Origin of the sequence: Nonomuraea sp. SBT364, from assembly GCF_001083785.1 — a bacterium.
Classification (GTDB): domain Bacteria; phylum Actinomycetota; class Actinomycetes; order Streptosporangiales; family Streptosporangiaceae; genus Nonomuraea.
The window spans coordinates 1-52,430 of sequence record NZ_LAVL01000022.1 but is presented as its reverse complement, the minus strand read 5'-3'; the positions used below and the strand labels follow the sequence as shown (position 1 = coordinate 52,430).

The window sequence follows — 52,430 nt, the reverse complement described above, 5'->3', positions numbered from 1 at the left end:
CAGGGCAACCTGTGCCTGCGGATCGCCCCCGAGACCGGCCGCGGCGTCCGCACCTGCGGGAGCCAGAGCACGACGGCCACCAGCGCGAGGACGATCCAGCACCCCAGCGCGGTGTACCAGCCGCCGGGGGCGACCTGGCTGATCGGCACCGCCACCCCGGAAGCCACCGCGGCGACAGCCCCCATCACCGTGACGTACGCACTGGTCAGCAGCCCCACCTGGGTGGGAAAATCGCGCTTGATCAGGCTCGGCAGCAGCACGTTGCCCACGGCGATTCCGGCACCGATCAGGACGGTTCCCGCGAACAGCCCGGTTGCCGTCGGTATCCACCGGACCGCGATCCCGAGCGTCAGCACCACGAGCGCGGCCCAGAGGAGCCGCTCAGGTCCCCAGCGCGCCGCCAGTCGCGGAACCATCGGAGATATGGCCGCGAACGCCAGCAAGGGCAGCGTGGTCAGCAGGCCGACCACGGCCGGAGCCAACTCCAGATCGGCCTGCACGCGATCCAGCAGCGGCCCCACACCGGTCAGGCTCGGCCGGAGGTTCGCGGCCACCACCAGCAGCCCCCACACCAGCAGCGCCCGGCCGGAATGCCCCGCCGACCGCCGTGGAGCCGGCGAGAACGAGATGAAACGCCTCTTCGACATGCAATTACCCCATCATGCATAATACGGAATATGGACTCCGGATTCCGTATTGAAGTCTAGACAGAGGATCGTTTCGCATGCCAACTCCGCGAACCCCCCGCAGGACACGTACCGACGCCGAGCGCAATCGAGATCGCGTCCTGGAGGCGGCTCGCGCGTTGTTCGCCGAGTCCGGTCACGACGTGCAGATGGCGGAGGTCGCACGGGCGGCGAGCGTGGGCATCGGGACCCTCTACCGCAAATTCCCGACCCGGGAGGCCCTGATCGAGGCCATTGCCGAGCGCCGGACCGCCGACCTCGTCGCCGAGGCACGCCGGCTCGCCGACACCGGTGATCCGGCTCAAGGCTTGGCCGGGTTTCTGTACCACGTGGGCCAGGTGCTCGCCGAAGACCGCGGCATGTCCGAGGTGATCGAGAAGGCCATGGGCTCGGCCGAGCCGCGGGGAGAGACCCGCGAGGCGCTGCTCACCGTCGTGGCCGAGCTGCTCGGCCGGGCACGGGCGCGTGGCACGGTCGGGCAGGACGTGACGGCCGGGGACGTCAACATCGTCATCTGCGGCCTGGCGGCGGTCACTCGCAACGCCGCAGGCGATTGGCAGCGGTATGTGGAGATCGCACTCGACGGTCTCCACCCCCGCTGATCGGACGCCTTGCCGTCTTCCGTCCCCGGTGACTGACAACCCTTTTGAATTCCTTCGGGGTTCTGCAGCAGGACCGCTCGGCGGTGGTCATCACCATGGTCATCGCGGCGGAGACCGGCGCCGCCGCCGCTCCTGCCGTGGGGGACGTCAGCTGGGCGCAGGTACCGAACGCGCCCCCGGGCTCGCCGAACAGGGTGACGTTGCGCGGGTCACCGCCGAAGGCCGCCGCCCTGTGCCGTATCCGGCGCAGCCCGGCCTGCTGCGGCGTCGTAGTCGCCACCGGCGTCCTGGGTGAAGCCGCCGCCGTGCAGCCAGACCATCACCGGCAGCCGCCGCCCGGCGGACACGGCACGGGGGCGGTGGCGTTCAGGTGGAGGCAGTCCTCGGCGGTGCTGGCCGGGTTGGAGTCGGCGGGACTGGCGTTCTGCGGGCAGCGCGGGGCCGTCCGGGTGCCGTCCTTGGCGCCTTTCCACGCCTGGACGGGCCGCGGCGGCTGCCGGCGCAGCGCTCCGATCGGCGGTGCGGCATAGGGAAGGCATTGAACCGCTGCACGTCCGGGACGAGGTGTGCGCGCCATTCCTGGAAGTCTCACCGGCGCACCACCCGATACGCCGCGATGAGCAAGCACATGGCCCCGAAGGCTCCCAGGGCGAGATCGGTCCAGCCGGGGGCGCTGAGGGCGCGCAGGATGCCGGCGACTCCGAAGCTGGTGCCCCACTGCGCCTCGGTGATCGCCGAGCCGAACCCCTGAACGGCGAACAGAACCCCGGCCAGCCACAGCGCCTTGTCGGCTGTGCGGTTGCGTGTCTTCGGACGACTATCCATGGACCCTCCTTGTTTCGATGCGTACGCATCAAATAAACCGCAAAAGCTGATATGATGCAACCGCATCGAAAAGTGAGCGGAAGGAGCCGCATGCCCAAGCAGGTCGACTACGAGTCCCGACGCCGCCACATCGCCGAAGCGGTCTGCGACCTGATCGACCGGCACGGCCCCGAAGGCGCGACCCTCCGGGACGTGGCGCAGCAGGCCGGCGTGTCCATGGGGGTGGTGCAGCGCTGCTTCGCCACCAAGGACGAGATGCTCGCCTTCGCCCTGCAGCGCATCACCGAACGCATCACCGCTCAGGGCCAGGAGGAGATCGGCGCCTCCGCCGCCAAGGAGTCGGCGGTGACCCTGCTCACCGCCACCCTGCGTACGCTCGCCCTGATCGAGCCGCACCAGCGACGCGACGCCAGGATCCTGGCGGCCTTCACCGCCCACGCCACGGCCATTCCGTCCCTGGCGGAAATCCTGCGCGAAGCCCATGCCAGAACGCGCGACCTGCTGGCCTGGCTGATCCGCTACGGCCAGCGAACCGGCGAGTTCCGCGACGACCTCGACGCCGATCTCGAGGCCGAGACCCTTCTGCCGCTGGTCGAAGGGCTGACTTCGCTTGCCCTGCTCGGACACCGCCCCGCCGTGCCCGCTCACGACATCCTTACCGGTCGTATCGACGGCCTGCGCATGCGGCCATCCCGGCCGAGCCGACCGGCCTCATCGACCGCGATCACCTGACGGCGCCTGACGAGCGCGAGCTGGGCGGCGGCTGTTTCCGGCGCCGATGCTTCGTTCCCCAGTTTGCTGGCAGCTCGACGGAGGTCGGTCGTCCGCCGCCGCCTCGTTCACGCCTCCACCGAGACCATCCGGCCGTACGCGCTGCTCGCGACGAGATCGCCGCTGACTGCAGTCAAAGATCGCCCCGGCTCACGCGGCTCCCATCCGACGGCCGGGGAGAGCCGGTGATGGTTGCGCCGCTGCCCGTACGAGAGATCCGGTGGGTAGTGCCAGAGCCCGGCCGAGTACGCATGCCGAGTCCGGAACACGAGGACTACCTGCTGACGCGGATCGCGCACCGATTAGGTTTCCGCGCCGTGTCCGTCTGTACCTGTGAGATCGACTCACGGAAGGCTGGCACGATGCGGAAACTGATATTCGGCATGAACCTGAGCCTGGACGGCTACATCGCCGCGCCCGGCGACGACCTCGGCTGGGGCGTACCGAGCGACGAGCTGTTCCAGTGGTGGTCCGACCGGGTGGGGGCGACCGGCCTGGCGCTGTACGGGCGCAAACTGTGGGAGACGATGAGCTCCCACTGGCCGACCGCCGACCAGCAGCCCGGCGCCACAGCGGCGGAGATCGAGTACGCCCGCCGCTGGCGGGACATGCCGAAGGTGGTGTTCTCCTCGACGACCAGCACGGTCGACTGGAACACCCGCCTGTTCACCGGTGACGCGGTCACCGAGATCACCCGGCTCAAGGCCGGGGACGGCGGCCCGATGGACATCGGCGGCGCCACGCTCGCCGGGGCGGCCATGCGGGCCGGGCTGATCGACGAGTACGTGCTGGTCACCGCACCGGCCCTGGTGGGCGGCGGCACGCCGTTCTTCACGGCCCTGGACAGCTGGGTGAAGCTGAACCTGGTGGAGACGCGGACGTTTCCCGGCGGCGTGGTGCTGACCCGATACGAGACGAGGCGATGAGCACGGGACAGATGCTCGGCCCGTGAGACCAGGTCGAAATCCTTCCTGGCGTGCTCACCGTGACGCTCGGCTATGAGTGAACCTTCCCAGGGCCCTTCCTTGCGTTCCGGGTGAGCTGCCCCGCCGGCAACACCGGCGGGGCAGTGGGGTTCGCGTGGCCGCGTCGGTGTTCAGCTGGTCGGGGTGCTCATTCCGCGGTGACTTCGGTGACGGCGGCCCGTGCGCCGGACTCGCCGACGACAGGGCTTTCGCCTGCTGGCAGTGCCGGGGGCAGGCCCAGCCATGGTTTGTCGGTGGCGTCGAATCCGGTGAGCTCGGCGATCTTCCCGTCGACGATGTGCAGGACCGCGAGGGTGAACAGCCGGTACGCCGGGTCGTCGGGGGTGCGGAGGTACAGCGCGGCGGCAGGCATGCGGTTGACCGCCGTGGTGATACAGCGCCAGTCGTCGCAGCCGCGCTGGAAGAGCCCGCCGGACACCCAGCCGTCCACCGCGTCCTTGGCCGTGATGACCGAGGTGCCCGGCTCGGGCAGCATCGCGAAGCGCAGGTCGTCGCGCAGCAGGGACGTCAGCCCGTCGAGGTCGTTGCGCTCATGGGCGTCGATGTACGACCTCACCACGCCGCGCTCGTCATTCGACAGCTCGTGGGTGGCGGGGCTCCGCCAGTCGAGGCGGCGGTCGGGAAGCTGCTCGCGCATCGTCACGCGCGCCCGCTGCAGCGCGCTGGTCACCGAGGCGACGGTCAGATCGAGGACGTCGGCGGCCTTCGCCGCCGGCCAGCCGAGGACGTCACGCAGGATGAACGCCGCCCGCTGCCGCGGCGGCAGGTGCTGGACGGCGACGATGAACGCCAGCTCGATCGTTTCCCGCGCCACCACCGATTCCTGCGGGTCCTCGGGGAGCATCCGGTCGGGGTACGGCTGCAGGTACAGCACCTCGGAGCCGGAGTCCGGAAGCTCGGCCTGTACGGGTGTGCGGTCGTTGCGCTTCTCCAGGAAGTCGAGGCAGGCGTTCGTCGCGATCCGGTACAGCCAGGTCCGCAGGGCCGCGCGGCCCTTGAACGACTCTCGCCCGTTCCAGGCTCGCAGGAACGTCTCCTGCGTCATGTCCTGGGCGTCCTCGTAGTTCGCGAGCATCCGGTAGCAGTGCACCTGCAGCTCACGCCGGTGGCGCTCCGTGATGCGAGCGAACCGCTCCGTGTCGCCTGAGCGGGCCGCCGCGATGAACGTGGCCTCGTCGGCGCCCAGCAGTCTGGAGTCGCTCATGGTCATCAATCCTTCCACCGGTGCGAGAGTGCTAACAGAACTGACGACGTGGCGGAGGATTACTGATCGGTGAAGCCGCTGACACCGGGCCGTTCGCCAGGCCGGATGGGCCGGATCAATCCAGGAGACGTGCTCCGGGCAGCGAGCACGCCCTCGATGCCGAGGTGGGGCCGGCACGGCCAGGCTTTTCGGCGCCTGCTATTCAGGGGCCGCACCGGCGTCTTCCAGTTGTGGCGCGAGACAACGGCATCACCGGCCTGCGGACCGCAGATCATGTACGGGAGAAAGGGACGGTTGCGCCTCTGACCTGGGCGATCCCGCCCACGTTTTCAGCCCAGCAGGGCGCGCAGCGCCAAGTCGCCGATCTGCCGCAACTCGTCGTGGCTGCGGCCGGCTGCCGCCTGGACGGCGATGCCGTCGGAAATCGTGTGGACGAGTGCGGCCAGAGCGGCCGGGTCGTAGTGGGAGGGCAGATCGGTGGCCTGCTCCAGCCGTCTGCGCAGCGCCGCCTCGCCGGCTCTGCGCACCGTGATGGCGTCCTGGCGTACGGTGTGCGCGTCAGGTCCGCAGGCGTGCACGCTGTTGACGCACAGACAGCCGGGGGGCGTGTTCTCGCCCGCGGTGAGGTCCACGGCTCCGTGGATCAGTTGCTCGACGACCTCCCGGCCGGTGGGCGCGTCCAGCGCGTCGGCGGTGTAGCCGCCCGGGCCGTCGAGGTAGCGGGCGAGGACCTTGGCGAACAGTTCCTCCTTGTTGCCGAAGGCGGCGTAGAGGCTGGGCTTGTTGATGCCCATCGCGGTGGTGAGATCGGTCAGCGAGGTGCCCTCGTAGCCGTGCCGCCAGAACACCTCCAGCGCGCGATCGAGTGCGGAGTCTGCGTCGAACGAGCGTGGGCGTCCGCCGGGCATGCCGTCCTCCGGCTTCTCTGTCGAGATTTATACCTCTCGGTACATTACCTCTTGTGGGCGGGGGTCGCGATGTTCTAGTTTCATACCGATAGGTACACAACTAAGGAGCGGCGCATGATCCGAGTCGGAGTTGTCGGGGCCAGCGGTTGGGCGAACGGATCACACCTGCCCGCACTCGCTGCGCTTGAGGCGTTCGAGGTGACCGCGGTCGCGACCACCAATCAGGCCAGCGCGGAGCGGGCGGCCGCCACCCATGGCGTGCGGCACGCCTTCGCCAACGCGGGCGAACTCGCGGAGCACCCCGACGTCGACCTGGTTGTCGTCTCGGTGAAGGCCTCTGGGCATGCCGCCGTGATCAGGGCCGCGCTCAATGCCGGCAAGCACGTCGTGTCCGAGTGGCCGCTGGGTGTCGACGCCGACGAAGCGAGCGAGCTGACCGAGGCGGCCGCCGCCGCAGGCGTCGTCCACGCGGTCGTTCTCCAGGGTCACCATTCCCCGAGCGCCCGCTTCGCCGCCGACCTCCTGGCCGAAGGCCGGATCGGCACGCTCGAATCGGTCGCGCTGGTGGGGGAGGGCGCGCCGTGGGGCGGCAGTCGAATCTGGCCCGATCTGGTGTTCGGCCTCGACCCCTCGGAGGGAACCAACATCCTGACCATCATGGCCGGCCACTTCCTGGCCGCACTCGAACGGGTCACGGGCCCGCTGGCCGAGGTCTCGGCACGACTGCCCCACACGCACGACCGCGTGCTGGTCTCCGGGACGGAACGGACCGTGCCCAACGCCACGCCCAGTCACGTGCTGCTGCACGGACTGCTGACGAGCGGCGCCACCGCCTCCGTCGTCGTGCACGGCGGCAACGGACCCAGCCAGGACGGGTTCCTGCTCAAGCTCGTAGGCAGCGACGGGACATTGACCGCCACCCCCGCCCAGCGCGGGACGTTCATCCACTGGGGCGACTGGGACATCAGGATCGGAGACGACCTCCTGGCCGTGCCCGGCGCCTATCGCACCGTCCCGGCCGGCGTCCGGTCCGGCCCGCCGGCCAACATCGCGGCCCTTTATCAGGAGGTCGCCCAGGCCATCGCCGAAGACCGGCAACCGCACCCCAGTTTCGCGACCGCCCTGCGCCACCACCGGCTCCTTGCCGCCATCGAACGGTCCGCGGCCGACGGAATCACCCGGCACATCTCGTAACTCGCCCGGCGCGACGGGCGCCGGCACCGGCGGCTGGGCCCTGATACTCGACCCCGACGGCGCTGGTGGTCGCCATGGTCGGCGCGGAGGGGCATGACGGGGACGGGCTGGACGTGCCGTCCTACTACGGCGCCTACTGGACAGGCCATCTGCTCATCGGGGTCGGAGCTCCACATTGGTACGCCAGGAGAGTCCACCTGATCGTCAGCGTGTGTGGCGCCCGGTCACTCGGCCACTATCACTGATCCTGCCGTGTGGGGGGAGGGCCGGCCGGCGCCGTCCAAGTTCTCCTGGTCCGGTTTCCAGCGAAACCGCCACCCGCTACTTCCGGTGTGCGGCGGGATGCTCCTGGGCGTGCCCTGAACCGGCCAGGCCAGCGTGGACATTCGTTGAGGAATGTCGCTATCGTCCGCAGGTTCCCATTCGCTTGCGAGGTGTCGCGTTCCCGGAGGTCCGCATGTTTCCCCTGGCCACTCATGGAAGAAAACAGGTGTGGCGAACCATTTCCGGCCTCGCTGTTCCTCTTTTCGTGGCCGGGTCCGTCAATTTCGCCGCCCAGCTCGGCATTATCGCCATTCTGGGACGTATGGGGGGAGAGGCCATTTATGTGCGTTCCCTGTATCAGCCTGTCAGCCTCATCGTCCTTGCCCTGAGTGTGGGCTTCGCGGTCTGTAACCAGGTCGCCGCCGCGATCAGCAAGGGGGCCGGGCGCCCCCGGGACGTCATGTCGAACGCCGCCAGCCTGGCCCGGGTATGGCTCGGGCTCGGCGCGGTCCTGTACCTGGTCCTCGCGGTCGCGGCTCCCTCCCTGACCGGTCTCCTCCAGGTGGACGCCGCCGGCCTGCGGGACACGTTCACCTCCTTCCTGCGCTGGACCAGCGCCGCCGGCCTGCTGGTCGTCGGGGAGGAGCTGTGCGCGTCCAGCCTGCGCGGCTATGGGTATGTGCGGCAGGCCACAGTCCTGGTCATCTGTACGGCGAGCGTGAGGATCGGCCTCGTGGCCGGCCTCGGGCTCGGTGCCGGCATCGGGATCGCGGCGGTGCCCATCGCCGAGGCGACCGCGGGGTTGACCGGCCTGACCATGGGCCTGGTGCTGCTTCGCCGCACCGAGCTGTGGCATCCGCCGGCCGTTCGGATCTGGCGGCGTGGGGTGTTCACCGACCTGCGCCGCATCGGTGTGCCCATCGCCCTGACCTTTCTCGTGCTCTCCACGTACAACCTCGCGGTCATCGGCGTCCTCGGGAACTACGGGGAGAACGCCGTGGCCGGGTTCACGGTCGCTTCCACCCTGCAGAACGTCGTGCTGCTGCCGGGCATGGTCCTGGGGACAGCCACAGCGATCACCATCAACCAGCAACGCGGCGCGGGCGAATGGCGGCGCATACGTGAATCGATGCGCGGTGGCATCGAGGTCACCGTCGTGACCTACGTGGTGATCGCGGCGCTGGTCTGGTCACTGCATGACCCGCTGGCGTGGCTGATCGGCGGCGACGCCGGCGTGGCCGAGGCCGCGGGCAGTTACCTGGGCGCCGTGGCGCTCACCTACGCCGTCCAGGGACCCGTGCTCGCCTCGCTGGCCGTCATGGAGGAAACCGGCGGCGGCTTCCGGGCCATCGTGCTCAACGCCATCTACTTCGGTTTGATCGTCGCGGTCAGCGCGGTGGCGGCGCACGCCGTCGGCAGCGCGGACGGCTTCTACGCCGCGGTGGCGTACTGCAACCTGATCGGCGTGACCGTGCCGCTCATCGCCATGCGACACGTACGAAAACTGTCGCGCCAGGGGTAGCGCCGCTCAAGCGGCCACCGCCGCCGCTGGACTCCGTTCCGAATCTCTCTGACCCCCGTCTCCTCTCGCTCCGGCTCACCAACGGCGAGGACGACCTCTCCGGTGGTCCAGCCGCCTGCGACGTGGTCGTGCGCCTTGGCCGGGGGAAAACCGCGTCCCCGGCGCCGACTGCTGTGTCGCCCACATGAGAGGTGTGCGATAGGTTGCCCGCCATGCCCCAGCTTGGACCAGTAGCCTGGCCACCTGCCCCGATGCGGACCGAAAGGCTCGTGCTCCGCGAGCCCGAGGCCCGCGACCGTGCGGCGGTCATCGAGCTGCTGGCCTCGCCCGAGGTAGGCGCCTACCTCGGGGGAGCGCAGCCGCGTGACGAACTCGAACGCGCCATACCGGAGGCACCCGACCGGCGCCCCGGCCTTTTCGTGGTCGATCTCGACGGAACGATGATCGGTCAGATCATGCTCACCAGAGACACGGGGCACCTTCGTCAGGCCGCCGGCAGGGTCGAGCTCGGTTACCTGTTCCTGCCGCGGGCCTGGGGATGCGGCTACGCCACCGAGGCGTGCGCGGCGGCACTCGACTGGTTCGCCGGCGCGCTTCCCGGCGAACCGGTGGTGCTCGCGACCCAGACCGCCAACGTCGGCTCGATGCGCCTCGCGGCGAAGCTGGGGTTCGTCGAGGTGGAGCGGTTCGAGGCCTACGGCGCCGAGCAGTGGTTCGGCATGTGGTCGCCGCCCGCCTGAGCCCGTGCCCGGGCGGGGTCAGTCGCGGACCTGGGCGTTCACTGCCGGATGCGCGTCACCGCTGTCCGCGCCCAGGCTCGCCAGCAGGCGCAGCCCGTCCGCGGCGCGGCTGCCGGGGACCGCGGACAGCACCAGCAGCTCCATGCCCGGCTCGTCCGGCAGTGCGAAGTTCTCCTGGTGCAGTTCCAGCAGTCCGACCAGCGGGTGCAGGTACGCCTTGCGTCCATGCGTGCGGGCGCGCACGTCCGCACGGGCCCAGAGGCGGCGGAAGCGCTCACTCCCCATGGCCAGCTCGCCGATGAGCGAGGCCAGACGGGGGTCGTCGGGGTATTTGCCGGCGGCCAGGCGCAGGTGCCCGACCACGTCGAGCGTGCACGTCTCCCAGTCCGAGTAGAGGCCGCGCTCGGCCTCGTCGAGGAAGATGTGCCGGGCGGTGTTCAGGCCCGGGATCGGCCGGCCGTAGAGGAGCCCGGCGAGGCGGTTGCCGGCGAGCACGTCCAGACGGTGATCCATGATCAGCGCGGGGGCGTCGGTGACCAGGTCGAGAACGCGCAGCAGCTCCGGCCGCAGGCGTCCGCCCGGCGCCTTAGCGCGGCGGCGGCGCTGCCGGGCGAGCCTGTAGAGGTGCCCGCGCTCGGTCTCGTCGAGGCCCAGGACGCGGGCGAGCGCGTCGAGGACCTGCTCGGAGGGCTGGGTCGCGCGGCCTTGCTCCAGGCGTACGTAATAGTCGACGCTCACTCCGGACAGGTGCGCGACCTCTTCGCGGCGCAGCCCTTCGACCCGGCGGCGGCTGTCGGCGGGGATGCCGGCGGCGGCCGGGTCGACCCGGGAACGCCGGGTCCGCAGGAATCCCGCGAGGTCGTCCATGGCTCCAGTATGGCCTGTACGGTGCCCGTGAAGGTGGCCCTGCCATTACCAGGAAGTCCCGTCCGACGGAAGAGGCGCCCCTGAACGCCGGGCGTCGCGGAGCCCAGGATCGAAGCCATCCGATCCGAAGGAGTTCCGATGAAGACGCTGATCGTGCACGCCCACCCGGAGCCGAAGTCGCTCAACGGCTCGCTGAAGGACCTCGCGGTGTCCACCTTGGAGACCGCCGGGCACGAGGTGCGGGTGAGCGACCTGTACGCGATGAACTGGAAGACGGTCGTGGACGCCACGGACTACGGCGCCCAAGCCTCGAACCCGCTGAGTGTCGTCCGGGACTCGGGCCGGGCCTTCGACGCCGGGACGCTCACCCCGGACGTCCTCGCCGAGCAGGAGAAGCTGCTGTGGGCCGACACGATCATCTTTCAGTTCCCGTTGTGGTGGTACACGATGCCCGCGATCCTCAAAGGCTGGGTGGACCGGGTGTTCACCCACCGTTTCGCGTACGGCGTCGGCGAGCACAGCGACGTCAAGTACGGCGAGCGCTTCGGCGAAGGCACCCTCACCGGCAGGAGGGCTCTGCTGTCGGTGACCGTCGGCGGCCCGGAGTCGCATTACGCCGCTCGCGGGATCAACGGCCCCATCGACGATCTGCTGTTCCCGATCCACCACGGCATCCTCTACTTCCCGGGCATGGCGGTGCTGCCGCCGTTCGTGCTGTACAGCACCGACCGGATGACCGGCGATGACTACCCGGACGTCGCCAAGGCGTGGGAGCAGCGCCTGCTCACCCTGGAGTCGACCGAGCCGATCGCGTTCCGGCGGCAGAACTTCGGCGACTACGAGATCCCCTCGCTGCATCTGAAGGAGGGGCTGGAGCCCGCGGGCCGCTCGGGCTTCGGGCTGCACGTAAGCGGCTGACCGCCGCCGACGACGAGCGATACGACCATGCCCGTACGGCGTGCGCGCTTTCTCCCGCAGGATCGATAGGGCGCCTGCTCGCGCAACCACTCGTACGGGTCGGGCGGGCAGCTACGCTCGACCGGCAGCTCCAGGCCGGCGAGGTCGTCGGCAACGCTCTTCGTCATCAGGGTCCCGTTGATGGATACGGCGCAGTGGCGCGGCGGCTGACCGATCACTTCAGCGTGAGCGGGGTCTCGGAGGCGATGCGGGTCAGCTTGCGCGGGTTGCGGACGTAGTAGAGGCCGGTGATGCGGGCGTTCTCGATCCGGACGGCGATGACGCCGTCGAGGTCGCCGTCCAGGCGGAGGAGGAGTGCCGGGTTGCCGTTGACGACGGTGGGCTCGCCGGTGAGCGTGATCTGGGCCTTGCCGAGGCCGTCGATGATCATGCGGGCCACCTTGCCGGCGCCCGTGATCGGCCGGGGGGCGGCCTGCTTGACGCCGCCGCCGTCGCTGATCAGGACGACGTCGGGGGCGAGCACGTCGAGCAGGTCCTGCAGGTTTCTGGAGTCGAGGGCTCGCTGGAAGGACTCCAGTACCGCCTGGGCCTCGCCGGGGGAGACCGTCTCGCGCGGGCGGCGGGCATCGACGTGCCGACGGGCGCGGTGTGCGATCTGGCGGACCGTGGCCGGGCTCTTGCTCACGGCGGCCGCGATCTCCTGGTAGCCGACGTCGAAGACCTCGCGCAGGACGAAGACGGCGCGCTCGGTCGGCGACAGCGTCTCCAGGACGAGCATCAGCGCCATCGACACGCTCTCGGCCAGCTCGACGTCCTCGGCCACGTCCGGCGTGGTGAGCAGCGGCTCGGGCAGCCAGGGGCCGACGTAGGCCTCCTTGCGACGTTTCATGGTACGCAGCCGGTCCAGCGACCGCCGGGTCGTGATCCGCACCAGGTAAGCACGCTGATCGCGCACCTGCCCCAGGTCGATCTTCATCCATCGCAGCCAGGTCTCCTGCAGGACGTCCTCGGCGTCGGCGGCCGAGCCGAGCATCTCGTAGGCGACGGTGAACAGCAGGTTGCGGTGGGCGACGAACGCCTCGGTGGCCGGGTCCATGCCGTCGGCCCGAGCGGATGGCCCGGCTGTGTCCACCGTCGGCTCGCTGCGCTCGCTCATGGCTGGCTCCTGCCCTGTTGCCTCAACTTCTGCTCCACGCATAAGGCGCCGGCCCCCGCCGCTGTGTGACACCCGTGGTCAGTGACACGCGTCACATGACTCCGCCGTCACGGAGTTCGGGACGCCGGCGCCTCAGGGGCGTCAGGACGCCGTGCGCACGATCCGCGCGGCACACGACTACGCGTGGTGACGCAGGACCGGTCAGTTTACCGGCAGCACGTGAACCGGCAGGAGTGACACATGAAGCACCGCATCGTCGTCAATGCCGTGCCGGTCTTCGTCCAGCGGTTGCGGCTGCACCAGTTGGCGGCCGGTCACGAGATCGGGACTCACATGCTCGCTGACGTCTTCGCGGGCACGGGGATCCGGCTGTGCCTGGCCCGTGTCACCGCCGTCGATCCCGAGCGTCAGGTCGTCGCCGTGGCCGGTGGCGGCGACGCCGACGCCGTTGTCGGGGAGCTCGGCTATGACACGCTGGTGTACGCGCTCGGCAGCCACGTCGCCGGCCATGGCGTTCCCGGTGTGGCCGAGCATGCCTTCCACGTCACCGCCCGGCCCGCGGCGCTGCGCCTGCGCGAGCGCCTGGACAGCAGGATTCGAGGTCACCCCCATCGCCGCCATCGCCGGACTGGAAGTCACCCCCAACGGGCAGATCATCGTCGATGACACCATGCGCTCGGTCTCCCACCCGAACATCTACGCAGCAGGCGACAGCGCCCACGCCATCGGCGACAACGGCCGGCTCCACCGGCCGGAAGGCCATCGAGGCAATCGCGGGCCGCCTGACCGGCCGCAGGATCGCGAACTCCAAGCTGGTCTACACGTACAACCACATCAGTCTCGGGCGGCGGGACGGCATCCTGCAGCCGGTCGACGCCGCAGGGCGAGCGAAGCCGAAGTACCAGGGCGGCTCGAAGCCCGCGCGGACCAAAGGCGGGCATCCTCAAGATGGCCCTGTGGGCCACCTCGCACCTGACCTTCGGCCTGCCCAGGCGCAGGCACCGCCTGACCGCCGCGAAGGCGCTTGCGCTCCGCGCGCGGGTGACGGGGCAGCCGGCGTTCGCCCTGTGATGGCACGGGTCTCGACGAACGCGATGTCTGAAAACTGCCAGCGTGTGCGCGGTCGGCCGGGTGACAATCCGCTCGTGATCGCTGAAACGCAGGGGATGCGCATCCGGCATCGCGGGCATGAACCGCAGGTCCATCCCACCGCCTACGTCGCCCCGACGGCCACGCTGGTCGGTGATGTCCGCGTGGGGCCGAGGGCGCGGGTGATGTACGGTGCGGTGCTCGATGCCGAGGGGTCTCGGATCGAGGTCGGGGAGGCGGCGGTGATCTGCGAGAACGCGGTGCTGCGCGCGTCCGCGGTCGCCGGTGATCAGCCGGTGCTCGTCGGTGACCACGTCTTCGTGGGGCCGCATGCCACGCTGCTGGGCTGCGAGGTCGGCAGGTGCGTCTACGTGGCGACCACGGCGACGGTTCTGCAGCGCGCACGGCTGGGGGCCGGTTCGGTCGTCGCCGTCGGTGCGCTCGTCCATGCGCGCACTGTTCTGCCGGACGAGTACTTCGTGCCGCCGAACACCGTGGCGCTTGACGCGCCGGTGCGGCTGCTGGCCCCTGGTGATCCGGGCCTGGCCGAGGCCGTCGGCCGGGTGGGCTTCGCACAGGTGGCGTTCGGTGTCGACGCGGAGTGGACTGACCGGATCAGCCGGTACGAGCGGATCGCGGAGGTGCGCGTCGCCGAGTTCGGCACGCACGCGGACGATGAGGTTCTGAATCGCGGCTAGCGTGGCCTCATTCCGGTGAAAGGGCGTCGAGAGCCCGGTCGACGTAGTCACGGGTCAGTGGTTCCTGGGTGATCAGGAGCTGGAAGTAGAGCGGCCCGGACGGCCGGGGGCTTGAAATGGGTAGGTGCGAAGATCCGTATCAAGACCGAGCAGAAGGATGCCACGGTCGGTCCGTACTGCGACGGGTGGAAGAATCCACGGGACGGTAATGCGTACATTCCGGTCACAACTGATGACGCCAAAGATCGAACGGGTTGGATCGACGCTAGCGCCTTGACCCCTGTGCGCTGATTCCGGCGCGGCAATGTCCCGTGCCCGAGCCGTGGCGGTGGCCGGTGATCGTCATCATGATCGTGATCGGTCTCGCGGGCTTCTGGGCGCCTATCTGCTGTACGGGGCCGAGCCCCCGATCCCCAACTCGATCCGGCCCGGCGCCGCGTCAACCCGGGCCACGGGCGGGCCGGCGTCGGGCACTAGGTTGGACGGCATGGCGCTGCGACTGCTTCAGGTGAATCTCAAGGCCCGGGATGACGCGGCGCTGGGCCGGTTCTGGGCCGAGGCGCTGGGCTGGACTGTTTCCAGCGGGGGATCCGGCGCGACCGGCGTTCAGCCCGCGGGTTTCGTCTGGCAGGATCCCGTCGGCGTATGCGTCGATGTCATCGCGGTCCCGGACCCCGAAACGGTGAAGTACCGCGCGCACCTCGATCTCGCCACCACCTCCGCGGTCCATCAGGCGGAGTTGGTCGCGCGCCTGACCGAGCTCGGCGCGAAGCCCGCCGACGTGGGCCAGGGCGATGTGCCGTGGACGGTGCTGGCCGACCCGGAGGGCAACGTGTTCTGCGTCCTGGAGCCTCGGGAGATCTACCGCGACACCGGGCCGATCGCCGCGGTGGTCGTCGACTGCGCGGACCCGGGGGCCATGGCCCGGTTCTGGGGCGAGGCGATCGGCTGGACCCCGCACGAGGTGACCGAAGATCATGCGCGGCTGCGCTCGGCCACCGGTGACGGGCCGTTTCTTGAGTTCCTCCGCATGCCCGGCAGCGAGAGCGTGTGGAACCGCTTCCATCTCGACCTGCTGCCGAACCGCGGTGACGAGCAAGCTGGGGAGGTGGCCCGGCTGCGGGCGCTCGGCGCGACGCTCACCGACATCGGTCAGGGCGACGTCCCATGGGTCGTCCTCGCCGACCCGGAGGGCAACGAGTTCTGCGTCCTTGGTCCGGCCTGACTTGAAGGTCCGGCCTGACTTGAAGTCTCGCGGGCGCCGCGTCGCCGCCTTCGGCGGTCCAGCCGGAGGCGGCGGGGTCGCGTCACGCGACGGCGGTGCCCTCGAGCTCGACCATCAGGTCGGGGATCGCCAGCCGCGTCACCCCGAGCATCGTGGTGGACGGCGCCACCCCGGCGGCGCCCAGCCGCGACGCCAGCACGCCGTAGTGCTCGAAGAGCCGGTCGACGTCGGTGGTGTAGACGTTGAGCCGGACGAGGTTCGCGAGGGACATACCGGCCTCGCCGAGCACGGCCTCCAGGTTGTCGAGGCTCAGCGCCAGCTGCGCCGCCATGTCATCGCCGTGCTGGGGCTTGCCGTCGCCGCTCATCGCGGTCTGCCCGGAGCAGTAAAGGGTCCGGGTGTGCCCGGAGACGATCTCACCCTGGTTGTACCCCAGCTGCACCGACCACGGCCATGGGTTGACCACCGTTCGCTCGATTGCCATATCAGCTCCGTTCGATTCGTCGATATGACGTACGTCTGACGTCGTGGTGATCAGCCTCCCGGCAAATCACGACATCTTGTGTCGTGTATCTCGGTAATGTTGTCGTATGCGTGCCGACCGGTTGGTCTCGCTGGTGCTGTTGCTGCGGCGGCACGGCCGCCTGTCCGCGCCCGCGCTGGCCCGCGAGCTGGAGGTGTCCACCCGCACCGTGCTGCGCGACATCGAGGCGCTGTCGGCGGCCGGCGTCCCGGTCTACGCCGAACGCGGCCGGCACGGCGGCTTCGCGTTGTTGCCCGGTTTCCGGACCGAGCTCACCGGACTGAACCATGACGAGGCCCTGGCCCTGCTGATCGCCGGGTCGCGGCGCGGCGCGCAGGCGTTCGGCCTAGGCTCCGCGCTGGCCTCGGCGATGCTCAAGGTGGTCGACGCGCTGCCCGAGAGCTATCGGGACACCGCGGCCGGCGCGGCCGAGCGATTGCTCATCGACCCGGAGACCGACCTCCTCTCGCGTCGGCTGGTCGACGAGGAGGTGCCTGACGCCATAGTCGCCGAGGTCCTGCGCGCGGTGTTCGCCGGGCACAAACTACGCATCCACTACGCGGCCGCGGACCAGTCCCCGGAATGGCGCACCGTGGACCCCATCGGCCTGGTCACCGTCCGCGACCGGGGCTACCTGCTGGCCACGAGGTCGGGCGCGGACCGCACCTACCGGCTCTCGCGGATCTCGGCCGCCGAAAAACTGGCAGAACCCGCACAGCGACCGGACCGGGTCGATCTGGACCGGGCCTGGCAGGAACGCAGCACGCGGTTCCGGACCGGCGGCGACCAGGTCACCGTGCTGGTCCGGGTGAACCCGGCGCGGCGGGAGGACCTGGTGGGCACCGCGCTGGCCGTCCGCGCCGAGGAAGCAGAACCGGACGGCCGGCTGCGGCTGGAGCTGTCCTTCCAAGATTCGAGACACGCCGAATGGGCGCTGTGGCAGCTCTCCACGAACGCGGAAGCCCTGGCCCCGCAGTGGCTGCGCGACTCCCTGCGCGACCGCGCCGCCGCGATCGTCACCCGCTACACCGCGTCGTCCTGAGCCGGAGGCCGATCAGCGGCGGCCCGTCACGGCTCCGGGGAACCCGGTGACGCCCTTCGGGAGACAGCACGGTGAAGTACCTACTCACGAGGGAGAGGCGTTGAGTGCTGAGCTGGTCGAGATCGACGACGGAGAACTGATCCGGCGATCGACGCACGACCCTGAGCTGTTCGCCGCGCTGTTCGACCGCTACGCCAGGCAGATCCATCTCTACGCGGCGCGACGGCTGGGCACGCAGGCGGCCGACGACATCGTGGCAGAGACGTTCCTGGCCGCCTTCCGCAGGCGCGGGACCTACGACACGTCGTTCGCGCTGGCCAGGCCCTGGCTGTACGGCATCGCCACCACGTTGATCGCCAGACACAGGTGCCAGGAGGAGCGGCTGCTGCGGGCGCTGGGCCGTACCGGGGTGGACCCGCTGCCAGAGGCGCTGGCCGACACCGTGACGCGCCGGGTGACGGCGCAGGGCAGGGATCGCGAGCTGGCGGGGGCGCTGGCGTCGTTGCCGCGCGGGGACCGGGACGTGCTGCTGCTGGTGGCGTGGGAGGACCTGTCGTACGAGGAGGTGGCGCGGGCGCTGGACATCCCGGTGGGAACCGTACGGTCACGGCTGCATCGCGCGCGGAAGAAGGCCAGGAACGTACTCGGGGACGAGGAGCTGTGATGAACGCGATCAAGGAGTTCCGCCGGGACACCCCGGCGATGACCGACGAGGCCGCGGACGCCGCCAGGGCGCGCCTGATGACGGCGATCCGCGAGCCGGGGGCCGCACCGAAGCGGCCCGTGAACCGCGCGACGCGGCTCGGCCGGCGGGTCGCGGTGGCGGCGGCGCTGGCCCTGGTCGTCGGCGGGACCTTCGTGGCGCTCAGCGACCGGCCGGACATGGCGCCGGTGGCCGGCGTGGCCGAACTGGGCGAACGCGCCGCCCGCGCGGCCGAGAACGACCCCACGCCCGCCCCGGCCCCCACCCAGTGGCTCTACACCAAGGACCTGCAGCTGACCGGCGTCGAAGGGGACCCCGACCGGGATCGGCGCGACACCTGGGAACGGTGGACCAGCGTGGACGGCAAGCGGTCGGCCTGGTATCAGGACGGGAAGCTGATGTTCCAGGGCAGCGCGGTGCTGAACCCGGCCGGGCTCGCCCGGCCGCCCGTCACGCCGGCCGGGGTGATCGCCAGGATCAAGGCGGCCGTCCTCGACGAAGACGGGCGGGGGCCGGGGGAGCTGAACGGCCAGGTCCCGCCGGAGACGCTGTTCATGGAGATCAACCAGCTCATCTCCGAGCAGTGGCTCGCCCCCGGCGTACGGGCCGCGCTCTACCGCGCGTTGCCCACGATCAAGGGCATCACGGTGACCCAGGACGTGCCCGTCGCCGACGGACGGCGGGGCGTGGCGTTCAGCCTCACCCACGCCGAGGCGCGCAGCTACCTCATCCTGGACCCGGAGACCTTCCACTACCTGGGGACCAACTCGACGCGGTTGCGGGACCGGACCTTCGAGTGGGCCGACGGCAGCAAGGAGACGTTCAAGGCGGGCACGGTGGGCCTGACCGCCCGGCTCGACGCCAGGATCGTGAACCGGCCCGGCCAGCGTTCCTGATCGTGACCCGGAGTTGTCGGGGCGGCTTGGTACGGTGCCCTGGCGGCAGCATTCCGAGGGAGAGGGGCCGGTTGACGATGCAGGCGTCAGAGATCTCGCGTGCGGTGGCCGCGGCCAGGGCGACCGCCTCGGCACTCGGCCTGACGGCCGACGACGCCATCGTCCTGCATGACTCGAACAAGCTCACGCTGCGCCTGCTGCCCTGTGACGTGCTGGCCCGGGTGGCGCCCGCGGCGCATCAGGTCGCTCTCTTCGAAGTGGAGCTCGCCCAGCGGTTCGCCGAGTCCGGGTGCCCGGTGGCCGCTCTTGACCCTCGGGTGGAGCCGAGGGTCTATGCGCGTGACGGCTTCGAGATCACGCTCTGGACCTATTACGAACCCGTGTCACGTCAAGTGGTCCCACCGGCTGACTACGCCGGCGCGCTCCAGCGGTTGCACGCCGGCATGCGACCGCTCGACCTCCCGGTGCCGCACTTCACGGAACGGGTCGAGCAGGCTCAACGACTCGTGGCGGACCGCGACCGTACTCCGGAGCTCGCCGGCGCGGACCGGGAGCTGCTCGGCGACACGCTGGGAAACCTGAGACGCGTGATCGGCGAGCGCGGCGGCGCCGAGCAGGTGCTGCACGGCGAGCCGCACCCGGGCAACCTGCTCACCACGAAGAACGGGCTGCTGTTCATAGACTTCGAGACGTGCTGCCGTGGGCCTGTCGAGTTCGACCTGGCCCACGCGCCCGAAGAAGTCGGCGAGCACTATCCGGATGTCGATCGGGAGCTGCTGCGCCAGTGCCGGATCCTCATGCTGGCGATAATCACGACGTGGCGCTGGGACCGGGACGACCAACTCCCCGACGGGCGCCGGCTGGGCGCCGAATGGCTCAGCCAGATCCGGACAGCGCTCGATCATCAAGGCTGATCGCGGGGCGGCCGGGCGTCCAGCCGAGCTCGGCCTTCGCCTTCGCGTTCGACACCCGCATGGAGGTGTCGACCATCAGCGCGGCGAAGTACGGCGCGGCCAAGCGGATGAGGCGGTCGGGGAGTGCGCGGGGCGGCTTCGTGCCGGCGGCGCGCGCGTGCTCACCGAACATCTCGCCCCAGGTGACCGGGGTGTCGTCGACGATGTTGTACGCCTGCCCGGCCCTGCCCTTCTCCAGCGCCGCCACCCGTGGCCGCCGCTGCGTCGGCGAGGTGGATCCACGACATGGTCCGTCCGCCGTCGCGGGGGACGGGCAGCTTGCCGGCCCGCAGCGCGGTGACGAAGCTCCGCGACGCGGACAGGCCGTAGAACGCGCCGTAGCGCAGGGCGATGCCGTCGATCCCGTCGGCGCCGAACGCCTGCCGCTCCGTGGAACGCCTGGCCGCCACGATCGGGTCGGCCCGCACGCCGCGCGCCCTGCCGAACGGGTCCTCCTCCGTCAGTGGACGTGCGCCGTGGTCGAGGAACCCGTAGCCGGGCACCATCGACTGGGTGACGAACCGGCGCGCGCCCACCGCGCGGGCGGCCTCCAGCAGGTGCCGGGTGCCGGTGGTGCGCAGGGTGTTGGTCAACGCCATGTCCGCGTACCTGGCCGGGGCCTTGCCGAGAGCGGTCAGCTCGTGGATCAGCGCGTCGGCGCGCAGCCCTTCCACCGCCCGCAGCAGGCCGTCGCGGTCCAGCACGTCGGCCACCACCGTACTGGCGCCGGGAACGGACGCGCGCGGGTCGCGCGTCAGCGCCAGCACCTCGTGCCCCGCCTCCAGCAATCTCGCGACCAGCGGCCGGCCGATCGCCCCCGTCGCACCCGCGACCAGTACCCTCATCGCTGCCTCCTCGTCGTGTACGTGCTGACGTCCAGACGAGCCGGGCACCCGCGAACGTGACATCGCGGAGAAGCCGTGTGGTCAGTGGCCGGTACGCGCGGCCGTCACTGGTGCGGGATGTCGATGCCGGCCGCTCGCAGGTTCGCTTCGACCAGCGCGTTCAGCCTGGCGATGGACGGCTCCTGGTCCTCTCGGTGGTGGTTGACGAGTTCGTAGCGGGCGGCGGCGTCGGACTGCTTCCCGAGCCCGGCCGGCATCGTCAGCGCCGTGCGGTTGGCGAGCAGCCGGTCGGCCAGCGCGGAGGCCAGCTCCTCGATCCGGGGGTCGTCCGGATCCCAGGACCTCGCCGCCAGGCCGCGCTTGGTCAGCTCGACGATCAGGGGATCGGCGATGGAGTGTTCGAGCTGGGTCAGGAAGCTGTCGAAGATCTCCGGGATCAGCGCCCGGGCCAGCACGAGGGCCTCCCGCTGCGTGGCCACGTATTCGGGCTCGAAGCCGAGGTCGGCGAGTCGGTCCAGGGTCGCGCAGGCCCGCTCGGGCAGCAGGACCCGGTCGCCGTGGGCGAGCCGGTGCAGCGTGTCGCGGCGCGCGATCAGGTCCTCGATCCGATCGGTGAGCCGGCGGTGGACGTCGTCCAGGGCGGCGGCGAACGGCTCGGGATCGGCGTCGAGCAGGTCACCGACCTCGGCCAGCGGCACGCCGGCCTCGGCCAGGGTGCGGACCTGAACCAGCCGGAGCAGATCGGCCGACCGGTAGCGGCGGTAGCCGGAACTGTCGCGTCCCGGCTCGGCGACCAGGCCGAGCCGGTGGTAGTGCCTCACCGTCTTGATCGTGACGCCGACGAACGCCGCCGCCTGACCGATCGTGAGTCCGTCCGTCATCGGCTCAGCGGACCCGCGGGAGGTGGCCGGCGGTCTCGCGGTACGGGGTGCGGGCGATCACGGGGACGAGGATAGCGCGCCGGGCGAGTTGACCTTGACCTTGGGTCAGGGTGCACCCTCATCACATGGCCGCCTCGAAGGGGCCGGTAGCCATCATCGCGACCTGAGGAATGAGTATTCATGATGGGTAAAAGCAACAGCGGCTTCTCGCAGTCGGGGCTGCGCAAACTGCGCGGGGTGCTGGCGCGGCATGTCGAGTCCAAGAAGATCCCCGGGCTGGTCGCCCTGGTCAGCCGGGGCGACGAGACGCACGTCGAAGCGCTCGGGACGATGCGGCCCGACGGTGGCGATTCGATGCGCCGGGACACGATCTTCCGGATGGCGTCCACGTCCAAGCCGGTGACGATGGCGGCGGCGATGGTGCTGCTGGACGAGTGCCGGCTGCGGCTGGACGACCCGGTGGATCCGTGGCTTCCCGAACTCGCCGGCCGCCGGGTGCTGAAGCGCCCCGACGGCCCGCTGGACGACACCGTGCCGGCGCTGCGGCCGATCACCGTGCGGGACCTGCTGACCTCCACGTTCGGGCTCGGCGTGGACTTCGAGCTGATGGACTCCCCGATCAGGGCCGCGACCTTCGAGCGGACCGACTACAGCGTCGCGTCCGGGCCGGCGCCCGAGCCGGACGAGTGGATGCGCCGCCTCGGCGAGCTGCCGCTGTCGTACCAGCCCGGGGAGCGGTGGCAGTACGACCTCAGCAACGAGGTGGTCGGCGTGCTCGTCGCCAGGGTCGCGGGCCAGTCGCTGGAGACGTTCCTGCGTGAGCGCGTCCTCGATCCGCTGGGCATGAAGGACACCGGATTCCACGTGCCCGCCGGCAAGATCGACCGGCTGCCGCCGCTTCACGGGCCCGACCCGCAGACCGGCGAGTTCGCCGTGTGGGACGAGGCGGCAGGCGGGCGGTACGGCGAGCCCCCGGCGTTCCAGGGCGGCGGCGGTGGGCTGGTCTCCACGGCCGACGACTACCACGCCTACTTCCGGATGCTGCTGAACGGCGGCATGCACGGGAGCGAGCGGATCCTGTCCGGGCCCGCCGTCGAGCTGATGACCACCAACCGCCTCACACCCGGGCAGCTCGCCGCCCGGGAAGCCATGTACAGGAACCTCGTCCATCTGTCGTCCGGCCAGGGGTTGCACGGCGGCTGGGGCTTCGGGATGGCGGTACGCACCCACCGCGGCGACTACGCGCCCATCGGTCAGTTCGGCTGGGACGGTGGTACCGGCACCAGCGTCTACGCCGACAGGGACAACCGGCTCACCGGAGTCCTGCTCACCCAGACCGGGATGTCCACCCCGGACGTGATGCGGCTCATCCACGACTTCTGGACCACGCTCTACCAGGCCATCGACGACTGACAGGGGCCCCGGGGTCACGCGGGGGCCGGCAGGCGCGCCGATGCGAGCTTGGCGGGATCGATCACGATCGCGATGGCGGCGATCCGGCCGCCGGTGACCGTGAACGAGAGGACGGAGAGCGGAGTTCCGTCCTCGCGCCACGACACGTGGCCGGGCAGCCCGTTGACGAGCACCGCTCGATGGCGTGCTCCGGCACCGGAGAACATCCGCGCGCCGGCGGCGACCGCGGTGGCGCCGAGGGTGACGACGACCCCGCCCGGGGTGTCGACCGTCAGCTTCACGTCCGGGTCCAGCACGCGCAGCAGCGCCTCGAAATCGCCGCCCGTCGCGGCCGCGCTGAAGGCTCTGATGACCCGTCGTTGCTCTCGCCTGACGGCCGCCGGCCGCTCGGACGCCCGCACCTTCTTGCGGGCGCGGCTGGCGATCATCTTGGTGGCGTCGGCGGACTTGCCGAGGATCTGGCCGATTTCGGCGAACGGCACCGCGAACAGGTCGTGCAGCACGAACGTCAGCCGCTCGCTGGGCCCGAGCGCGTCCAGGACGACGAGCAGCGCGAGCCCCACCGAGTCGGCGAGCGCCACGGTCTCTTCGGGCTCGGCGCTGTCGTCGGCGGTTATCACCAGCTCGGGCAGCCCGACTCCGTAGGTCGACTCGGGGCGGGTCTGGCGTGACCGCAGGACGTCCAGGCTGATCCGGCCGACGACCGTGGTCAGCCAGCCCGCCAGATTCCCGATGGTGGTCGGGTCCTGGCGGGCGAGCCGCATCCAGGCCTCCTGGACCACGTCCTCGGCGTCGGCGTGCGATCCGAGGACCCGGTGGGCTACGGCGCTCAGCCGGTCGCGCTGGGCCTCGAACGCCTCGGCCAGCACATCTGTCCGGCTGGTGTCAGTCATCCTGCGGTCTTCCTCGAATCTGCTCGCTGGTCAGCCGTCGGCACGGTTGCGGCGGCGCTGCTGGCGCAGCGAGATCTGGTTGCCGTCCGGATCCACCGCCTCGATGCGGACGCCGAACGGGTAGTCCTCCGGTTCGGGGCGATCGAAGGTTACCCCCCGCCGGCGGAACACCTCGAAGTCCTTCCTCAGATCATCCGACTCGAGGACGAGCGAACCGGCGCCGCCCGGCCCTTGCGACCAGAGGATGATCTCGACCGGACTGTCGCCGACGCCCACGGTGAGGAAGCGTCCCTCCGGTCCCGGGTAGTCGACGCGCTTCTCCAGGCCGAGCCCTTCGGTGTAGAACTTCAGCGCGCGGTCCTGATCGGTCACGTGAACCGTCACATACATGATGTTCGTCAGCATCCTGGGCTCCTATGTCGTTGGTCGGTCCGACGGCCGCAGGCGTACGCGGCCGTTGCTCATATGACGGGCACGCGCGCCCGAAGGTAACGCACCCATCCACGACCCCTTCGATGCGCGAACGGTCCGGCGGTCCTGGAGCACGGCCGAACCGGGGCCGCCTGTCGTACGGAGCGAGCTCGCCTATCCGGCTGCCGGCGGTTGCCCGCCACCGGTGTGAAGGATGCGGAAGCGATCGGGTTCCGCCGGATCCCGGTCGACGACCTGGACGGGCGTCCAGGTCCATTGCCGGACGCTGATGCCCGGCGTGCGGGAGAACCGGATCCGGCCGCGGGTGCCCTCGACCGCGACACGCGGCCAGGATGCGGCGACGCGCGCCCGGTCGGTGCCGTGAGAACGCAGCACCTCGGCGAGGACGGCGATCGTGTCATAGCCCTCGAAGGCCACGAAGGACGGTGTTTCGCCCAGGCGTTCACGGAGGGCGGCCTCGACCCGGGCACCGAGCGGGCCGAGGCGCTCGGGCAGGTAGCGCAGGAACGGGATCGCGGCCCCGTCGCCGCCCAGCAGCGCCGCCCATTCGGCGAACTCCGGCTGCCCGGCCGGAGCGCCGATCATGATGCCGGCGAGGCGCCGGTCGGCGCGGACGGACTTGACGATCGGCACCGCCGGCTCAGGGTGGCCGACCAGCAGGAGGAGGGCTGTCGCGCCATTGCCGGCGAGCTCGTCGCACACGGCCTCGGGGGCGAGTGCCTGCGCGTCGAGTTCGATGACGGTGCCGCCGCGTGGAGTCAGGTGGTCGCGCAGGATGCGCGTCCCGGCCGCCCAGTAGACGCTCGGCTGGGCGGCTACCGCGATTCGCCTGTGGCCCGAGGCCAGCAGGAAGTCCGCGTAGATCCGCCAGCCGTGGGACTGCGCCGGGGCGAGCCGCGCGACCCAGTCCGTCGGCTGTTCGGTGAGCGCGTCGAGAACCGCTGACGAGCAGAGGAACGGCAGGCCGAGGGCGTCGGCCCTGGCGGCGGCGGCGCGGGCGACGACGCTGTGATACTCCCCGGCCAGGGCCGCCACGCCCAGGCCGGCCAGTTCGTCCACGGCCGCCGCGGCCCGCTGCGGATCGGCGGCGGTGTCTCGGACCACCAGTTCGAGTGGTCTTCCGGCGATCCCACCGGCGTCATTGACTTCGCGGACGCCCAGGTCGAGCCCGGCGAGCAAGTGCCGGCCCGCCTCGACCCAGCCGGGCCGGGTCAGCGGGACGAGGGCGCCGATCCGGATCGATGATCCCTCAGCCCGCTCCACTGCGGATGGCGATGGTGGCGTGTTCATGCGTTGGTGTCTCCCGTGGTGATTGGTTGCAGTATGCCGGGATGCTGCGCGGGACGACGCCGCGGGCCCACGCTCCGCCGTTGTTCAAGAAATTCAAGATCTACTTCTTGAAAATTGAAGATCGGCCCGTTATAACTTGAGATATGACAGATCAGGCGATGGACTGGCAGGAACTCACGAACCTGACCCGGGGCCAGCCGTTCGTCGTCGAGCGGGTGCGCCTGACGGGCAGCGGCGTGGCGATCGAGGGCGAGTTCGAGCTGCCGCAGCTGGCGCAGCTCAGCGTCGAGGATCAGATCTTCGTCACGGCGTTCGTGCGGTGCCACGGTTCCATCAAGCAGATGGAGCGGATCTTCGGGGTCAGCTACCCGACGATCAAGGCGCGGCTGAACCGGATCACGCAGATGCTCGACTTCGTCGAGACCGATCCGGCGCCGTCGCGGGCCGACGTCATCGATCGGTTGCGCCGTGGCGAGATCACCGCGCAACAGGCCTTGTCCGATCTGGAGGGCCGTACATGATGCCGCAGTTGGTGACCGTACGGGTCAAACGCCCCGACCGTCGCCGCATCCGGATCTGGGTCCCGATACTCCCGGTCGTGCTCGTGCTCTCACCGATCGTGGTCCTGGCCGTCCTGGGGGCGGTCGTGGCGTGCGTCATATTTCGCGTCGACGTGGTGAAGGCACTGCGCACCGGCTGGCGCATCGTCTTCGCGCTGCCCGGCACCCGATTCGACATCGAGTACAGCCGTACGGCCGTGCTCGTGGCCGTCAGATAGGAGAAGTCCGATGAACGAACAGCGCAAGGACGTCCTCGACATGCTGGTCGAGGGCAAGATCACCGCAGAGGAGGCGGAGCGGCTCATCGCCGCGCTCGAACGTGACCCGTATCCGGCGACGTCGAGCCCCGACGCCCGGCCGAAGGGCAAGGCGAAGTACCTGCGGCTGATCGCGCACACCTTTGACGAGGGCGAACCGGGGCGGATCGACGTAAGGGTGCCGCTGCAACTGCTGCGGGCCGGCGTCCAACTGGCGGCCCTGATCCCGCCGCGGGCCCTGGAACGGGCCAACGCCGAGCTGGACAGGTCGGGGGTGCCGTTCGACCTGACGCAGCTCAAGCCCGAGCACCTCGAAGCGCTCGTGGAGCACCTCGACGAGGTGACCCTGGAGGTCGACCAGCCCGACGCCAAGATACGGGTCTACTGCGAGTAGGCGCCGTCCACCGTCGATCGCGCCATGCGCGACCATCCGTGACGAAACCGAGAACGGATCTCTGCATGACAGCCAACAAGGTTCCGGAGCCCGCGATCCACGTGCGGGGCCTGGAGAAGTCGTACAAGGAAGTGCGGGTGCTGCGTGGCGTGGACTTCGAAGTGGCGCGCGGCAGCATCTTCGCCCTGCTCGGCTCGAACGGGGCGGGCAAGACCACGGTGGTGAAGATCCTGGCCACGCTGCTCAAGGCCGACGCGGGCACGGCCCGGGTCGACGGCTTCGACGTCGCCACGCAACCGGCGGACGTGCGCGAGTCGATCAGCCTGACGGGGCAGTTCGCGGCGGTCGACGCGATCCTCACCGGGCGGGAGAACCTGGTGCTGGTCGCCCGGCTGCGTCACCTCAAGGATCCGGGCAGGATCGCCGACGACCTGCTGGAGCGCTTCTCGCTCACCGACGCGGGCACGCGGAAGGTGTCGGCCTACTCCGGCGGCATGCGCCGCCGCCTGGACATCGCGATGAGCCTCATCGGCGACCCGCCGGTGATCTTCCTGGACGAGCCGACGACCGGGCTCGACCCGCAGGGACGCGTCGAGGTGTGGCAGGCCGTCAAGGAGCTCACCGGCCGAGGGACGACGGTGCTGCTCACCACCCAATACCTGGACGAGGCCGAACAGCTCGCCGACCGGATCGCGATCCTGCACCAGGGCCGCATCCTGGTCAACGGCACCCTGGCCGAGCTGAAGCGGCTCCTGCCGCCCGCGAAGGCCGAATACGTCGAAAAGCAGCCCACCCTGGAGGACGTCTTCCTCGCCCTCGTCGGCACGAACGCGTAGAGGGGCCCTCCATGACCACGCACTTCCTCGCAGACACGACCACCCTGCTGGGACGATCCCTGCGCCACATCACCCGCAGCATGGACACCATCATCACCACCGCGATCATGCCGATCGCGATGATGCTGATGTTCGTGTACGTGTTCGGCGGCGCGATCGACACCGGATCGGGCCCCTACGTGAACTACCTGCTGCCCGGCATCCTGCTCATCACCGTCGCCTCGGGCATCGCCTACACAGCGGTCCGGCTCTTCACCGACATGACCAGCGGCATCTTCGAACGCTTCCAGTCCATGCCGATCGCCCGCTCGTCCGTGCTGTGGGCCCACGTGCTGACCTCGCTGGCCGCCAACCTGATCTCACTCCTGGTCGTCGTGCTCGTCGCCCTGCTCCTGGGCTTCCGCACCAGCGCGGGGGTGCCGGCCTGGCTCGCGGTCACCGGCATCCTGATGCTCTTCACCCTGGCCCTGACCTGGATCGCCGTCATCCCCGGTCTCACCGCCAAGAGCGTGGACGGCGCGAGCGCCTTCTCCTACCCGCTCATCTTCCTGCCGTTCCTCAGCTCGGCCTTCGTCCCCACCGCCACCATGCCCGGCCCGGTACGCGCCTTCGCCGAACACCAGCCGGTGACCTCCATCGTCAACGCCATCCGCGCCCTGTTCACCCAGCAACCGGTCGGCACCCAGCTCTGGATCGCCCTCGCCTGGTGCGCCGGCATCCTCGCCCTCGCGTACGTCCTCGCCATGAACGCCTACCGCCGCAGGATCGCCTAGGAAGCCGTCTCCTAGGATCGACCCGTCAGCACTTTCGGTGGCGCGCTGCCACCACCTACCCACGGAGGAAGCCGGATGCCGGCAGATCTGCCCAGCTCACCCGCGCTGCGCGCGTCCGACGCGGATCGCGACCGGGCCATCGACCTGCTGCGCACGGCCGTCGCCGACGGCCGGCTCGACCCGGCCGAGTTCAACGAGCGGCTGGACGCGGCGCTGGCCGCCCGCACCATGGACGCGCTGGTCCCGCTCACCACCGATCTGGTCGCGGTGCCCGGCGGCGGGATCCCGGCCGAACCGGCCGCCGAGCTGCTCACCATCAAGGAGCGGCACGGCACGGTGCGCCGTGACGGCCGGTGGACACTGCCGCACCGGCTGGCGCTGCGCACCTCGTGGTGCGACGTGCTGCTGGACCTGACCGGCGCGGTGCGCAGCGCGCCCGAGCTGGTCATCGAGCTGCGGGTGAGCGGCGGCAACGTGGAGCTGGTCCTCGCGCCGGGCATGGTGGTGGACGCCAACGAACTGTCGGTGCGCCACAGCATGCTGGCGATCGGCAGCGACGCGGGCGCCGACACGCCGGAGACGCTGCGCGTCCGCTTGGTGGGCCGCCTGCGGCACGGCCGGCTCGCCGCCCGGTGGCAGGCGCCGCACCGGTGACGGGCGGTGCCGCCCGGCGTCCGGCCCCGCGGCGGTGATCCGGCGGATCTACGCGGGCGTCCGCTCCTCGGCGTCCGCGCCGGCCAGGGGGATGCCGCGGGCGGTCAGCAGGACGAGCACGGCACAGCTGACGGTGAGGGCGATGTCGGCCACGTTGCCGACGAACAGGCCGCCGTAGTCGATGAAGTCGACCACGTGGCCCCGGGCGAAGCCGGGCGGACGGAACAGGCGGTCGAGCAGGTGGGAGGTGGCGCCGCCCAGCAGCGCGCCCAGCACGACGGTCCAGGCGGACGAGCGCAGCCGCCGCCCGGCGTAGAGGATGCCGGCCACGGCCGCGGCCGCCGTCAGGGTGAACACCCACGTCATCCCCTCCCCGATCGAGAACGCGGCGCCGGGGTTGAACAGCAGCCGCAGCTGGATCAGCTCCGGGATCACCGTGACGCGCTCCCCGCCGGAGAGCGCCGAGACCGCCCAGAACTTGGAGAGCTGGTCGGCGACGAGGACCACCGCCGCGAGAGCCAGCATCCATCCGTAGAGCCGCGCGCCCGGCTTATGGAGACTTCGCCCGATCGGCACCCTTGACCTCGCCCTCCGATGACCATTTCGGCCCAACCTAGCGGCCCCCGCGCCCCGGCGCTGAATCGGCCGGAAGTACCGGTCGCGGACGGCGAGACCCGTCTTGTGACCGGTGCGGGCGCGGGGGGCGCGCCGCAGGATGAGGGCCATGCCTCATGAAGATCACACCCCGGGCGGCGCCCCCTCCACGGCGAAGACCGCTCCCGGCCGATCGCGCATCGCCGCGCTCGACGTCCTGCGCGGGTTCGCGCTGTGCGAGATCCTGTTCGCCAACGTCCAGCTCATGGCCACCGGCAGGTCCGCCGTCGCAGAGCAGCCCATGGGCGAGTGGGACCCGTGGCTGGGGATGCCGATCTTCTCACTGCTGTTCGGCATCGGGTTCGCGCTGCTGCTCGACTCCGCGGGGCGCCGCGCCACCCGCCCCTGGCTCGCCCTGCTGCGCCGGCTTGCGGCGCTGCTCGTGATCGGCCTGCTGCACGGGCTGCTGTGGCCGGGCGAGATCCTGGCCACCTACGCGGTCGTCGGCCTGCTGGTGCTGCTGCCCTCGGCCTGGCTGCCGCGGTGGGCCGTGGCCGGGTTCGCCGCCGCGCTCGTCCCGGCTGCGCTGATCTTCGGCGGGGGCGGGCCCCTGCTGGTCGCCGGGCTGTTCCTGCTGGGCTCGGCGCTGGTCCGGTACGGGGTCGTCGAGCGGATCGAGGGGGCGGCCCGGGGGCCGCTCCTGCTGGGCCTGCTCTTCGCGGCGGGAACGGCCGCCGCCCGGTGGGCGCAGGCCGGGGCGGGCCCGGCGCAGCCGTCGTTCACCTCCAGCCTGGCCGATCTGCTGGTCGTCGGCGTGTACGTGTGCGGCCTGCTGGTCCTGCTCGCAACGCCGCTGCGGCCGGTGTTGCGGTTCGTCTTCGCGCCGATGGGCCGGATGGCGCTGACCAACTACCTGACGGCGACCCTCCTGGTCCTGGCGGCCACACACCTCCTCGGCCTGCCGATCGGCCAGTCGCCGACGACGGCGTACGTGGTCGCGGGGGGCATCCTGGCGGCCCAGTGGCTGTTCTGCGCCCTCTGGCTGCGCCGCTGCCGCCAGGGCCCGGTGGAGTGGCTCTGGCGCTGGGCCACCTGGGGGCGCCGCCCGGCCCTGCGCGCCCCCACCGGCTAGGTCAGACGGTGGTGGCGCCGTCGGAGGCGGAGCCGACGGACGCCACGTACTTGGCGAGCACGCCTCGCTCCACCGGCCGCTCCGGAGCACGCCAGGCGGCGCGGCGCGCGGCGAGTTCGTCCTCGTCCACGAGGAGGTCCAGGCCGGCCTTCGCGGTGTCGACGACGACCGTGTCGCCATCGCGCACCAGCGCGATGGGCCCGCCCTTGGCCGCCTCGGGGGCGACGTGGCCGATGACGAGCCCGTGGGACACGCCGCTGAAGCGCCCATCGGTCACCAGCGCCACGGAGTCACCCAGTCCCTGCCCGACCAGGGCGCCGGTGATGGAGAGCATCTCCCGCATGCCCGGCCCGCCGGCCGGGCCCTCGTATCGGACGATCACGACGTCCCCTGGCACGATCGTGCCGCTCTGGATGGCGGCGAAGCACTCCTCCTCGGAGTCGAACACCCTGGCCGGCCCTTCACGGCGGAAGTCCGCGCGTCCGCCGAGCTTCAGCACGCACCCCTCGGGCGCCAGCGTCCCGCGCAGGATGGCCAGGGCGCCCGGCGGCTTCGCCGGGGCGGCCACCGTCTTCACCGTGGTCTGGCCCGGCTTCTCCGACGCCGCGGCGGCCACCTCTGCCAGCGTGCGGCCCTCGACGAGCGTCACGTCCTCCCGCAGTAGTCCCGCCTCCAGGAGCCGTTTGGCGACCAGCGCCGTACCTCCGGCCCGCCACAGGTCGGCGGCGGTGTGCGGGCCGCCGGGCTTGAGCCCGGTGATGATCGGCACCTCGCGGCACACCTGGCCGATCTCGTCGATCCGCAGCGGCACCCCCGCCTCACGGGCGATGGCGAGCAGGTGCAGCACCGCGTTGGTGGAGCCGCCCATGGCCGCCACGGAGACGATGGCGTTGTGCAGGGCGTCCGGGGTGAGGATGCGGGAGGGCCTGGCGTCCCTGGCGAGGGCGTCCATGACGATCTCGCCGACGCGCGTGGCTGCCTCCGGCTTGGTGTCGGCGACCGCCGGGATGTCGCCGATGCCGAAGGGCGCCAGTCCGAGGAAGTCCGCCACCGCGCCCATGGTGTTGGCGGTGTACTGCGCGGCGCAGGTGCCGGGGCCGGGACAAGCGTGACGGGCGAGGTCGTCGACGTCGTCCTGGGAGAGCCTGCCGACCGCACGCTCGCCCAGCGACTCCCACATGTCCTGGATGGTGACGTCGCGGTCGCGCCAGCGGCCCGGCATCATGCTGCCGCTGTAGAGGATCACCGAGGGCACGTCGAGCCGCGCCAGTGCCATGATCCCCGCCGGGACGGTCTTGTCGCAGCCGACGATGCAGACGAGGGCGTCGAACTGGTGGGCACGCCCCATGAGCTCGATGGAGTCGGCGATCACCTCCCTGCTCACCAGCGAGGCCCGCATGCCGGGCGTGCCCATGGTCAGGTTGTCGGAGACGGCGATGGTGTTGAACTCCATCGGCAGGCCGCCGGCGCGTCGCACGCCCTCGGCGACCTGCGCGGCCAGCTCACGGTGCGTGAGGTTGCACGGCATGGTGCCCGTCCAGGTGGAGGCGATGCCGACGGTCGGCAGCCGCATGTCCTCCCGGGTCAGGCCCATGGCGTACAGATGGGAGCGGGCCGGTGCGCGGTCGGGGTCGTCGGCGATGGTCATGCCGCCTCCTGCCTGGTCGTGGAAATTTCTGGAAGGTCGAGCCCGAGCAGCCTGACCGCGTTCCCCGCGAGGATCAGCTCACGGTCGCCCGGCGACAGGTTGAGCTCGTCGAGGATGCGGATCTGCTCGTCGGCATACTGCCGGATGTATCCCCACGGGAAGTCGCACGAGTCGGTGCCGAACAGGATCCGCTCGGGGCCGAACGTCTCGTGGAAGCGGCGGAACAGATCCTTGAGGGTGAGCTCGTACGGCATCCACCGCGTCCACTCGTGGTTGCTGGAGGAGTCCACGTGGACGTTGGCGTTCGCCCAGCCCAGGCGGAGCAGCTCGCCGGGGTAACCGCAGCCGAAGTGGGCGACCACGAAGTCCACCCCGGGGAAGGCCTTGGCCACGTCGTGCAGGGCGAGCGGGTCCATGTTGGGGGCGTGGCCGAGCCCACCGCCGCCGTTGACGGGGCCGAAGTGGAGCATGACGGGCAGCCCGTACTCCTCGCACACCTCCCAGACCGGCCACAGGGCGCGGTCGGCGAGCGGCACGCTCACCCAGGGGGCGATGACCTTGTAGCCGGACAGGCCGAGCTCCGTCGCGGATCTGCGGAGCTCGGCCGCGGCGCCCGGCGCGCAGGGCTGGTGGTTGGCGAAGCCGACGAACCGGCCGGGGTGCGCGGCGACCACCTGGGCCAGCCGGTCGTTGCCTCCGCCGCTCATGAACACGACCCTGGTGAGGCCCACCTCGTCGGCCTCGTGCCGCCACGCCGCCGCGACCTCCTCGGCCGTTCTCGTCTCGGGCCGCGTGGGCGGCAGGGTGCGGGCCCGTCGTACGCGTTCGTGGTAGGCGCCGGCGTTCCGCCGGAGGCGTTCCAGCTTCGCGGGGCCGCAGACGTGCTCGTACTCGGCGTCCAGCCGGTCCTGCGTGGGCTCGGCGCCGGGGAAGTGGCAGTGGAAGTCGATGACCGGCGTCCCCCAGCGGCTCATGCGAACCTCACGGTGTTGCGCAGGGTGCCGATGCCCTCGACCTCGATCTCGACCACGTCGCCGTCCTTCAGCCACAGCTGGGGCGAGCGGCCCATGCCGACGCCGTGCGGCGTGCCGGTGGCGATGACGTCGCCGGGGTTCAGCGTCATGTACCGGGAGAGATAGGAGATGATCGCGGGCACGTCGAAGATCATGTCCTTGGTCGAGCCGTCCTGGACGATCTCGCCGCCGACGCGGGCCCGGACGGCCAGGGTGTGCGGGTCGCCGAGTTCGTCCGGGGTGACGATCCACGGGCCGAGCGGGCAGAACCCGTCGAAGTTCTTGCCGCGGAACCACTGCCCGTCGGCGAACTGGGCGTCCCTCGCCGAGAGGTCGTTGGCGGCGGTGTAGCCGAAGACGTGCTCCATCGCGCGGTCGGCGGGCACGTCGCGGGCCGGCCGGCCGATGACGACGGCCAGTTCCGCCTCCCAGTCGAGCTGCTCGGTGGCTCCCGCCGGCACCACCACGTCGTCGTACGGCCCGGCGAGGGTGTGCGCCGTCTTGACGAAGGCCAGCGGACGCGGCGGCGTGTCGAGTCCGGTCTCCCGGATGTGGTCGGCGTAGTTGAGGCCGATGCAGATGATCTTCTGTGGCGCGGCCAGCGGGCTGAGGACGGTCACCTCGCTCAGCGGGACCGCCGGACCCGTCGCGGGCAGCGCGGACAGGTCGGCGCCGGCGGCGATGAGGTCGCGCAGGCCGTCGGCCAGGTACGCGGCCTTCTCCCGGGCCACGGGGACGGCGGTGCCGTCCTCGATCCTGGCGACGGTGACGGTGCCGTCCGTGTGTCTGACACGGGTGATTCTCATGAAGGGTTCTCCGGGAGGGGTCAGGCGAAGTTGGGCAGGAAGCGCTTCTGCTCGGTGATGAGCTCGTCCACGAGCCGGGCCGCGGCGTCCGGGTCGGTGAGCGCGCCGTCGGCGATGACCGCCTCGACGGCGAGGTCACGGCTGCCGGTCATGGCGGCCTCCACGGCCAGGGAGACGGAGGTGAGCCTGCGCGCCAGGATGGAGGTGAGCGGGGCCGACAGGTCAGGCACGCTGACGGGGCGCAGGCCGCGGGCGGTGGCGACGCCGGGGATCTCCAGGGCCGCGTCGCCGGGCAGGCCGGGTACGGCGCCGCGGTTGGGCACGTTGACCGAGAACATCTCGCGGCGGTCGAAGGTGATCGACCGGATGATCGCGATGAGCTGCTCCTGCTCGCCCGTGGACCGTTCGAAGATCGATTCGTCGAGCGGGGCCCGGCCCTCGGCCTGGGCGCGCATGCCCTGGTAGCGCTGCTCGCCCCATTCGAGGATCTCGGGCACGGAGAACGCGTCGACGCCCAGTGTCTTGCCGTAGTAGGCGCCCGACGGCCAGCGCTCGGGGAAGAACTCCACCACGTGCCGGTCGTTGGCGGCGGGGTAGGCGCCGTAGCGGCGGAAGATCTCCCAGGAGAACGGGTTGTGCCAGGCCTTGCCGTTCTCCCAGATCGACCCGATGTCGGCGGGATCGGCCGGCTGCGCCAGCTCGCGTTCCATGCGTTCGCGCACGATGGGCCAGGCGTCGCGGCCGTGGTGCCGGAAGTCGTAGATGAAGGTCAGGTGGTTGATCCCGGCGTAGAGCGTCGAGGTCTCCTCGAACGGCAGCCCGGCGAACGCGGCCAGTTCCCGCTGCACGTGGTGCATGCCGTGGCACAGCCCGACCACGTCCACGCCCGCGTGCGCCGTCATCGCCGCCACGTTGGCGGTCATCGGGTTGCTGTAGTTGAAGAAGAACGCGTCGGGGGCGAGGGCGGCCACATCCTTCGCGATCTCCACCATGACCGGCACGGTGCGCAGCAGCCGCGAGATGCCACCGGGCATGACGGAGTCGCCCACCGGCTGGAAGACGCCGTGCTTCATGCAGATCTCGTGGTCGGCCTGCCAGGCGGGCCTGCCGCCCACTCCGACGCAGGTGACCACGAAGTCGGCGCCCGGCAGCATCTCCCTCCTGTCGGTGGAGGACCTGACGGCGATCGTGCCGCCCGCCTTCCTCGCCCGCACCATGAGCTCGGCCAGGCGGGTGGCGACCGCCAGCGCCTCGGGGTTCACGTCGACCAGCCGGATCTCCCACGCGCCGAGGTCGTCGGCGGAGATGAGATCGGCGAGGAGCCCTCGGGTGAAGACGGCGCTGCCCGCGCCGATGAGAACGAGTACTCGGGTGTCGGACATGCTGAGAACGACTCTCCTGTCTAGGCCTGGATCACGGTGATGTCGCGCGCCCGCAGCGCGGCCACCGCCTCGTCCGGCGCGCGGTTGTCGGTGACGACGGTGCCGACCGCCGAGATGGGGGCGATGCGGACGGCGCTGCGCTGGTCGAACTTGCTGTGGTCGGCGAGGACCGTCAGGTGCCTGGCGGCCTTGATCATGTTGCGGTCCGTCTCCGCCTCGGCGAGGTTGGCGCCGAGGATGCCGTAGCCGGGGTCGATGCCGTAGGCGCTGAAGAAGGCCAGGTCGATGTGGATGTCGGCGAGTGCTTGGGAGGTGAGGTGCCCGAGCAGCGAGAGCTCCAGGTTGCGGAGCAGTCCGCCGAGCACCAGGACCTGCAGGGTCTCCGACGTGGTGCCGATGGCGTGCGCGATGGCCACGGAGTTGGTGACCACGGTGATGTCGGGCACGGCGCTCAGGTGCGGCACCATCTGCGCCGTCGTCGATCCGCCGGTCAGCAGGATGGTGCTGCCGGGGGTGATGAGCTCGACGGCGCGCGCGGCGATCCGCTTCTTCTCCTCCAGGTTGCGTACGGCACGCTCGTCGACGGAGTTCTCGTGCGGAGCGCTGTCGTCGATCGCCACCGCGCCTCCGTGCACGCGCCGCAGCAGGCCGCGCTCGTCCATCTCGTCGAGGTCGCGCCGGACGGTGGAGACGCTGACGCCGAGCAGTTCGGCGAGGTCCTCCACACCCACGGAACGCCTGCGCCGCACGTAGTCCAGGAGCTGGTTCCTGCGCTTCTCACTCAGCATCAGTAGCCGGCCTTTCTGTCCACCAGATTCAACAGGGGGCGGCCATCGACGAATCTGCGCAGGTTCTCGGTGAAAAGAGCACGTACTTGATCGCGATAGCCGGGCGCGAATCCTGCCACGTGCGGAGTGATCAGTACATTGCTTTCGCGCCAGAAAGGACTGGTGGCGGGAAGGGGCTCCGCGGCGAAGACGTCGAGCGCGGCGAAGCCGACCCTGCCCGACCGCAGCGCGGCCAGCAGCGCCGTCTCGTCCACCACTCCACCGCGGGCCGCGTTGATCAGAGTGGTGCCCGGGCGCATCGCCGCGAAGGCGGCTTCGTCGATCAGGTGGTGGGTCCGCTCGGTGTGCGGCACGGTGAGCACCACGTAGTCGGAGCGGGCCAGCAGGCCGGCCAGACCCTCCGGGCCGACCACCTCGGCGGGGTCCGCGGCCTCCTCGGACGGCTCGCCGAAGCGCAGGCCGTCGCGGGCCGAACCGCTGCGCATGCCGAGCACGTTCATCCCGAAGGCGTGCGCGAGCCTGCCGATCTCCCTGCCGATGCGGCCGTAGCCGATGATGCCCACCGTGGAGCCGGGCAGCATGCGCGGCATGAGCTGGTTCCACCGGTGGTCCAGATCGGGCCAGTTCGCGCCGCGCTGCAGGTCGATGATCTGGGGCAGGTGGTGGGCCCGCGCGAGGATCATCATCAGCACGTACTCGGCCAGCGGCTTGGGCGACACGCCGCCGATCGTGGTGATCGGCGTCCCCGCCTCCCACAGGTCCGTGCCGGTGACGTGGTCGCACCCGGAGGTGTCGAGCTGGACCCAGCCCAGGCGCGGCGCCTGGCCGCGCGCGGGGAAGGCCGAGTTGGTGTAGAGGACGTCGGCGTCCGCCAGCACGTCCGCCGGGATCTGCTCGGCGGCGGTGGCCAGGTGTTTGCGTACGCGCACCTCGGGGGAGACGGCTGCCACGTCGGCCAGCCAGGCGTCGTCGAAGTCGAGTGTCACGCAGACGTTGATCATCTGTTTCCCATCACTTGATGCCCGAGCGGGCCATGCCCTCGACGAAGTGCCGCTGGAAGAGCGCGAAGACGATCAGCATGGGGATCATCGACACGAGCGACATCGCCATGAGCGCCCCGTAGTCCTGGCCGTACTGGTTCTTCAGGAACAGCAGCCCTACCTGGAGCGTGTAGCTCTCGGGGTCCTTCAGCACGATCAGCGGCCAGGCGAACTCGTTCCACCGCCACATGAACGTGAAGATCACCAGGACGGCGATCAGCGGCTTGCACAGCGGCAGCACCACCTTGAAGAACGTCCGCCACTGTCCCGAGCCGTCGACCTGGGCTGCCTCCAGCAGCTCGTCGGGGACCGCCATCATGAACTGGCGCGCCATGAACAGGCCGAACGCCTCGGCCAGCCGGGGCAGGACGACGCCCCAGTTCGAGCCGAGCAGCCCGAAGTCCACCACGAGGTGGAACTGCGGCACCATGACGACCTGGACGGGCACCATCAGCGTGCTCAGGACCAGGAGGAACAGCACGTCCCTGCCGGGGAAGCGGAGCTTGGCGAAGGCGTAGCCCGCCATCAGGTTGATGACGACGGTCAGCGCGACGGCGCTCACCGCGATGACCGCGGAGTTGAGGATCCACGTCGGGTAGGGGAACTTGCTCCACGGGCCGATGAAGTTCTCCCAGTTCGCGGCGGCGGGCCACAGGCTGAACCGCGAGCCGCGCAACTCGGCGGGGGTGGAGAGCGCCGTCACGATCATCCAGTAGATCGGGAACAGCACGGCCACCGCTCCGGCCGCCGCGAAGGCCAGGCGCAGCCGTACGGCACGCCGCTCGTGGATGTTCGCGGCCGTCATCGCCGCCCCCCTCCTCATGCGGTGTCCCTGCGACGGCCGATCCGCCACTGGACCACCGTCAGCACCAGAACGATCAGGTAGAGCAGCACGCCGATCGCCGAGGCGTAGCCCTGCTGGCGCTGCTCGAAACCGGTGGAGTAGGCGTAGGTCACGAGCATCGTCGTGGAGTTGCCCGGTCCGCCGCCGGTCATGACGTAGACGATGTCGAAGACCTGGAAGCTGTTGATGATCCCGATCACGACCAGGAAGAAGGTGGTGGGGGCCAGCGAGGGGATCGTGATGGAGCGCAGCGTCTGCCACCAGGAGGCGCCGTCGCAGCGGGCCGCCTCGTACACCTGGCGCGGGATGCCCTGCAGCGCCGCCAGGTAGACGACCATGTTGAAGCCGAGCCCGATCCACAGGCTGACGGCGACCAGGGAGAGCATCGCCGGCAGCCCCTCCGACTGCCACGCGACGCCGTCGAGACCCAGCAGGCCGAGGATCCTGTTGACGATGCCGAGGTCCTCGTTGAACATCCACGCGGCGATCAGCGCGCTGCTGACGCCGGAGATGACGGCGGGCATGTAGAAGATCGCCCGGATCAGCCCGCGTGCCGGCATCTTCTTGTTGAGCAGCAGCGCCGCCGCCAGCCCGGCGAACAGGCACAGCGGCACGGACAGCAACGTGTAGAGGGCCGTGTTGGCCAGGGCCGTCCAGAAGATCGGGTCGGCCATGATGTCCTGGTAGTTCTGCGCCCCGATCCATCGGGCGATGCCGAAGCCGCTGGTCTTCTGGAAGCTGATCCACACGACCTTGATCAGCGGCCAGAACATGAAGACCGCGAACACCGCGACGGCGGGAGCGGCGAACATGAGGCCCGCCGCCGCTTCACGTCCTCTGCGCGTGCGCAGCGCGGCTGCCCACGATCGCGCGCTCTTGGGGGGTGGTCCCGGCGGAGCCTTGCTCGCGGAGCTGGTCGCTGATGCCATCTGCCCGTGTTCTCCCTTCCGCGGCTAGGCCGCGACGGCCTTCTTGAGCGCCGTCGTCAGCCCCGCGATGGTGTCGTCGGGGGACTGGCCTCCGGCGAAGTAGGCCTCCAGATGCTGGACGAGGGCGTCGTTGACCCCCGCGAAGCCGGGCAGTGTGACGAGCTTCACCAGGTCGGGCGGCATCGTGGTGGCCTGCTGCTGGAAGACCGGCATCAGGTCGGGCCGAACGGCGTAGTCCAGGTGCCGGTCGGCGAGGTCCTTGCGGGCGGGCAGCACGGTGGTCTTCTCGCAGAACTGCTTCATGTTGTCGGCCGAGGCGAGGAAGACCGCGAAGGCGGCGGCCGCGTCGGGGTTCTTGCTCTGCGTCGTGACCGCCACCGCGTTGCCGCCGAGGTCGGTCGCGGCCCCGCCGGCGCCACGCGGCAGGAACGTGGCGCCGAACTCGAAGTCGGTGACCCTGGTGGACAGGTCGGGCAGCAGGAAGTCGCCGACGAACGCCATCGAGATCTTCCCGGAGGGGAAGACCAGGTCAGGGCTGTTGTTGGTCTTCACCAGCATGTTCTTGGGCATCAGACCCTTGTCGTAGAACGACTTGGTGAGGGCCAGCGCCTCTCGCGCCTGCGGGGAGTCCAGGGCCGGTGTCTTGCCGTCCGCGCCCAGCGCCGTGCCCCCCGCCTGCCAGAGCCAGTTGAACCAGCGGAACGCGCCGAACTGCTGCCAGTTGACGCCGAACGCCGCGCCGCCGGGGTTGGCGGCCTTGAGCTTCTCGGCGACCTCCAGGAACTGCTCCCAGGTCCACGCCTCCTCAAGGGTGGCGGGCACCTCCTTGATGCCGGCCTTGGCGAAGTGCTCCTTGTTGTAGAGCACGGCGGTGGTGTCGGTGTGGTGCGGGACGCCGTACGGCTTGCCCTCGAACTGGACGCCCGCCCAGAGGGCGTCGTCGAAGGCGGAGCTCTGGCTGCCGATCGCGGAGCTGAGGTCTTGCAGCACGCCCTGGGAGCTGTAGATGCCGATGTCGTTGTAGGTCACCCTGAACAGGTCGGGGCCCTGGCCGGACTGGAGGCGGGCGTCCAGGGTGGAGCGCATCTGCTGGTAGGGCAGTTGCTCCACCTTGACGGTGATGCCGGCGTTCTGCTTCTCGAACGCCCTGGCGACGGCGTTGAAGGAGCCGAGCTCGGCGTCGGAGCCCCAGACGGAGAAGGTCAGGGTGTCGGCGGAGGCTCCTCCCGTCGACGGTGATCCTCCGCAGGCGGCAAGGGAGCTCGCCGCGGCCGTACCGATGGCGGTTCGCAGGAACTGGCGACGGTTGAGTTGCATGGGGGCCTCCTCGGCTGCACAACCAGGTAGGGCCCGTCCTATCAACTTCCTCCAGAAAGCGTCAATACCTTTCATCGATCGTGACGCTCTTGGCTGTTCTATTGAGAGCAATGGCGCTTGACAGCTTCACGTCCCCTTCGTACCGTTTCGATCTGAAAGATTTGAGCGTTTTGAAAGAATCTGCTGGATTCGGGTGAGGGGATAAGCATGCGGAAGGCGCGCGCGGTCTCAGGCCCCCGGGCGCTCGGCCCAGGGGCGTACCGCACCCAGCACCGCGCTGGCACGGCGGTCGGCCACGCCGACAGCCGCGACGGACACCTCCCCGGGGGTGTGCCAGCGCACACCGCAGTCGTCGCGGTGCCAGCCGAGCAGCAGGTGCCGCACGAGCAGCCGGCCGTGACGGCCGTCGCGCAGCGGGTGCGGGGGAGCGTCCTCGGCGGCGTAGGCGCTGACCAGGACCGTCACCAGCAGCTCGGTGACCCGCGGGACGAGGGCGTCCCACGACCCGGCGGGCGCGGACGGCTGGTAGGCCAGCGCGAGGCCGATCGGGCCGAACACCTCCGCCGCCCCGTCGAGGGCGGCGGCCAGCGCGCGCGGCTGCGTGACGTCGGCGATCACGCCGTTGACCCGCGTGCCGCCGGCCGAGGCCACGTCGTCCCGCAGAGCCGCCACCCGGGCGGCCGAGCGGGACACGACGGACACGACCGCCCCGCGCTTCGCCAGGGTTCCGACGGCGGGCGCGAGGATGCCTGTACCCCCGATGACCAGAACGTGAGGTGGCATGGCTGACATCGATCTCCTCGTCTTGGGCGAGCTGAACGCGGACGTCATCGTCGAGTGCGGTGATGTGCGTCCGTCCTTCGGACAGGTCGAGGACATTGTGGAGGACGCCGACATCGTGCTCGGCAGCTCGGGGGCGATCACCGCCTGCGGCGCGGCGCGTCTCGGCGCGCGCGTCGCCATGGCGGGCGTCGTGGGCGACGACTGGCTGGGCGCCTTCGTGCTGGAGAACCTGCGCGATCGCGGCGTGGACACCACGTACTGCGTGCGCAGGCCGGGACGGCGCACCGGCATGAGCATCGTGCTCGGCGCGCGGGGCGACCGGTCGATCCTCACCTTCCCCGGTGAGATCGGCCGCCTGTCCGCCGCCGACGTGCCCGAGGCGGCGCTGTCGGCGGCCAGGCACGTCCATGTCAGCTCCTACTTCCTCCAGTACGACCTGTGGGAGGGCCTGCCCGCGCTGTTCGGCGAGGCCCGGCGGCGGGGCGCGACCACGTCCGTCGACCCCAACTGGGACCCTTCCCGCTCCTTCGCGCACGGCCTGCCGGAGCTGCTGCCGCTGGTCGACTACCTGCTGCCCAACGAGGCGGAGGCCCTCCGCATCAGCGGCGAGGCCACCGTCGCGTCCGCGGCCGCCGCGCTGGCCGCCCGCGGCGCCTGCGCCGTGGTCAAGCGCGGAGCGGACGGCGCGCTCCTCCATCACCCCGACGGCACCGTCCTCACCGTCACCGCCCCCCACGTCAGCCCCATCGAGACGACCGGTGCGGGTGACTCCTTCGACGCGGGCCTGCTCGCCACCCTGCTGGCCGGCGGCGACGTGCCGGCGGCGCTGCGCACGGCCTCGGCCTGCGGCGCGCTGTCCACCCAGGGCATCGGCGGCACCGCCGCACAGGCGACGGCGGAGCAGGCCGGCGCGCTCGCGGGAACGCTCACGGTCACCGCCCACCCCCCGCAGCCAGGTCCTACCCCATCAGAAAGAGAGACGCATCAGTGACCACCACGACCGACCACGGCCTCGCCAACCGCACGGAGAGTGAGGTACGGAGCCAGCCCGAGATCTGGCAGCGGGTGCTCGACTCCGCCGGCGATCTCCGCGGGGCCCTGCCGTCCAGCGGCGCCGCCGTGCTGGCGGTCGGCTGCGGGACCTCCTACTACGTCCTGGACGCCTACGCCCGCCGCCGGCAGGCGCTGGGCCAGGGCAAGGCCAGGGCCGCCATCGCCACCGAGCTGGACGACCCCGACCGCTACGACGCGGTGGTGCTGCTGTCGCGCTCGGGCACCACCAGTGACCTGGTACGGCTGGCGCGAGAACTGTCGCGGCACACCACCACGATCGCGATCACCGGAACGCCCGCGTCCCCGATCGTCGAGGCCACCCACCACCAGGTGCTGCTGGACTTCGCCGACGAGCGGTCGGTCGTCCAGACGCGGTACGCGACCTCGGCGCTCACCCTCCTGCGCGCCTCGATCGGCGAAGACCTGCGGGGCCTGCCCGGCCAGGCAAGGGCGGCCCTGGCCGAACCGCTGGTGGCCGATCCCGCCGACTACGACCACCTGGTGTTCCTGGGCTCGGGTTGGGCCCGGGGCCTGGCCGAGGAGGCGGCGCTCAAGTGTCGCGAGGCGGCCCGTCTGTGGACGGAGTCCTACGCGACGCTGGAGTACCGTCACGGCCCGATCGCGTGCGCGGGCCCGCGCAGCCTCGTCTGGTCCCTGTCGCCGCTGCCCGAGGATGTCGTGGACGCGGTCCACGCCACGGGGGCGACCCTGCGCGTGGCCACCGCCGACCCGCAGGCCGAGCTGGTACGCGTGCATCGCCTGGCCGTCGCGTACGCCAGGCACCGGGGGCTGGACTGCGACTCGCCCGAGCACCTGTCCCGCTCCGTCGTGGTGGAGTAGCCGTGCCGTTCGTCCAGCTCACCACCACGGCGCCGGTGTCCCGTGAACTCGCGGCGCGGCTGGCGGAGGAGGTCGCCCAGGCCCTCGGCCTGCCCGGCGGCGCCGTGATCGTCCAGCGGACCGGCGCCCCCGGCCCTTCGCCGGACGACGCGGGGGCCGTGGCCGTGATCCGGGGGCGGCTTCGGCCGCCCGGCCTCATGCGTGCGGCGGTGACCGGGGCGGCCTCGCTGCTCACCCGCGAACTCGCGCTCGATCCGGACCTGGTGCTCGTCTGCTGGCCCGATCCGGGCGTCGTCGCCACCGGAGATGGATCGTGACGCGGTCAGGAGGACGGCAGTGATCGTCACCGTTACGGCCAATCCCGCGCTCGACATCACCTACCGCGTCGACGAACTGCGCGTCGATTCGGTCAACCGGGTGCGTGCCGTGGCCTCGCGGGCCGGCGGGAAGGGCCTGAACGTCGCACGGGTGCTGCGCCGCCTGGGTGCCCCAGGCGTTCCGGTGATCGCGCTCGGCCTGGCGGGCGGGCCGTGCGGCGAGGTGCTGCGCGCCGACCTGGACACCGCCGGGATCGCCCACGACCTGGTCCGGGTGGATGCGGAGACCCGCCGCACGGTGACCGTCGTCGACTCCCGCACGGGAACCGTCACGCTGATCAGCGAACCCGGCGCGCCGGTGGACGGGCGCGCCTGGGCGGAGCTGCGCGAACAGGTGGCGGCGCGGCTGCCGGCGGCCACCGTCCTGGTGCTGTCCGGCAGCCTGCCACCCGGCCTGCCCGCCGACGCCTACGCCGTCCTGACGACGGAGGCCCGCAGGCACGGTGTCCCGGTCGTCGTGGACGCCGACGGGCAGGTGCTGCAGCTGGCCGTCGCGGCACGCCCCGAGGTCGTCAAACCCAACGCCGCCGAGCTGGGCAGGGCCACCGGCCTGCCGGACCTGGCCGACGGCTCCGCGCACCTGCGCCGGCTGGGAGCGGTCGCCGTCGTCGCCTCCGACGGGCCCGGCGGCCTCCACGCCGACACGCCCGGCGGGCGATGGCGGGCGGTGCCGCCGGCCGCGGAAGGCAACCCCACCGGCGCAGGTGACGCGGCCGTGGCCGCCATCGCCCTCGGCCTGACCCGGGGATGGGACTGGCCCCGCACGCTCATCCACGCCGCCGCCCTGTCCGCGGCGGCCGTATCGGCCCCGCTGGCCGGGGACGTCGACCTCGCCGCCTACCGGGACAACCTGACGCGTGTCGAGCTGCACGCCGCACAGGAGAAGGAGCCGCAGTGCCGCTGACCTCGACCGCCGAGATCGTCGCCCGGGCCAGATCCCGGGGATGCGGCGCCGGCGCCTTCAACGTGATCCAGCTTGAGCACGCCGAGGGCATCGTGGCAGGCGCCCGCCGGGTGAACCGGCCGGTGATCCTGCAGCTCAGCGAGAACACCGTCGGCTATCACGGATCGCTCGCGCCGCTCGGCCGGGCGCTGCTCACCGTCGCGGAGGAGTCCGAGGTGCCCGTGGCCGTCCACCTGGACCACGCCACCAGCCCGGCGCTCGTCGACCAGGCGATGGAGCTCGGCTTCGGCTCGGTGATGTTCGACGCATCCGCGCTGCCGTACAGGGAGAACCTGGCGGCCACGGCACGGGTGGCGGCCCGCGTGCACGCGGGCGGCGGGTACGTGGAGGCCGAGCTCGGGGAGGTCGGAGGCAAGGACGGCGTGCACGCGCCGGACGCGCGCACCGATCCCGGCGAGGCCGCCGAGTTCGTCGCCGCGACGGCTGTCGACGCCCTGGCCGTGGCGGTCGGCTCCTCGCACGCCATGCTGACGCGCGAGGCGGTGCTCGACGTCGAGCTGATCGCCCGCCTGCGCGCCGCGGTGCCCGTGCCGCTGGTGCTGCACGGCTCCTCGGGCGTGCCGGACGGCGGCCTCGCCGAGGCCGTACGCCACGGCATGACGAAGATCAACATCGCCACCCACCTCAACCGGGCCTTCACGGCCGCGGCGCGTGACCACCTGGCCGCGCGGCAGGGGAGCGTGGACCCACGTGGATACCTGGGCGCGGCACGTGAGGCGGTGGCCACACAGGTCGCCCACCTGCTCCGGGTGCTCGACCCGGCGGACGAAGGAGAGGACAGATGAATCCGAGCTACACCCCCCACCCGGACGCGGCGGGGGTCCTGGCCGACTGCGAACAGCGGGCACTCGAACGCGAGGGCATTCCGATGTTCCTCGCCCTGGAGGACCCGACCGGCGCGTTGCCGGCGGTGCGCGACGGGCGGGCGCTGGCCGAAGGCCCGGAGCTGAGCCGGCTGACCGGCCACTACCGGGAACTGCTGCGCCCCGAGGCGGGCGACAGCGACCTGAAATCCCTGGCCTCGGTGATCACCGTCCTGGCCAGGGCACACTTCGACGAGGAGGGCCGGTCGTGACCGACCACGGCTTCGAGCAGCACAGGACGGCACTGCGCGAGGGCAGGTACCTCCGCGTGGTCAACTACCACAACACCCCGCACTCCATGGCAGGGCAACTGCGCGAGGAACTGGCCGCCTACGCCGCCTCCTTCGCGTGCGTGACCCTGGAGGACCTGGACCACTTCTATGCCACGGGGGAGTGGCGGCTGGACCGGCCCGGCTTCATCCCCGTCTTCTACGAGGGCTACCTGAACAACGCCACCGTCGCCGCCCCCATCTGCGACGAGCTGGGTATCGTGGCCTGGTTCCCGGTGATCACCCGGTTCATCGACTGCCCGGTCCCCGACCAGCGCGCCTTCGCGGAGGCCCACCACATCGACCTGGTGGAGGAGGAGCTCGCCGCCGATCGGCTGGCGATGACCTGGGACGAGGTCGCGGCGATCGCCGAGCGGCACGTGGTGATCCCGCACACCGGGTCCCACGAGCAGATCGCCAAGGTCCGGACCGCCGAGGACGTCGAGCGGGAGATCCTCAAGCCCCGCAGGGACGTGGAACGCGTCACCGGCCGCGAGGCCGCCGCCTTCGTCTGGCTGTACGGCACGCCGCACGGCACCAGCCCGGACCAGGACGCGGCCGTCAGGGACGCCGGCTACCGCTACCAGATCAGCAACACGATGATCCAGCGCATCGCCTGCCCCTTCCGGGCGGGTGCGTCCCCGCGCCCGGTCAGCCGCACTTGCCGGTGAGCCAGGCGCGGTACTCCTTGGGGTAGTTGGTCATCACGCTCTTCGGCGCCTGGTTCAGCACCTCCTGCCAGCGGCTCGCGTTGCCGCTCCAGGCGGGCGGCGGCTCCTCCCAGCCCACGCCGTCGGTCCAGCGGGCCTCGGCTCCCTTGAGCAGCCCCGGGTGCCGCCTGCCGAGCTCGGCCTGGATCCAGGAGTCCTGGGAGTAGACGAGGATGCGCTGCGCAGCCTGGCGTTCCCTGATCGGGTCGGAGATCTCCTTCCAGGCGGCCGTCGCGTACGCGGGGTCGGACAGCACGGCCCTGGCCTCGGGCTTGACCTCCAGCAGGGCGATCAGACCGCGTGAGCGTACGTGGTCGAGCCACTGCCGCAGCGTGTAGACCTGCTCTCCCTGGTACGGGCCGCGCGCGATGCGGCGATCGCGCAGGTTGTCGCTCCCGGCCGTCCACCAGAGGGCGGTGATGTTCTTCCGGGTGCCCGTCAGCCCGTTGGTGGTGGTGTTGTGCCACATGACGGCCTTGGTGCCCTGCCGGGTGAGCTGGACGTCGCCTTCCACGCCGTCGGCGCCCCAGGCCTTCTGGTCGTTCAGGGCTCGGACGTTGTTGGGCTGGCGGACCTGGTCGCGGTCCCACGGGTTCGGGCCCGAGGGGTAGCCGCCGTGCCCGAAGACCGGCGGGCAGGCGAGCGCGTGGGCAGCCGGTGAGGCGGCCATGGAGGTGGTCACGCAGGTGGTCATGGTGAGCGATGCGGCGATCGCCGCCTTCGTCCTGAGCTTCACGAGGGTCCGGCTCCGTCCATGAGGGGTGCTGGACAAGGGAGTGATCCGTACGGGCAGCGTATGCGCCGGACCTCACATGATCAAGAGCGGCGGCGCCGGGTGGTGCGCCCGGCCCCTGCGCCGTCGGTCACTGTCTAAGCTTCCGCACGTGAACGACACAGAACATGGCATACGGATCAGACCGGGCAGCCTGGCCGACGCGCCTGCCGTGCTGGACATGCTCGACGCCGCGGTGGTCTGGATGAACGCCCGGGGCAACACCGAGCAGTGGGGCACGACACCGTACTCGCAGAAGCCCGGCGCGAAGGCGAAGATCGAAGCGCTCATGGCCGACAGCGCCCCCTACATCGCCGAGCTGGCCGGGGCGCCGGTCGGAGCGATGGTGCTGCACCCCGGCCCCAGCCCCGAGATGCCCATCGCGCCTGCCGGGGAGCCGGAGCGGTACGTCCGGCTGCTGATCTCCGACCGGCGCCACGCCGGCCGGGGCATCGGGGCGACGCTCCTGGCCCACGCCGCGGACGAGACCCGGCGGGCCGGCGTGGAGCTGCTGCGGGTCGACTGCTGGGCCGGCGGCGGGGGCCAACTGGTCGCGTTCTACGAACGCAACGGTTTCACTCCCACTGAGCCGTTCCTGTACGGGACCTGGCCGGGACAGGTGCTGGCCCGCCGGCTCGCCTGACCGCGGGCCACCCGCCGCCTCACTCACGCCATCCTTCGGCGGCCCTGGAAGCGCCGCCTGACCCACGAGATGTTCGGCATCACCTCGGGCAACGCCGATGGGCGCGACTCCTGACAACCCCGGCGAGGGGCCGGCTCACCGCTTGGGCGGCTTGCGGTAGGTCACCGGTTCGTCCCCCTTGCCGGGGTACGCCATGATCAGCAGGCGTTGGCCCCCTTCGTGCAGGCCCTTCCACGCGAACCAGTCGTAGTGCACGCGGATGCGGTAGTGCCCCGCGCGGCCGTTCAGTGAGAGGTCGGGGAACTCGGTGCCGCTCAGGTCGTCCCTGAGCACGATGTCACCGGTGGGGCTCAGGTAGCCGACCTCGGCGACGTGGTCCCAGCCCTTGGTCTCCACCGGCGGTCGGCGCGTGTAGGTCTCCAGGGTGACGCACAGGTCGAAGTCGGAGTGCGTGACGATCATCAGGTGGCCCGGCAGGGCGGCGACCAGGCCGTCGTCCAGGGCCTGATCCAGCAGCCCGTCCTCGAACGGGTCCGCGTGCTCCTCCGTCGGCTCGAACGCGTCCAGGACACCGTAGTCCGTCCTCTGGGGTTCCTTCAGGCGGATCGCCTTGGCCGGATCGATGAGCGGGCGATGGCTCGTGGCCGAGTCGCACAGGCGCTGCGAGTCGTCCTGCCACTCCCGCATCTCCCGGTCCTGCTCGGCGGCCGCGGCCTGGACCACGGCGGCGGCGCCGGGGCAGATCTCCGCGAGCGGATGGACCAGGGCGTCGCGCGTCAGCCCCTCCAGCGCCTGAAGGCGGGCGACCTCCTGGGGATCGTCGCGGGTGTAGACGCCGCACAGCCGCCGGGCGTGGGCGAGGATCACGGCGTCGGGCGTCGAGTCGGGGAACTCGATCAGTTTTCCCTGCCGGAAGGAGCACACGAAGCGCTGGTCCCGGGTGAGCTCGGGCTCCTCGGGCTCACCCCTCCACGACTCACGCGGGTGGCAGTCCGCGGCCGCGGTGGCCGGGCCGAGGGACTGGTCCGCCACGGGCACGAACCCGAGCGCGAGCAGCGTGGCGAGCGCGGCCGGCAGCACGCGACGGCGTACGCGCGGGGCCGGCGCCGCCGGGTACAGCGCCGCCAGGAGCAGGGCGGAGGCGAGCAGGGCCGCGGCGTACCACGACGGTGAGATGCCCAGGAAGATCTCACCGTCGTCCCCCTTCGTGAACAGCCCCTCCGGATAGATCTGCATGCCCTCGTAGAAGCCGTCCGTCACCGGCGTCGCCGTGAACGCGCTGACGAGGCCCACGGCCGAGGCGACGGTCAGCGTCAGCGTCGTCAACCGGACGACGCGGCGGGTGCGGCGCAGGACGGCGGCCAGGACGAGCAGCGCGGGGCCGCCGACGCCGACGAGGACGTCCAGGGCGAGCCAGGTCAGCGCGTGCCCGCTGCCCCCGTCCACCCGGACGTAGTACTCGATCACGCCTCTGGGGCCGATCCAGTGATACCTGCCCTGGGCGAGGTTGACGGCGGCGGGGATCAGCGGGAGCGCGACCGCCACGGCGGCCACCGGCCACCACCTGGCTGCCGCACGGGCCGGCGCCGGCCGTGGGACCGGCCGTGGGACCGGCCGCGGGAGGGGGTTCGCCAGCTCGTGGGCGGTCCTGGCGTTCCACACCAGGCCGAAGACGCTGACGGCGCCGAGGAGTGTGTAGACCATGAGGATGTACGGGAACCCGTTGCCGCCGAAGGAGACCATCCCGCTGGGCTGGAGAACGAACACCACCAGCGAGACGACGCCGATCCGGACGGTCGCCGCGCTCCAGCGAGGGTCCCTGACCTGGGCGATCATGATCGACCCGGCCCACGCCAGCCAGACATGGCCGTACCCGCCGGCAAGGCTGCAGATTTCACCGGCGAAGAGCAGGCCGGCGGCATCCGCGATCTCCTCACCGATGCCGCTCAGGGCGGCGATGGTGCCGGTGACGAGGGAGAACAGCCGCAGCCTGCGGGAGACGACGTCCCGGAGCACCAGGAAGAACAGCCAGACGACGGCCTGCTGCACGAGAAGGGAGGCGATCCCCGTCACCGTCCAGAGCCAGTAGATCTCCAACGCACTGATCAGCGGGATGCTGACGATGGCGATCAGGCTGTAGCCGACGTCGAGATACAGGGCGGACCGCAGCAGGCCGACCTTCCTGCCCCGGGGTGTCAGCTCGCCACGGGTGCGCCCGCGCAGCACCTGCCACAGGGCCCACGCCTGCACTGCCCCGATGAGGACCAGGACGAGCGCCAGCCACCACGGGACGGTCAACGCGTCTTCGGGGCCGAAGTACCAGTCCGTGCCGGGGGATCGGGTGACGATCCTCCAGAGGAGGTCGTCCCGGTCGGTGGCCGGCGCGACGGCGCCCAGCACGCCGATCGCGGCCAAGTACCCGAGCGCGATCACGGCGGCGATCCTGCCGAAACGGTAGCGGCGCATGGCCATCCCCTGGAGGCGGAGCGGTCAAAGGCGCCCAACCCTAGCGAGTCACCGCAAAGTTGATCAAGCCATGGCGCTCAGCCCTCACTCCTGGCCCGGGAGTAGGTTCTGGTGCAGGACGAGCCGGTCAGGGCGCCGTTCGGCACGATCGGAAAGGACGTACCCGTATGACCTGGTGGGCGGTGGTGCGGTTCCTGCACGTGCTGGCGGCGGCGTTGTGGGTCGGCGGGCAGCTCACGGTCTCGCTCGTGGTGCTGCCGTCGGCCCGCCGCCTGCTCGACGACCAGCGGCGCGCCCAGCTGCTCACCGCCGTCGGCCGCCGGTTCGGGCTGATCACCGTCGCGGTGTTCCTGCCCGTGCAGCTCGCCACCGGCGTGGCGATCGCCCGGCACAAGGGCGTCACCTGGGCCTCCCTGGCCGAGCCGGGGTACGGGCGGATCCTGGCGGCGAAGCTGGTCCTGTTCTGCGCGGTCATGGTGGCCGCCGCGCTGCACGGCTGGGCGAGCGGCTCGGGACGGCGCGGCCCGGCCCGCGCCCTGGCGGTGTCGTCGCTGATCGGCTCGATGGGCGTGGTCCTCCTGGCCACGGCGCTGCCGGTGACCTGATACTCACTGCAGTCGACCCAGCACCACGCGTAGCATGGGGGTATGGTCCGAGGACGTCACCGCCGGCCGGCTCGCGGCGGCATCCGGCTCACCACCGAGCAACTCGCGGCGCTCGCCCTCGTCAGCGCCCTGGCGGCCACGTGCTCGACGATCACCGGCATGGTCGGGGCCGTGACGGGCGATCCGCCCGCCGTCGTCGCCGGACCGACCGTCACGGTGACGGCCCCCGCGCCCGGGCGCACACTTGGCCCCGGCTACGACATCATCGTCCTGGATTGCGCCGGGGAGTCCCCCGACGCGTGGCTGACGCCCGATCCGCACGTCCGCGACCCCGGCGACTGCCGGCAGAGCGTGCTCGAACTCCCGTCGAACACCGACCTGACCGGGGAGGTTCTCCGCACGCTCGCTTCGGCGGGGCGCTCCGCGGCCTAGTCACCCCGTCAGTGTGCACCGGCGGCCCGGAGCAGGGCGGCCACCTCGGCCTGATGCTTGGCGACGGCGTGCGCGAGCGGGGTGACGCCGTCGCGGTCGGCCAGGTCGACGTCGGCTCCGGCGGCGATCAGCAGGCGGACGATCTCCTGGTGGGCGGGGCCGCCGTCGCCCAGGATGACCGCTTCCAGGAGACCCGTCCAGCCGAGGTCGTTGACGTGGTTGACGTCGATGCCGGTCTTGAGCACCTCGCGTACGTAGTCGACGTGCCCGCGCTCGCAGGCGGGGATGAGGGAGACGCCCCCGTAGCGGTTGCGGACGGTCAGGTCCGGTCCCGCCGGGAGAAGCGCCCGGAGCATCGCGACGCTCCCGGTGACGCCGGTGACCAGCCAGGGGGTGTCCTGCCTGGAGTCCCGCGCGTCGGGGTCGGCGCCGGCGGCGACGAGCAGCTTCGCCGTCTCGACGTGGTCGGCCGCGGCGGCGAGCAGCAGAGCGGTCCGGCGCTGCCCGTCACGGGCGTCGACGTCGGCCCCGGACGCCAGCGCGTCGCGCACGGCGGCGGTGTCACCGCGCGCCGCCGCGGCCAGGAGTTCCTCGTTGCGCACCTTGTCTCCTTCCGAATCGGCACCGCAGGCCGCCAGCAGCAGGGTCAGCCCTGAGGTCAGCAGCGTGCGGCGCTTCATTCCATCATCCTGCCGTCGCACGGCGGCCTCAGCCGAGCTGCCCGGCGACCGCCTTGACGCCGGCCCGGGCGATGGCCTCGTCGAGGTCGCCGCTGGGCGCGCCGCCGATGCCGATGCCCGCGACGGGAGCGCCGCCGGAGGCGACGGGCACGCCGCCGGCGAGGAACAGGGTGCCCGGGATGTCGGCGATGGTCGGGCCCGAGCCGGTCACGCCCTTGGCGAGTTCGCTGGTCGCCCTGCCGAAGGAGACCGCGGTGAAGGCCTTGCGCCGGGCGGACTCCTCGGTCTGCGGGCCCGCGCCGTCGCCCTTCAGCACCAGCCGGGTCACGCCGGACCGGTCGACGATCACCACCGTGACGCGCTGCTTCAGCTTCGCCGCCTCCTTCATCGCCGCGTCGGCCATCTTCAGGGCGGCGTCGGCCGAGAGCGCACCGGCCTGGACGACGGCGCCCTGAAGATGGCCGACGCGGCGATGAAGGA

At 71.0% G+C, this 52,430-nt stretch carries 65 protein-coding genes (1 of these 65 running past the window's edge); 34 read left to right on the top strand and 31 right to left on the bottom strand.

Going from position 1 to position 52,430, the window contains the following annotated elements:
- Nucleotides 1–647, bottom strand: partial view of a CynX/NimT family MFS transporter gene (locus ADY59_RS13620; protein ID WP_049562137.1) — the 5' portion only. The gene continues 625 nt to the left of window position 1, outside the view; the window shows 647 of its 1,272 coding nt (coding positions 1–647); its start codon is at nt 645–647; its stop codon lies beyond the left edge, outside the window.
- Between the two features lie 77 nt (nt 648–724).
- Between ADY59_RS13620 and ADY59_RS13615 the strand changes: the two genes are divergently transcribed.
- Nucleotides 725–1,288: a TetR/AcrR family transcriptional regulator gene (locus ADY59_RS13615; protein WP_049562136.1), complete on the top strand. Its 564-nt coding sequence runs from the start codon at nt 725–727 to the stop codon at nt 1,286–1,288.
- On the opposite strand, the gene ADY59_RS54010 is transcribed toward ADY59_RS13615, so the two are convergent.
- From ADY59_RS54010 to ADY59_RS13605, 3 genes are read right to left on the bottom strand one after another with little or no spacing between them, the layout of a single operon-like run.
- Entirely contained in the window at nt 1,218–1,568 is a 351-nt protein-coding gene (locus tag ADY59_RS54010) for a carboxylesterase family protein (RefSeq protein ID WP_156325470.1), read from the bottom strand. The genes ADY59_RS13615 and ADY59_RS54010 overlap by 71 nt on opposite strands.
- A 39-nt stretch (nt 1,569–1,607) precedes the next feature.
- Entirely contained in the window at nt 1,608–1,865 is a 258-nt protein-coding gene (locus ADY59_RS54005; protein ID WP_082310086.1) for a carboxylesterase family protein, read from the bottom strand.
- 11 nt (nt 1,866–1,876) lie between these two features.
- A complete protein-coding gene (locus tag ADY59_RS13605) occupies nt 1,877–2,113 on the bottom strand; it encodes a hypothetical protein (RefSeq protein ID WP_049562133.1) in 237 nt (78 codons plus the stop codon).
- Between the two features lie 90 nt (nt 2,114–2,203).
- On the opposite strand from ADY59_RS13605, the gene ADY59_RS13600 reads away from it, so the two are divergent.
- Both ADY59_RS13600 and ADY59_RS13595 read left to right on the top strand, forming a co-directional pair.
- Complete coding sequence (locus ADY59_RS13600) at nt 2,204–2,845, top strand: TetR/AcrR family transcriptional regulator (RefSeq protein WP_063780655.1); 642 nt, start codon at nt 2,204–2,206, stop codon at nt 2,843–2,845.
- A gap of 401 nt (nt 2,846–3,246) precedes the next feature.
- Nucleotides 3,247–3,810: a dihydrofolate reductase family protein gene (locus ADY59_RS13595; protein ID WP_049562131.1), complete on the top strand. Its 564-nt coding sequence runs from the start codon at nt 3,247–3,249 to the stop codon at nt 3,808–3,810.
- 187 nt (nt 3,811–3,997) lie between these two features.
- Here the strand turns inward: ADY59_RS13595 and ADY59_RS13590 are convergent, their stop codons facing one another.
- Both ADY59_RS13590 and ADY59_RS13585 read right to left on the bottom strand, forming a co-directional pair.
- On the bottom strand, nt 3,998–5,074 hold the full coding sequence (locus ADY59_RS13590; protein ID WP_197093618.1) for an RNA polymerase subunit sigma-70: 1,077 nt from the start codon (nt 5,072–5,074) through the stop codon (nt 3,998–4,000).
- A gap of 329 nt (nt 5,075–5,403) precedes the next feature.
- Nucleotides 5,404–5,982 (bottom strand): TetR/AcrR family transcriptional regulator, encoded by a 579-nt coding sequence (locus tag ADY59_RS13585; RefSeq protein WP_049562130.1) that lies wholly within the window; start codon nt 5,980–5,982, stop codon nt 5,404–5,406.
- Nucleotides 5,983–6,096: 114 nt separating this feature from the next.
- On the opposite strand from ADY59_RS13585, the gene ADY59_RS13580 reads away from it, so the two are divergent.
- The 4 genes from ADY59_RS13580 (at nt 6,097) to ADY59_RS13565 (ending at nt 9,702) form a co-directional block, all read left to right on the top strand.
- Entirely contained in the window at nt 6,097–7,176 is a 1,080-nt protein-coding gene (locus ADY59_RS13580; RefSeq protein WP_082310085.1) for a Gfo/Idh/MocA family protein, read from the top strand.
- Between the two features lie 74 nt (nt 7,177–7,250).
- Nucleotides 7,251–7,421, top strand: coding sequence for a hypothetical protein (locus tag ADY59_RS13575; protein ID WP_156325469.1), 171 nt, complete (start codon nt 7,251–7,253; stop codon nt 7,419–7,421).
- A gap of 245 nt (nt 7,422–7,666) precedes the next feature.
- Entirely contained in the window at nt 7,667–8,962 is a 1,296-nt protein-coding gene (locus tag ADY59_RS13570; protein WP_197093617.1) for an MATE family efflux transporter, read from the top strand.
- Between the two features lie 251 nt (nt 8,963–9,213).
- Entirely contained in the window at nt 9,214–9,702 is a 489-nt protein-coding gene (locus ADY59_RS13565; protein WP_231618705.1) for a GNAT family N-acetyltransferase, read from the top strand.
- An 18-nt stretch (nt 9,703–9,720) separates the two neighbouring features.
- Here ADY59_RS13565 and ADY59_RS13560 read toward each other — a convergent pair whose 3' ends face one another.
- Nucleotides 9,721–10,569, bottom strand: coding sequence for a helix-turn-helix transcriptional regulator (locus ADY59_RS13560; protein WP_049562124.1), 849 nt, complete (start codon nt 10,567–10,569; stop codon nt 9,721–9,723).
- A 138-nt stretch (nt 10,570–10,707) separates the two neighbouring features.
- Between ADY59_RS13560 and ADY59_RS13555 the strand changes: the two genes are divergently transcribed.
- Nucleotides 10,708–11,487 (top strand): NAD(P)H-dependent oxidoreductase, encoded by a 780-nt coding sequence (locus tag ADY59_RS13555; protein ID WP_049562122.1) that lies wholly within the window; start codon nt 10,708–10,710, stop codon nt 11,485–11,487.
- Between the two features lie 214 nt (nt 11,488–11,701).
- Here the strand turns inward: ADY59_RS13555 and ADY59_RS13550 are convergent, their stop codons facing one another.
- Both ADY59_RS13550 and ADY59_RS51340 read right to left on the bottom strand, forming a co-directional pair.
- Nucleotides 11,702–12,583 (bottom strand): RNA polymerase sigma-70 factor, encoded by an 882-nt coding sequence (locus ADY59_RS13550; protein ID WP_049562177.1) that lies wholly within the window; start codon nt 12,581–12,583, stop codon nt 11,702–11,704.
- 261 nt (nt 12,584–12,844) lie between these two features.
- Nucleotides 12,845–13,339, bottom strand: a complete 495-nt coding sequence (locus tag ADY59_RS51340) for a hypothetical protein (protein WP_049562120.1) — start codon at nt 13,337–13,339, stop codon at nt 12,845–12,847.
- Between ADY59_RS51340 and ADY59_RS54000 the strand changes: the two genes are divergently transcribed.
- From ADY59_RS54000 to ADY59_RS13535, 4 genes are all read left to right on the top strand, one after another.
- Nucleotides 13,254–13,619 (top strand): FAD-dependent oxidoreductase, encoded by a 366-nt coding sequence (locus tag ADY59_RS54000; protein WP_442937699.1) that lies wholly within the window; start codon nt 13,254–13,256, stop codon nt 13,617–13,619. The genes ADY59_RS51340 and ADY59_RS54000 overlap by 86 nt on opposite strands.
- Nucleotides 13,592–13,714, top strand: a complete 123-nt coding sequence (locus tag ADY59_RS53350) for a hypothetical protein (protein WP_269433594.1) — start codon at nt 13,592–13,594, stop codon at nt 13,712–13,714. The genes ADY59_RS54000 and ADY59_RS53350 overlap by 28 nt, the downstream gene beginning before the upstream one ends.
- Nucleotides 13,714–14,430: a gamma carbonic anhydrase family protein gene (locus tag ADY59_RS13540; RefSeq protein ID WP_231618709.1), complete on the top strand. Its 717-nt coding sequence runs from the start codon at nt 13,714–13,716 to the stop codon at nt 14,428–14,430. Before ADY59_RS53350 ends, ADY59_RS13540 begins: the two co-directional genes overlap by 1 nt.
- Before the next feature lie 487 nt (nt 14,431–14,917).
- Nucleotides 14,918–15,655 carry a VOC family protein gene (locus tag ADY59_RS13535; protein ID WP_049562117.1) on the top strand — a complete coding sequence of 246 codons (738 nt, stop codon included), beginning with the start codon at nt 14,918–14,920 and terminating at the stop codon, nt 15,653–15,655.
- An 82-nt stretch (nt 15,656–15,737) separates the two neighbouring features.
- On the opposite strand, the gene ADY59_RS13530 is transcribed toward ADY59_RS13535, so the two are convergent.
- On the bottom strand, nt 15,738–16,133 hold the full coding sequence (locus tag ADY59_RS13530) for a RidA family protein (RefSeq protein ID WP_197093624.1): 396 nt from the start codon (nt 16,131–16,133) through the stop codon (nt 15,738–15,740).
- A 112-nt stretch (nt 16,134–16,245) separates the two neighbouring features.
- On the opposite strand from ADY59_RS13530, the gene ADY59_RS13525 reads away from it, so the two are divergent.
- The 4 genes from ADY59_RS13525 to ADY59_RS13510 all read left to right on the top strand — a co-directional run bounded on the left by ADY59_RS13525 (nt 16,246) and on the right by ADY59_RS13510 (nt 19,733).
- Entirely contained in the window at nt 16,246–17,220 is a 975-nt protein-coding gene (locus tag ADY59_RS13525; RefSeq protein ID WP_049562113.1) for a helix-turn-helix transcriptional regulator, read from the top strand.
- Nucleotides 17,221–17,320: 100 nt separating this feature from the next.
- Nucleotides 17,321–17,884: an RNA polymerase sigma factor gene (locus ADY59_RS13520; RefSeq protein WP_049562112.1), complete on the top strand. Its 564-nt coding sequence runs from the start codon at nt 17,321–17,323 to the stop codon at nt 17,882–17,884.
- Nucleotides 17,884–18,819, top strand: coding sequence for a CU044_5270 family protein (locus ADY59_RS13515; RefSeq protein ID WP_049562110.1), 936 nt, complete (start codon nt 17,884–17,886; stop codon nt 18,817–18,819). Before ADY59_RS13520 ends, ADY59_RS13515 begins: the two co-directional genes overlap by 1 nt.
- Before the next feature lie 77 nt (nt 18,820–18,896).
- The gene (locus ADY59_RS13510) at nt 18,897–19,733 is read left to right on the top strand and encodes a phosphotransferase (protein ID WP_049562108.1); all 837 of its coding nucleotides are present in this window, start codon (nt 18,897–18,899) and stop codon (nt 19,731–19,733) included.
- Here ADY59_RS13510 and ADY59_RS51330 read toward each other — a convergent pair.
- From ADY59_RS51330 to ADY59_RS13500, 3 genes are all read right to left on the bottom strand, one after another.
- Complete coding sequence (locus ADY59_RS51330) at nt 19,696–19,905, bottom strand: hypothetical protein (protein WP_197093614.1); 210 nt, start codon at nt 19,903–19,905, stop codon at nt 19,696–19,698. The genes ADY59_RS13510 and ADY59_RS51330 overlap by 38 nt on opposite strands.
- Complete coding sequence (locus tag ADY59_RS13505) at nt 19,895–20,617, bottom strand: NAD-dependent epimerase/dehydratase family protein (protein ID WP_197093613.1); 723 nt, start codon at nt 20,615–20,617, stop codon at nt 19,895–19,897. The genes ADY59_RS51330 and ADY59_RS13505 overlap by 11 nt, the downstream gene beginning before the upstream one ends.
- A 104-nt stretch (nt 20,618–20,721) precedes the next feature.
- Nucleotides 20,722–21,498, bottom strand: coding sequence for a MerR family transcriptional regulator (locus ADY59_RS13500; protein ID WP_049562106.1), 777 nt, complete (start codon nt 21,496–21,498; stop codon nt 20,722–20,724).
- Between the two features lie 183 nt (nt 21,499–21,681).
- On the opposite strand from ADY59_RS13500, the gene ADY59_RS13495 reads away from it, so the two are divergent.
- Nucleotides 21,682–22,911, top strand: coding sequence for a serine hydrolase domain-containing protein (locus ADY59_RS13495; protein WP_049562175.1), 1,230 nt, complete (start codon nt 21,682–21,684; stop codon nt 22,909–22,911).
- Between the two features lie 14 nt (nt 22,912–22,925).
- Here ADY59_RS13495 and ADY59_RS13490 read toward each other — a convergent pair whose 3' ends face one another.
- The 3 genes from ADY59_RS13490 to ADY59_RS13480 form a co-directional block, all read right to left on the bottom strand.
- Nucleotides 22,926–23,804, bottom strand: coding sequence for a sigma-70 family RNA polymerase sigma factor (locus tag ADY59_RS13490; RefSeq protein ID WP_049562104.1), 879 nt, complete (start codon nt 23,802–23,804; stop codon nt 22,926–22,928).
- A gap of 30 nt (nt 23,805–23,834) precedes the next feature.
- A complete protein-coding gene (locus ADY59_RS13485) occupies nt 23,835–24,209 on the bottom strand; it encodes a VOC family protein (protein ID WP_049562102.1) in 375 nt (124 codons plus the stop codon).
- A gap of 180 nt (nt 24,210–24,389) precedes the next feature.
- Nucleotides 24,390–25,499 (bottom strand): ABC transporter substrate-binding protein, encoded by a 1,110-nt coding sequence (locus tag ADY59_RS13480; RefSeq protein WP_231618703.1) that lies wholly within the window; start codon nt 25,497–25,499, stop codon nt 24,390–24,392.
- A gap of 170 nt (nt 25,500–25,669) precedes the next feature.
- On the opposite strand from ADY59_RS13480, the gene ADY59_RS13475 reads away from it, so the two are divergent.
- The 6 genes from ADY59_RS13475 (at nt 25,670) to ADY59_RS13450 (ending at nt 29,000) form a co-directional block, all read left to right on the top strand.
- Nucleotides 25,670–26,047, top strand: a complete 378-nt coding sequence (locus ADY59_RS13475; RefSeq protein ID WP_197093612.1) for a DUF2089 domain-containing protein — start codon at nt 25,670–25,672, stop codon at nt 26,045–26,047.
- Nucleotides 26,044–26,304 carry a hypothetical protein gene (locus ADY59_RS13470; protein ID WP_049562098.1) on the top strand — a complete coding sequence of 87 codons (261 nt, stop codon included), beginning with the start codon at nt 26,044–26,046 and terminating at the stop codon, nt 26,302–26,304. The genes ADY59_RS13475 and ADY59_RS13470 overlap by 4 nt, the downstream gene beginning before the upstream one ends.
- Nucleotides 26,305–26,314: 10 nt before the next feature.
- Nucleotides 26,315–26,737 (top strand): SHOCT-like domain-containing protein, encoded by a 423-nt coding sequence (locus ADY59_RS13465; protein ID WP_049562097.1) that lies wholly within the window; start codon nt 26,315–26,317, stop codon nt 26,735–26,737.
- A gap of 65 nt (nt 26,738–26,802) precedes the next feature.
- Nucleotides 26,803–27,573 carry an ABC transporter ATP-binding protein gene (locus tag ADY59_RS13460; protein WP_049562096.1) on the top strand — a complete coding sequence of 257 codons (771 nt, stop codon included), beginning with the start codon at nt 26,803–26,805 and terminating at the stop codon, nt 27,571–27,573.
- Nucleotides 27,574–27,584: 11 nt separating this feature from the next.
- Nucleotides 27,585–28,346: an ABC transporter permease gene (locus tag ADY59_RS13455; RefSeq protein ID WP_049562094.1), complete on the top strand. Its 762-nt coding sequence runs from the start codon at nt 27,585–27,587 to the stop codon at nt 28,344–28,346.
- 75 nt (nt 28,347–28,421) lie between these two features.
- Complete coding sequence (locus ADY59_RS13450) at nt 28,422–29,000, top strand: DUF1707 SHOCT-like domain-containing protein (protein WP_049562092.1); 579 nt, start codon at nt 28,422–28,424, stop codon at nt 28,998–29,000.
- A gap of 48 nt (nt 29,001–29,048) precedes the next feature.
- Here ADY59_RS13450 and ADY59_RS13445 read toward each other — a convergent pair whose 3' ends face one another.
- Nucleotides 29,049–29,525 (bottom strand): signal peptidase II, encoded by a 477-nt coding sequence (locus ADY59_RS13445; RefSeq protein ID WP_049562091.1) that lies wholly within the window; start codon nt 29,523–29,525, stop codon nt 29,049–29,051.
- A 199-nt stretch (nt 29,526–29,724) separates the two neighbouring features.
- Here ADY59_RS13445 and ADY59_RS13440 point away from each other — a divergent pair, with 199 nt between their 5' ends.
- Nucleotides 29,725–30,726 (top strand): DUF418 domain-containing protein, encoded by a 1,002-nt coding sequence (locus tag ADY59_RS13440; RefSeq protein WP_049562089.1) that lies wholly within the window; start codon nt 29,725–29,727, stop codon nt 30,724–30,726.
- A 1-nt stretch (nt 30,727) separates the two neighbouring features.
- On the opposite strand, the gene ilvD is transcribed toward ADY59_RS13440, so the two are convergent.
- From ilvD to ADY59_RS13390, 10 genes are all read right to left on the bottom strand, one after another.
- Nucleotides 30,728–32,374, bottom strand: coding sequence for a dihydroxy-acid dehydratase (gene ilvD / locus ADY59_RS13435; protein ID WP_049562088.1), 1,647 nt, complete (start codon nt 32,372–32,374; stop codon nt 30,728–30,730).
- Nucleotides 32,371–33,348, bottom strand: coding sequence for an amidohydrolase family protein (locus ADY59_RS13430; protein ID WP_049562086.1), 978 nt, complete (start codon nt 33,346–33,348; stop codon nt 32,371–32,373). The genes ilvD and ADY59_RS13430 overlap by 4 nt, the downstream gene beginning before the upstream one ends.
- Entirely contained in the window at nt 33,345–34,193 is an 849-nt protein-coding gene (locus tag ADY59_RS13425; protein WP_053174732.1) for a fumarylacetoacetate hydrolase family protein, read from the bottom strand. The genes ADY59_RS13430 and ADY59_RS13425 overlap by 4 nt, the downstream gene beginning before the upstream one ends.
- Before the next feature lie 20 nt (nt 34,194–34,213).
- Nucleotides 34,214–35,575 (bottom strand): family 4 glycosyl hydrolase, encoded by a 1,362-nt coding sequence (locus ADY59_RS13420; RefSeq protein ID WP_049562084.1) that lies wholly within the window; start codon nt 35,573–35,575, stop codon nt 34,214–34,216.
- Between the two features lie 20 nt (nt 35,576–35,595).
- The gene (locus ADY59_RS13415; protein WP_049562083.1) at nt 35,596–36,363 is read right to left on the bottom strand and encodes a DeoR/GlpR family DNA-binding transcription regulator; all 768 of its coding nucleotides are present in this window, start codon (nt 36,361–36,363) and stop codon (nt 35,596–35,598) included.
- The gene (locus tag ADY59_RS13410) at nt 36,363–37,364 is read right to left on the bottom strand and encodes a D-2-hydroxyacid dehydrogenase (protein ID WP_049562081.1); all 1,002 of its coding nucleotides are present in this window, start codon (nt 37,362–37,364) and stop codon (nt 36,363–36,365) included. Before ADY59_RS13410 ends, ADY59_RS13415 begins: the two co-directional genes overlap by 1 nt.
- 10 nt (nt 37,365–37,374) lie before the next feature.
- Nucleotides 37,375–38,226, bottom strand: a complete 852-nt coding sequence (locus ADY59_RS13405) for a carbohydrate ABC transporter permease (RefSeq protein ID WP_156325467.1) — start codon at nt 38,224–38,226, stop codon at nt 37,375–37,377.
- A complete protein-coding gene (locus ADY59_RS13400) occupies nt 38,223–39,059 on the bottom strand; it encodes a carbohydrate ABC transporter permease (protein ID WP_049562078.1) in 837 nt (278 codons plus the stop codon). Before ADY59_RS13400 ends, ADY59_RS13405 begins: the two co-directional genes overlap by 4 nt.
- Before the next feature lie 141 nt (nt 39,060–39,200).
- Nucleotides 39,201–40,493 carry an ABC transporter substrate-binding protein gene (locus ADY59_RS13395; protein WP_049562076.1) on the bottom strand — a complete coding sequence of 431 codons (1,293 nt, stop codon included), beginning with the start codon at nt 40,491–40,493 and terminating at the stop codon, nt 39,201–39,203.
- A gap of 228 nt (nt 40,494–40,721) precedes the next feature.
- Nucleotides 40,722–41,276, bottom strand: coding sequence for an SDR family NAD(P)-dependent oxidoreductase (locus ADY59_RS13390; RefSeq protein WP_049562074.1), 555 nt, complete (start codon nt 41,274–41,276; stop codon nt 40,722–40,724).
- Here ADY59_RS13390 and ADY59_RS13385 point away from each other — a divergent pair.
- The 7 genes from ADY59_RS13385 to ADY59_RS13355 are packed head-to-tail and all read left to right on the top strand — an operon-like array spanning nt 41,275 to nt 46,313.
- Nucleotides 41,275–42,267 carry a carbohydrate kinase family protein gene (locus ADY59_RS13385; RefSeq protein ID WP_049562072.1) on the top strand — a complete coding sequence of 331 codons (993 nt, stop codon included), beginning with the start codon at nt 41,275–41,277 and terminating at the stop codon, nt 42,265–42,267. The genes ADY59_RS13390 and ADY59_RS13385 overlap by 2 nt on opposite strands.
- Nucleotides 42,264–43,169 carry an SIS domain-containing protein gene (locus ADY59_RS13380; RefSeq protein WP_049562071.1) on the top strand — a complete coding sequence of 302 codons (906 nt, stop codon included), beginning with the start codon at nt 42,264–42,266 and terminating at the stop codon, nt 43,167–43,169. Before ADY59_RS13385 ends, ADY59_RS13380 begins: the two co-directional genes overlap by 4 nt.
- Nucleotides 43,170–43,171: 2 nt before the next feature.
- Nucleotides 43,172–43,486, top strand: a complete 315-nt coding sequence (locus ADY59_RS13375) for a hypothetical protein (RefSeq protein WP_049562069.1) — start codon at nt 43,172–43,174, stop codon at nt 43,484–43,486.
- A gap of 19 nt (nt 43,487–43,505) precedes the next feature.
- Complete coding sequence (locus ADY59_RS13370) at nt 43,506–44,450, top strand: 1-phosphofructokinase family hexose kinase (protein WP_049562067.1); 945 nt, start codon at nt 43,506–43,508, stop codon at nt 44,448–44,450.
- Nucleotides 44,441–45,295 carry a class II fructose-bisphosphate aldolase gene (locus ADY59_RS13365; protein WP_049562066.1) on the top strand — a complete coding sequence of 285 codons (855 nt, stop codon included), beginning with the start codon at nt 44,441–44,443 and terminating at the stop codon, nt 45,293–45,295. The genes ADY59_RS13370 and ADY59_RS13365 overlap by 10 nt, the downstream gene beginning before the upstream one ends.
- Nucleotides 45,292–45,585: a hypothetical protein gene (locus ADY59_RS13360; protein WP_049562064.1), complete on the top strand. Its 294-nt coding sequence runs from the start codon at nt 45,292–45,294 to the stop codon at nt 45,583–45,585. Before ADY59_RS13365 ends, ADY59_RS13360 begins: the two co-directional genes overlap by 4 nt.
- Nucleotides 45,582–46,313 (top strand): polysaccharide deacetylase family protein, encoded by a 732-nt coding sequence (locus ADY59_RS13355; protein ID WP_049562062.1) that lies wholly within the window; start codon nt 45,582–45,584, stop codon nt 46,311–46,313. The genes ADY59_RS13360 and ADY59_RS13355 overlap by 4 nt, the downstream gene beginning before the upstream one ends.
- Here ADY59_RS13355 and ADY59_RS13350 read toward each other — a convergent pair.
- The gene (locus ADY59_RS13350) at nt 46,294–47,088 is read right to left on the bottom strand and encodes a glycerophosphodiester phosphodiesterase family protein (RefSeq protein ID WP_197093611.1); all 795 of its coding nucleotides are present in this window, start codon (nt 47,086–47,088) and stop codon (nt 46,294–46,296) included. The two genes, ADY59_RS13355 and ADY59_RS13350, sit on opposite strands and share 20 nt — an antisense overlap.
- A 148-nt stretch (nt 47,089–47,236) precedes the next feature.
- Between ADY59_RS13350 and ADY59_RS13345 the strand changes: the two genes are divergently transcribed.
- Nucleotides 47,237–47,767: a GNAT family N-acetyltransferase gene (locus tag ADY59_RS13345; protein WP_049562170.1), complete on the top strand. Its 531-nt coding sequence runs from the start codon at nt 47,237–47,239 to the stop codon at nt 47,765–47,767.
- 135 nt (nt 47,768–47,902) lie between these two features.
- Here the strand turns inward: ADY59_RS13345 and ADY59_RS13340 are convergent, their stop codons facing one another.
- Nucleotides 47,903–50,233: a hypothetical protein gene (locus ADY59_RS13340; protein WP_049562061.1), complete on the bottom strand. Its 2,331-nt coding sequence runs from the start codon at nt 50,231–50,233 to the stop codon at nt 47,903–47,905.
- Nucleotides 50,234–50,400: 167 nt separating this feature from the next.
- Between ADY59_RS13340 and ADY59_RS13335 the strand changes: the two genes are divergently transcribed.
- Nucleotides 50,401–50,838: a hypothetical protein gene (locus ADY59_RS13335; RefSeq protein ID WP_049562060.1), complete on the top strand. Its 438-nt coding sequence runs from the start codon at nt 50,401–50,403 to the stop codon at nt 50,836–50,838.
- Between the two features lie 42 nt (nt 50,839–50,880).
- Nucleotides 50,881–51,270 (top strand): hypothetical protein, encoded by a 390-nt coding sequence (locus ADY59_RS13330; protein WP_049562058.1) that lies wholly within the window; start codon nt 50,881–50,883, stop codon nt 51,268–51,270.
- Nucleotides 51,271–51,278: 8 nt separating this feature from the next.
- On the opposite strand, the gene ADY59_RS13325 is transcribed toward ADY59_RS13330, so the two are convergent.
- Entirely contained in the window at nt 51,279–51,950 is a 672-nt protein-coding gene (locus tag ADY59_RS13325) for an ankyrin repeat domain-containing protein (protein ID WP_082310080.1), read from the bottom strand.
- A 28-nt stretch (nt 51,951–51,978) separates the two neighbouring features.
- The coding region (locus ADY59_RS13320; RefSeq protein WP_049562056.1) for a GlcG/HbpS family heme-binding protein at nt 51,979–52,430 on the bottom strand (452 nt) is incomplete at its 5' end.

What these genes read in the sequence shown, in the direction of transcription:
- ADY59_RS13500 (WP_049562106.1), bottom strand. Translation starts at nt 21,498, where the DNA reads ATGACGGACGGACTCACGATCGGTCAGGCGGCGGCGTTCGTCGGCGTC.
- ADY59_RS13460 (WP_049562096.1), top strand. Translation starts at nt 26,803, where the DNA reads ATGACAGCCAACAAGGTTCCGGAGCCCGCGATCCACGTGCGGGGCCTG.
- ADY59_RS13515 (WP_049562110.1), top strand. Translation starts at nt 17,884, where the DNA reads ATGAACGCGATCAAGGAGTTCCGCCGGGACACCCCGGCGATGACCGAC.
- ADY59_RS13465 (WP_049562097.1), top strand. Translation starts at nt 26,315, where the DNA reads ATGAACGAACAGCGCAAGGACGTCCTCGACATGCTGGTCGAGGGCAAG.
- ADY59_RS13565 (WP_231618705.1), top strand. Translation starts at nt 9,214, where the DNA reads ATGCGGACCGAAAGGCTCGTGCTCCGCGAGCCCGAGGCCCGCGACCGT.
- ADY59_RS13540 (WP_231618709.1), top strand. Translation starts at nt 13,714, where the DNA reads ATGGCACGGGTCTCGACGAACGCGATGTCTGAAAACTGCCAGCGTGTG.
- ADY59_RS13575 (WP_156325469.1), top strand. Translation starts at nt 7,251, where the DNA reads ATGGTCGGCGCGGAGGGGCATGACGGGGACGGGCTGGACGTGCCGTCC.
- ADY59_RS13420 (WP_049562084.1), bottom strand. Translation starts at nt 35,575, where the DNA reads ATGTCCGACACCCGAGTACTCGTTCTCATCGGCGCGGGCAGCGCCGTC.
- ADY59_RS54005 (WP_082310086.1), bottom strand. Translation starts at nt 1,865, where the DNA reads ATGGCGCGCACACCTCGTCCCGGACGTGCAGCGGTTCAATGCCTTCCC.
- ADY59_RS13595 (WP_049562131.1), top strand. Translation starts at nt 3,247, where the DNA reads ATGCGGAAACTGATATTCGGCATGAACCTGAGCCTGGACGGCTACATC.
- ADY59_RS13585 (WP_049562130.1), bottom strand. Translation starts at nt 5,982, where the DNA reads ATGCCCGGCGGACGCCCACGCTCGTTCGACGCAGACTCCGCACTCGAT.
- ADY59_RS51340 (WP_049562120.1), bottom strand. Translation starts at nt 13,339, where the DNA reads ATGTTCGGGTGGGAGACCGAGCGCATGGTGTCATCGACGATGATCTGC.
- ADY59_RS13360 (WP_049562064.1), top strand. Translation starts at nt 45,292, where the DNA reads ATGAATCCGAGCTACACCCCCCACCCGGACGCGGCGGGGGTCCTGGCC.
- ADY59_RS13395 (WP_049562076.1), bottom strand. Translation starts at nt 40,493, where the DNA reads ATGCAACTCAACCGTCGCCAGTTCCTGCGAACCGCCATCGGTACGGCC.
- ADY59_RS13335 (WP_049562060.1), top strand. Translation starts at nt 50,401, where the DNA reads ATGACCTGGTGGGCGGTGGTGCGGTTCCTGCACGTGCTGGCGGCGGCG.
- ADY59_RS53350 (WP_269433594.1), top strand. Translation starts at nt 13,592, where the DNA reads ATGGCCCTGTGGGCCACCTCGCACCTGACCTTCGGCCTGCCCAGGCGC.
- ADY59_RS13405 (WP_156325467.1), bottom strand. Translation starts at nt 38,226, where the DNA reads ATGAGGAGGGGGGCGGCGATGACGGCCGCGAACATCCACGAGCGGCGT.
- ADY59_RS13340 (WP_049562061.1), bottom strand. Translation starts at nt 50,233, where the DNA reads ATGCGCCGCTACCGTTTCGGCAGGATCGCCGCCGTGATCGCGCTCGGG.
- ADY59_RS13445 (WP_049562091.1), bottom strand. Translation starts at nt 29,525, where the DNA reads ATGCTGGCTCTCGCGGCGGTGGTCCTCGTCGCCGACCAGCTCTCCAAG.
- ADY59_RS13425 (WP_053174732.1), bottom strand. Translation starts at nt 34,193, where the DNA reads ATGAGAATCACCCGTGTCAGACACACGGACGGCACCGTCACCGTCGCC.
- ADY59_RS13600 (WP_063780655.1), top strand. Translation starts at nt 2,204, where the DNA reads ATGCCCAAGCAGGTCGACTACGAGTCCCGACGCCGCCACATCGCCGAA.
- ADY59_RS13485 (WP_049562102.1), bottom strand. Translation starts at nt 24,209, where the DNA reads ATGCTGACGAACATCATGTATGTGACGGTTCACGTGACCGATCAGGAC.
- ADY59_RS51330 (WP_197093614.1), bottom strand. Translation starts at nt 19,905, where the DNA reads ATGTTCGGTGAGCACGCGCGCGCCGCCGGCACGAAGCCGCCCCGCGCA.
- ADY59_RS13510 (WP_049562108.1), top strand. Translation starts at nt 18,897, where the DNA reads ATGCAGGCGTCAGAGATCTCGCGTGCGGTGGCCGCGGCCAGGGCGACC.
- ADY59_RS13385 (WP_049562072.1), top strand. Translation starts at nt 41,275, where the DNA reads ATGGCTGACATCGATCTCCTCGTCTTGGGCGAGCTGAACGCGGACGTC.
- ADY59_RS13415 (WP_049562083.1), bottom strand. Translation starts at nt 36,363, where the DNA reads ATGCTGAGTGAGAAGCGCAGGAACCAGCTCCTGGACTACGTGCGGCGC.
- ADY59_RS13495 (WP_049562175.1), top strand. Translation starts at nt 21,682, where the DNA reads ATGGGTAAAAGCAACAGCGGCTTCTCGCAGTCGGGGCTGCGCAAACTG.
- ADY59_RS13590 (WP_197093618.1), bottom strand. Translation starts at nt 5,074, where the DNA reads ATGAGCGACTCCAGACTGCTGGGCGCCGACGAGGCCACGTTCATCGCG.
- ADY59_RS13430 (WP_049562086.1), bottom strand. Translation starts at nt 33,348, where the DNA reads ATGAGCCGCTGGGGGACGCCGGTCATCGACTTCCACTGCCACTTCCCC.
- ADY59_RS13535 (WP_049562117.1), top strand. Translation starts at nt 14,918, where the DNA reads ATGGCGCTGCGACTGCTTCAGGTGAATCTCAAGGCCCGGGATGACGCG.
- ADY59_RS13605 (WP_049562133.1), bottom strand. Translation starts at nt 2,113, where the DNA reads ATGGATAGTCGTCCGAAGACACGCAACCGCACAGCCGACAAGGCGCTG.
- ADY59_RS13615 (WP_049562136.1), top strand. Translation starts at nt 725, where the DNA reads ATGCCAACTCCGCGAACCCCCCGCAGGACACGTACCGACGCCGAGCGC.
- ADY59_RS13550 (WP_049562177.1), bottom strand. Translation starts at nt 12,583, where the DNA reads ATGGACCCGGCCACCGAGGCGTTCGTCGCCCACCGCAACCTGCTGTTC.
- ADY59_RS13525 (WP_049562113.1), top strand. Translation starts at nt 16,246, where the DNA reads ATGCGTGCCGACCGGTTGGTCTCGCTGGTGCTGTTGCTGCGGCGGCAC.
- ADY59_RS13475 (WP_197093612.1), top strand. Translation starts at nt 25,670, where the DNA reads ATGACAGATCAGGCGATGGACTGGCAGGAACTCACGAACCTGACCCGG.
- ADY59_RS13490 (WP_049562104.1), bottom strand. Translation starts at nt 23,804, where the DNA reads ATGACTGACACCAGCCGGACAGATGTGCTGGCCGAGGCGTTCGAGGCC.
- ADY59_RS13390 (WP_049562074.1), bottom strand. Translation starts at nt 41,276, where the DNA reads ATGCCACCTCACGTTCTGGTCATCGGGGGTACAGGCATCCTCGCGCCC.
- ADY59_RS13455 (WP_049562094.1), top strand. Translation starts at nt 27,585, where the DNA reads ATGACCACGCACTTCCTCGCAGACACGACCACCCTGCTGGGACGATCC.
- ADY59_RS13505 (WP_197093613.1), bottom strand. Translation starts at nt 20,617, where the DNA reads ATGAGGGTACTGGTCGCGGGTGCGACGGGGGCGATCGGCCGGCCGCTG.
- ADY59_RS13450 (WP_049562092.1), top strand. Translation starts at nt 28,422, where the DNA reads ATGCCGGCAGATCTGCCCAGCTCACCCGCGCTGCGCGCGTCCGACGCG.
- ADY59_RS13580 (WP_082310085.1), top strand. Translation starts at nt 6,097, where the DNA reads ATGATCCGAGTCGGAGTTGTCGGGGCCAGCGGTTGGGCGAACGGATCA.
- ADY59_RS13400 (WP_049562078.1), bottom strand. Translation starts at nt 39,059, where the DNA reads ATGTTCGCCGCTCCCGCCGTCGCGGTGTTCGCGGTCTTCATGTTCTGG.
- ADY59_RS13555 (WP_049562122.1), top strand. Translation starts at nt 10,708, where the DNA reads ATGAAGACGCTGATCGTGCACGCCCACCCGGAGCCGAAGTCGCTCAAC.
- ADY59_RS13410 (WP_049562081.1), bottom strand. Translation starts at nt 37,364, where the DNA reads ATGATCAACGTCTGCGTGACACTCGACTTCGACGACGCCTGGCTGGCC.
- ADY59_RS13325 (WP_082310080.1), bottom strand. Translation starts at nt 51,950, where the DNA reads ATGAAGCGCCGCACGCTGCTGACCTCAGGGCTGACCCTGCTGCTGGCG.
- ADY59_RS13470 (WP_049562098.1), top strand. Translation starts at nt 26,044, where the DNA reads ATGATGCCGCAGTTGGTGACCGTACGGGTCAAACGCCCCGACCGTCGC.
- ADY59_RS13330 (WP_049562058.1), top strand. Translation starts at nt 50,881, where the DNA reads ATGGTCCGAGGACGTCACCGCCGGCCGGCTCGCGGCGGCATCCGGCTC.
- ilvD (WP_049562088.1), bottom strand. Translation starts at nt 32,374, where the DNA reads ATGACCATCGCCGACGACCCCGACCGCGCACCGGCCCGCTCCCATCTG.
- ADY59_RS13440 (WP_049562089.1), top strand. Translation starts at nt 29,725, where the DNA reads ATGCCTCATGAAGATCACACCCCGGGCGGCGCCCCCTCCACGGCGAAG.
- ADY59_RS13560 (WP_049562124.1), bottom strand. Translation starts at nt 10,569, where the DNA reads ATGGACGACCTCGCGGGATTCCTGCGGACCCGGCGTTCCCGGGTCGAC.